The following is a 57,129-nucleotide window of genomic DNA, read 5'->3' as shown; positions in this document are numbered from 1 at the left end:
AATACAGAAAACACATCTCGATGCCACACTCCGGCCGGGCCGATACGATTCGGTACATCATGAAGTCCCTGAAACCGGCGCTGGCCGCCGCATCACTGGTGGTTGCTTCCCTGGTTCTTCCGGGTTCCGCCGCGGCCGAGATCAAAACCACCGACGTCAGCACGCCGGTCGATGAGGGCCGCCAGCTCGAGGTACACGCCACCGCCGACTGCCGCAAGGCCGAGCGGCAGTGCTATTACACCGCAAGTTTCAATCTGCGGACTCCCAACGGGATTGAGGGATTCGGCGGCGACCTGTGGGCCAAGCAGACCACTGAACTACGCACCTCCGATCGGATGAACTACCTATGGGTGCAGTGGGGTGACAACCCGAACACCGTGGAGCACAACGGCGGGAGCACTTGGCTGCTCACCACTGTCTACTTCGGCGGCGGTGACACCGACCGGTTCCGGGTCACCGGCACCACCCAGCCCACCGACTGGGCGACCGGGCAACCCAAGCTCGACGCCGACTACATCGTGTGCAGTCACGTCGAGGCCAGTATCGATGGGCGCAGCGTGATTTCGCCCGATGCCTGCGCGGTGGCGCGGTTCAGCTAGCTTCCCTGCGTCGAGCGCGCACTCAGGTACGGCAGTACCCGAGAAACGTGTTCCTCAGTGCGCACTCGGCGTTCAGTAGGGCGGCGTTCGGTAGGGCTACCGCGGTAGCCCGAGCAGCCGCTCTCCCGCCACACTGAGCAGGATCTGCGTGGTGCCTCCGGCTATCGACAGGCACCGGTCTCGCATGAACAGCCACATCTCATGCGACTCCACCGCACCGTGGGCGTCGACGTAGTCGAGGATGTGCTCCGAAAGCCCCTGACGATGACGCACGCCGACGAGCTTGCGCACGCTTGAGGTCGCGCCCGGGTCCTGACCTCCGATGGCACGTAGCGCGGTACGCAGATCCAGCAGCGCACCCGCCTGCGCCGAGCACACGAATGACCCCAGCGTATCCAGTTGCGCCGCATCCAGTTCGGTGTCCCCGATCAAGGAAATCAGCGATTCCATTGCCTCGTCGAGGGCACCCCCGCCGGCCATCGCCACCCGCTCGTTGGCCAACGTGGTGCGGGCAAGGCGCCACCCGTCGTCGACCGAGCCGACCACATTCTCGTCCGGGATGACCACGCCATCCAGGAAGACCTCGTTGAACATTTCCTCGCCGGTGATCTCGCGCAGCGGCCGCACGGTGATCCCCGGGGTCTTCATGTCCAGCAAGAAGTAGGTGATGCCCTTGTGCTTGGGAACATCCGGATTGGTGCGGGCCAGGCAGATCGCCCAGTCGGCGACCTGCGCCTTGGAGTTCCACACCTTCTGCCCGTCCAGCTTCCATCCGCCGTCGACCCGAGTTGCCTTGGTACGCAACGCCGCGAGGTCGCTGCCGGCGCCGGGCTCGGAAAACAGCTGGCACCATTCGATCTTGCCCCGAAGCGTGGGTGCGACGAATTGTGCTATCTGCTCCGGAGTTCCGTGCTCAAGGATGGTGGGCGCCGCCCACCATCCGATGACGAGATCGGGACGGGTGACGCCGGCCGCGTGCAGCTCCTGGTCAACGAGCAGCTGCTGTGCGGCACCCGCCCCCAGCCCGTACGGCGCGGGCCAGTGCGGAGCCAGGAAGCCCGTCTCGGCCAGTCGAACCTGGTGCTCATCCTTGGGTGCCGATGCAATTTCGGCGGCAGTGGCGGCCACCTGCGCACGCTCGGCCTCCACCTCCCCGAGGTCGATGGTCAGGGATCGGCGGGTTCCGGCCAGTGTCAGCGCGGCAGCCCTGCGCCGCCATACCGCGGGCTTACCCAGGAAGGACTGAACGGCATACGCCCGCCGCAAGTACAGGTGCGCGTCGTGCTCCCAGGTGAATCCGATACCACCGAGAATCTGGATGCAGTCCTTGGTGTTGGCCACGGCCGCATCGACGGCCACCGCCGCCGCCACCGCGGCAGCAAGCGAAAGCTGCTCAGAATCAACGTTGTTAGTCGAGCTGTTCGCGAGGACATCCCGCGCGCACCCGGCGGCGTCCCACGCCGCAACATCGGCCTGCTCAACACGGCACAGCATTTCCGCGCACATGTGCTTGATGGCCTGGAAGCTACCGATCTGCTTGCCGAACTGCTCCCGAACCTTGGCGTATTCGACGGCGGTCTGAAGCGCCCACCGTGCCACGCCTACCGCTTCGGCCGCGAGCGTCACCGTGGCCAGATCGGCGACCACGGCGGCGGGCAGACTCACCGGGTGCGCCGCGGCGCCATCGAGGGTGACCGCAGCCCATGGGCGCGAGAAGTCGGTGGCCTTCTTGACGTCGACCACGACACCGGCGCCCACACAATCGACCAGCACCCAACCGTCGGGTCCCGGAGCCAACAGCACTCCGTCCGCGGTGCCGCCCAACACCGCGGGCAACACGCCCGAGGCCAGCCCATCGGCGACGCTCAGGCTCCCGGCGAGGGCCAGGCCCGCCGTGCGCTCCCCGGCGGCCAGCGCTTCGACCAATTCGGGGACCGATCGCGACGTACCGTCCGATGCGAGCACCACCGCGGCCAACGCACTGGTGGCAACCGGTCCCGGCACCAAGGACGCCGCGGCTTCGTCGACCATGGCGATCATGTCGTCAAATCCGGCTCCCGAGCCCCCGGCGGCCTCCGGCACGGCGACACCGAAAATGCCCAGTTCAGCGAGCCCGGCATATGCGGGACCCCACTCGGCAGGCTCGGATTCCAGCTTCCGGACCGACTCGATGACAGCCGCGCTCTTGGCCCACTGACGGACCGCGTCTCGCGCGGCTTCCTGGACTTCGGATGAGCCGCTTGCGCGAAGACCAGAAGACGCGGACACATTTCCTCCTGTTTTTTCGGGGTACACGAGACTAGAACGTGTTCTAATATCGTGATTGGGTTCAGTGTAGTAGGAACGCATTCAGGCTGTACAGAGCACTACCGGCGGGCGAGGGAGACCTGAAACAACCGACGGGCATCCGTATAGTCGTGCGCTGAAACGATCGCGTGATCGCGCGGGATTGAGCACAGGGAGCACAGCACGCAATGGCAACGCCACGGACACCTAGCGCATCGGAAGCCACACACGCCGACAGCGACGACACCGACGCGACGAATCAGCCCACCGCCGTCTCCGCGCTGTCCGATGACGATCTCGGTTCGACCGCGCAGCGCGAGCGGCGCAAGCGCATCCTCGACGCCACCTTGGCCATCGCGTCCAAGGGCGGGTACGAGGCGGTGCAGATGCGCACAGTCGCCGAACGTGCCGATGTCGCCGTCGGCACCCTCTACCGCTACTTCCCCTCCAAGGTGCACCTCTTGGTGTCCGCGCTGGAGCGCGAGTTCGAACAGATCGACGCGAAAACGGATCGCAACACCGTCGGCGGCGGTACGCCATACGAACGCCTGCACACAGCGATCACCCGGCTGAACCGCAATATGCAGCGCAACCCGCTGCTCACCGAGGCGATGACACGCGCCCTGGTCTTCGCCGACGCCTCCGCCGCCGGTGAGGTTGATCACGTGGGCCGGCTGATGGACGGCATCTTCGCCCGCGCGATGGCCGGTGATGACAACCCGACCGAGGGGCAATTCCACATCGCCCGCGTCATCTCAGATGTCTGGACCTCCAACATGATTGCCTGGTTGACGCGGCGCGCGTCGGCAACCGATGTGAGCCACCGTCTGGACCGAACCGTCAGGCTGCTGCTCGGCATTACGTAGCCGTTTCAGGTTGGTTGAGTCTCCCGACCCCTTGCCAACCGGGCACAGACAGGTAGCGGACGTAGACTCGGCTCCCGTGGTGAGTGCGCAAGATCTACCCGTCGAACTGCGCCGGGCTCTTTCCGAGGTTGCCCGTACCCCCCGGCTGCTGGTGGCCTCGGATTACGACGGAACCATCGCCCCACTGGTCAACAATCCCGATGATGCGCGCCCGCATCCCGAATCGGCCACGGCCCTTCGGGCATTGGCCGGGCTGCCATCGACAACCTCGGCGCTGATCTCCGGACGTGCGCTGCGCGATCTGGCCACCCTGTCACGGCTGCCGGCCGAGGTGCATCTGGTCGGAAGTCACGGCTCCGAATTCGATGCCGGATTTGTGCACGCCATCGACGGGGACGCCAAGGCGCTGCTGAAGACCATCACGAACCGGTTGTCGGCGATCGCCGCCGAATACCGCGGTGTCGCGATCGAACTGAAGCCCGCCAGCGTGGCCCTGCACGTCCGCAACGCCTCCGAAGAGGACGGCGATGCTGCGTTGACGCAAGCGCTCTCGGTGGCCAACGGCTGGGGCGCACAGGTGACCGAGGGCAAGAAGGTTCTCGAGTTCGCCGTCATCCCCACCGACAAGGGGCAGGCCCTGGACATCCTGCGGCATCAGGAGGGTGCAACGGCTGCGGTGTTCATCGGGGACGACGTCACCGATGAGAAGGTGTTCACGCGGCTGCACGGCCCGGATGTGGGCATCAAGGTGGGCGACGGCGATACGCTCGCCGGATACCGCATCCCGGACACCGAATCGGTGGGTGTCGCATTGGCTTTCATTCTTGAGGAGCGCCGTACCTGGCTGCTCGGCGGGCACGCCACGCCCATCGAGCGCCTCACCATGCTCGCCAATTCACGCACCATCGCGCTCGTGACGCCCACCGGCGGCGTCACCTGGATGTGTCACCCGGAACCCGATTCGGCGGCGGTTTTCGCCCACCTTCTCGGCGGGGATGAGGCCGGACACTTCACGATTGGGCCCGCGCGGTCCGCACTGCCGCTCGGCCAAAAATACATCGACAGCACAATGACCGTCGAAACACGTTGGGCCAGCCTACAACTCACCGATTACCTGGCCCCAGACGAGATCCCCGGACGCACCGATCTGATTCGGGTGGTCACCGGCGAGGCCGATGCGGTCATCGCCTTCGCCCCACGTCCTGAATTCGGCCAAACCCCCGTGCAGCTGGTCGCCGAGGAAGACGGCCTGCGGGTGCTGGGCACCAACGATCCGATCGTGCTGCGAGCCCCTGGTGTCACCTGGACAATCGGGGCGGACGATCAGACCGCGACCGCAACCATCAGCCCCGCCAACGGCCCGGTGATTCTCGAACTACGCTGCGGTACTGAGGATCTCGGCGAAAACTCGATTTCGGAGCCGGAGCTGCGAGAGCGGGCCGAATCGTATTGGCGCGATTGGGCCCAGACATTGACCCTTCCAGACCGCAAACCCGGTCTGATGAAGCGCTCAGCACTGACGCTGCGTGGCTTGGTGCACGCCGAGTCGGGTGCGATCCTGGCGGCCGCCACCACCTCACTACCGGAAGACATTGGCGGCATTCGCAACTGGGACTACCGATACTGCTGGCTGCGGGATGCGTCGATGACCGCCTCGGCGCTGGTGGCGCTGGGATCCCTGCGTGAGGCCGAGGGGCTGCTCAACTGGCTGCACCGGGTGCTCGAGCATCTCCCCGGGCCCGATCGTCTACACCCCCTCTACACGCTCGCAGGCACGGTGCTGCCGCCCGAAGCCGTCATCGACTCACTACCCGGGTACGCGGGGTCCCGCCCGGTTCGTGTCGGCAACGCCGCCAATTCGCAAGTGCAGCTGGATGTCTTCGGTCCGGTGGTGGAGCTGATCCACGACCTGACCCACGCGCGCAAGCGTCTCGGACACACCGAGCCGCTGACCGACGCCGACTGGAACCTGGTGTCCGACATGGTTCTTGCCGTCGAACGTCGATGGTACGAACCCGACCACGGCATCTGGGAGATTCGCGGCAATCCGCGTCATCACGTCTACTCCAAGGTGATGTGCTGGGTGACGGTGGACCGAGCGGTGAAGCTCGGCGAAGAATTCCAGCGTGAAACTCCTCCCGCCTGGGTCGCGCTGCGCGACCAGATCGCCGCCGAGGTCATCGAGAAGGGCTGGAACGAGTCGGTCAAGTCCTACACCGCCGCCTATGACGGCACCGACCTGGACGCCGCCACCCTGTACATCGGACTGTCCGGACTGATAGATCCCGCCGACCCCCGGTTCACCGCTACGGTGATCGCGACTGAGGCCGAATTACGAAGTGGTGCAACAGTTTACCGTTACCATCGGGATGACGGACTGCCCGGCGGAGAGGGCGGGTTCCACCTATGTGCGGCGTGGCTGGTCGAGGCCTATCTGCTCATCGGTGCGCGATCCCAGGCCGAACTGCTGTTCGACCAGCTGGTCAAGGCCACCGGACCCACGGGTCTGCTCTCCGAGGAGTACGACCCCGTGGCCGAGCGCTCGCTGGGCAACCACCCGCAGGCATACAGCCATATCGGGCTGCTGCGCTGCGCCCAGCTGCTACAGAACTAGTTCGATCACTTCGCCCGCAAGATCGCCCCGGCGGGACTAGCGTCCGGGGTATCGACCGGGAGGTCTCCATGAAGCCCATGCAACGTCTCAGTTCAATGGCATCGCAGCAGTTCGCGAAGGTCAACAAGGCACTGACCACACCCACCGGTCAGCTGACCCCGCACGCCATCGCCAAGCTCGTCACGCCGAGCCGAAGCCTCCGGTCGGCTGTCCGCAACAAGATCGTCATGATCACCGGAGGATCCTCGGGTATCGGCCAGGCAGCGGCGCTGCAGATCGGCGCCGCCGGGGGCACAGTTCTGCTGGTCGCCCGCTCCGAGGACAAGCTGCAGGAGACGGCGACCCAGGTTCGTGGGGTCGGTGGCACCGCGCACGTATTCCCATGCGACCTGTCGGATATGGACGCGATAGACCGCATGGTCAAGGACGTGCTGGCCGAACACCACAAGGTGGACATCCTCATCAACAACGCCGGCCGGTCGATCCGGCGCTCACTGGCGCTGTCCTACGATCGGCCCCACGATTTCGAACGCACTATGCAGCTGAATTATTTTGCGCCCCTTCATCTCATCCTCGGGTTCATGCCGGGTATGCGGGAACGCAAGTTCGGACATGTCATCAACATCTCCTCCATCGGGGTGCAGACAAAGGTGCCACGGTTCGGTGCGTACATCGCGTCGAAGGCGGCATTGGACACCGTCTCGGATGCGTTCCAGGCCGAGACGTCCGACGAGGGGCTGCGGTTCACCACCATTCACATGCCGCTGGTGCGTACCCCGATGATCGCGCCGACAACGCTGTACCAGAAATTTCCGGCGCTGACCCCGGACGAGGCAGGTGAGGTGATCGCCAAGGCGATCACCGAGCGGCCCCGGCGGGTGGCCTCGGCGTTCGGACGGATCGCCTCGTTCGCGGACTCGGTGACACCGGAAATCATGGATGCGGTGCGCAATCAGGGCTACAAGATGTTCCCGGATTCCGATGCGGCCAAGGGCGTCAGAAACCTCAAACCCGAGGAAGTGGACAGCGGACAACAGATATTCATCGATGCCACACCCGGGGTGCACTGGTGAGCCTGCCGAAGCCGGGCACCGCCGGCCCCATCGTCATCACCGGAGCGTCCTCGGGAATCGGCACCGAGCTCGCGTACGGACTGGCCAAGCGCGGATACTCACTGGTCCTGGTCGCGCGTCGCAAAGACAGGATGGACCGGCTCGCCGACATCATCAGCGCACGCCACCGCATCGAAGTCGACGTGCAGTCACTCGACCTTGGCACCGAGCCCGGCCGCACCGCACTACGCGAGTGGATTGCCGTCAACCGGATTGCGGGACTGTGCAATTCCGCGGGGTTTGGGACCAGCGGAATCTTCCATGAGTTGCCGCTGGATCGCGAACGCGAGCAGATCGAGGTCAATGTCATCACGCTGGTCGAACTGACCCATGCCGCGGTGGCGGGGATGGTGGACCGGGGCACGGGCGCCGTGCTCAACATCGCCTCGGTCGCCGCGTTCCAACCGATCCCCTATATGGCGACATACGCGGCGACCAAGGCGTATGTGCAGTCCTTTTCCGAAGCGGTGCACGAGGAGCTGCGGGGTACTGGAGTTTCCTGCACGGTGCTGTGCCCGGGGCCGGTACCGACCGAGTGGGCCGAGATCGCGAGTGCGGAGCGATTCAGCGTGCCGGGTGTGCAGGTCTCGCCGAAGCAGGTCGCCGCGGCGGCCATCAAGGGCATGCTGCGCGGGTCTCGCAGCGTGGTGCCGGGAGCGGTACCTCAGGCGATGACCATAGCGGGACGATTCACTCCGCGATCACTGCTGCTACCGGCGCTGCGCGTCGCCTCCAATCTGAGTGAACGCTGACCGACGACCGACACGTTTTGCGCTCACACACCCTATCCGTCATAATGAAAATCGTTTTCATTACTGGATGGCTGGAGGTCTCCTGTGCTCGCTCGCGTCACTGGGTTAGCTTTGACGGTCGTAACCATCGGAACGCTCGTTTTGGCCGGCTGCGGCCACTCCTCCGAGCGGACCGGTGAGCCCACCGTGGTGGCCTCCACCGATGTGTGGGCCTCGGTGGCCAAGGCCGTCGTCGGCGACCACGCCACGGTGAGCGCATTGGTCAGCGGTGCCGACACCGACCCGCATTCCTTCGAAGTGAGCCCGGCGGCTGCGACGAAGGTCCAGGATGCCACCGTGGTGGTCTACAACGGCGGCGACTACGACCCGTACGTGGACAAGCTGCTCAAGGACGACAAACCGCGGGTCAATGCCTACTCGCTGCTCCCCGCCGACCTCCCCGAGCCGAACGAGCACGTCTTCTATCAGCTCGACGTCGTCTCCGCAGTAGCCGACCAGCTGGCCGACGAGTTGGCAAAGGTTGATCCGGAGCACGGCGATGCCTACCATGCCAACGTGAAAACCTTTCACAAGCAACTTGATTCGGTGAAGGCCGTCGAGCAGAGCATCGCCACCAAGCACAAGGGAGCCGCGATCCTCGCCACCGAGCCGGTGGCCCACTACCTGGTGACCGGTTCCGGGTTGGTCGACCTCACCCCACACGGGTACGCCGAAGCCGCCGAAAACGGCACAGATCCCGCACCTGCCGATATTGCTGCCGCCATGGATCTGATCACCACCAAGAAGGTGGCCGCTCTGCTCTACAACTCACAGACGGCTGGACCCGTGTCCAACCGGGTGAAACAGGCCGCCGAATCGCATGGAATTCCCGTGGTGACGGTGACCGAAACCTTGCCTACCGGAACCGATTACATCACCTGGCAGCAACGCACCGCCGAGCAGTTGGCTGCGGCCGTAGGATGAGCCGCTTGCGCGAAGACCATCAAGCAGAAAGGCTCGCATGACCGTTGCCTCACTGCGCAACGCATCGCTGAGCCGCGGTGGACGCATCCTCTGGGAGGACCTCGACCTCACCGTTGAACCGGGCGAGTTCATCGCGGTCCTGGGCCCCAACGGTTCCGGAAAGACCTCGCTGCTTCGACTGCTGCTGGGCCAGGTACCCCTGACCCAGGGCAGCCTCACTGTCACCGATAACCTCGGATACGTCCCCCAACACCGGCTCGCCGACAACGCGTTGATACTGCGCGCAGCAGATCTGGTGGGCCTCGGGATCGACGGGCACCGTTGGGGTTTGGCGGCATTTAACCCCGCCCACCGAGCCCGCCATCGCGCGGCAATCGACGTCGCGCTGAACCAGGTCGATGCGAGCCATTTGGCAACCAAGGCGGTCGCATCGCTGTCCGGCGGCGAGCTACAACGGGTGCGCATCGCGCAGGCATTGGCCGGCGATCCCGCGCTCCTGCTCTGCGATGAGCCGCTGCTGAACTTGGATCCAGCAAGCGCACAACAGATTTGCACACTCTTAGACAAACGTCGGCGCAGCGCGGAGACGGCAGTGCTGTTCGTGACACACGAGATCAATCCAATCCTGCCGTATGTGGACCGGATCCTGTACCTAGTGGACGGACGCTTCCGAATCGGCGCCGTCGACGAGGTGATGACGACCGAGACGTTATCCGAGCTGTATCGCACCCAGATCGACGTGGTGAAGGTGCGCGGTCAATACGTCGTGGTGGGCGAGACCAACGAATGTGCGGAGCACGCGCATGAATAACTTCTTCGACTTCGCCCTCACCGCCGACCTCCTCGGGCGAGATTTCGTACAGCAGGCGATCCTCGCGGCCGCACTATTGGGCCTACTGGCGGGGCTTGTCGGCCCGTTCGTGGTCATGCGGCAGATGTCCTTCGCGGTACACGGCTCCAGTGAGCTATCGCTGACGGGCGCCGCGGCCGCTCTCCTGGCCGGCGCCAATGTCGGGACCGGCGCACTGCTCGGAAGCGTGGTCGCGGCAATACTTTTCGGCGTCCTGGGACAGCGCACTAAGGATCGCGATTCGGCAATCGGCGTGGTCATGGCGTTCGGGCTCGGACTGGCAGTGCTGTTCATCCATCTATATCCGGGACGCACCGGCACCAGCTTCGCGCTGTTGACCGGGCAGATCGTCGGCGTCGGATACAGCGGATTGCTGATGCTGGTTGTGGTGAGCATCGTGGTGGGCGCGGTACTCGCCGTCACCTACCGGCCAATGCTGTTCGCCACCGTCGATCCCGACGTCGCCGAGGCTCGTGGAGTCCCGGTGCGTACCTTGGGGATTGTGTTCGCCGCGCTCGTCGGCCTCACCGCGGCACAGGGTGTGCAGATCGTCGGCGCGCTGCTGGTGATGTCGCTGCTCATCACTCCCGCGGCGGCGGCCGCACGCGTTACCTCATCCCCGGCTCGTGCCATCATGTTGTCGATCGTCTTCGCCGAGGTCGCCGCCATCGGCGGAATCGTACTGTCCTTGGCGCCGGGAGTACCGATATCGGTATTCGTCACCATGATCGCCGTATCGATCTATCTGATCTGCCGCGTCATCGGGCGCTATCGGAACGCCTGAGCGAGTTAGGCTCGCACGATGAGCCGCATCGACCTGAATGCCGACCTGGGTGAAGGTTTCGGTGCCTGGCGCCTGGGCGATGATGAGGCCATGCTCGACGTGGTGACGAGCGCCAACCTCGCCTGCGGGTTCCATGCGGGCGACCCCGCCACACTGCATCGCACCTGCCGTGCTGCCGCACAACGCGGTATCCGCATCGGCGCACAGGTGGGCTATCGCGATCTCGCGGGATTCGGTCGCCGGTTCATCGATATCGCCGCCGACGACCTGTACGCCGATGTGGTGTATCAGATCGGCGCACTGGATGCACTCGCCCGCACTGTCGATTCTTCGGTGTCCTATGTGAAACCGCATGGTGCGCTGTACAACACGATCATCCACCACGAGGTGCAGGCGGATGCGGTGGCACGGGCGGTGCGGGATGTCAACGCCCAGCTCCCCGTACTGACCCTCCCACACGGCGTATTCGGCTACCGTGCAAGCGAATTGGGACTGCGTGTAATACCCGAGGCCTTCGCCGACCGGGGTTATCGTGACGACGGCACCCTGGTACCTCGCGGCGAGCCGGGCGCGGTGCTCAACGATCCCGCCACGGTGGCGAACCGCGTGCTCGCAATGGTGCGTACCGGGAGCGTGGCGGGAGTATCCGGTGTCTCGGTGCCGGTGCACGCCGAATCGATATGCCTACACGGCGATTCACCCGGTGCCGTCGACATGGCGGTGGCGGTGCGCACGGCATTGGTGGCCAATGGGATCGCGCTCGCCCCATTCGTCTAGCGGTGATATGCCGGAGGAAGCGGCAGCCCCTTCTCAGCCATGACATTCCGCAGAGTGGTCGGGTAGTCGGTGATGATGCCGTCGACACCCAGATCGATCTGCGCCCTCATGGTGGGGGCATCATCGACGGTCCACGGAATGACCTTGAGACCATGTAGGTGCGCCCTGTCGACAAACGCCTTGTCTATCAACACATACTCGGGAGACAGGATGGACGCCCCCACACCGATTGCGCCCAGGATCGGGTCCCGCACGACGGCGGGTTCGACGCCACCGAGCCACGGCGATCCGGGATACCAGGTGGTGTCGTCCCATAACGCGACGAGCGGAATACCGGGCACTTGCCGACGGGTCATCGGCAATGTGCGCCAATCAAAGCTCTGTATCTCCACCTTGTCGGTCTTGTCCGCGGCACGAATGGCGTCGAGGATGACATCGACGAAGACCTGCGGATCGGCCGATCTTTCCGGCTCGGCAGCTTCGACCTTGGTCTCGATGTTGTACCGTACGTTCGCGCGGTAGCTGTCGGCGAGGGCGAAAACCTCTGGCAGCGTGGCAATCTTGTCGCCCTTGACCACTTCGGCCTTCGGAAAATCCTTGAGCAGCTTGCCGCAGTCGAGGGTGCGTAGCTGCTGGTAGGTCAGATCCTTGACCAGCTTGCCGACATAGGGGAATTGTGGGTCGCCGGGTCTCACGGGTGCGGTATCGGAACATTTGGCAGAGTCGATCGCCGGGTCATGCCACACCATCGGCGTGCGGTCCTTGGAGATGACGATATCGAGTTCCAGGGTGTCAACGCCGAGCTCCAGCGATTTAGCGAAGGCGCGCAACGACTCCTCGGTGGTCTCGCCGCGCCCGCCCCGGTGGGCCTGCAGATCGAAGACCTGTGGATCTGCGTTGGCAACCGGCGTCAGAGTGAACAGCGTGAGAACGGCCAAGAGCGCGGCACGCAGCATGGGCACAAGGCTAGTCGCCACCGCCGAGCGCGCAACTGCGATCACATATTGCGAGATGGGGCGTGCGTAACTGCGCACTCAGCGGAGGTCAGCGCCGTTGGCGCGCGATCTCCGCGAGCACCACACCCGCCGCAACCGAGGCGTTCAGTGATTCGATGCGTCCAGCCATGGGGATCGACACCACGGCGTCACAGGTCTTGCGAACCAGCTGAGACAGGCCCTTGCCCTCGGATCCGACAACGACGACGATATCGCCGACACCATTGAGATCGTCGAGCTCGGTATCTCCGCCGGCATCCAGTCCGACGATGGTGAGGCCCTTGTCCTGCCAATCCTTCAGTGTGCGTGTCAGATTCGTAGCACGCGCGACCGGTAGCCGCGCCGCCGCACCAGCACTGGTACGCCAGGCGACCGCCGTTACCGAGGCGCTGCGGCGCTGCGGGATGACCACCCCGTGCCCGCCGAAGGCGGCCACGGAACGCACAATGGCACCCAGATTCCGCGGATCCGTGATGTTATCCAGGGCCACCAGCAGCGCCGGCTGCGCCTCCGCACGCGCCCGGGCCAGCAGGTCGTCGGGATGCGCATAGCGGTAGGGCGGAACCTGCAGCGCGAGCCCCTGATGCAAACCATTGGTGCTCATGCGGTCCAAGTCAGGGCGCGGAACCTCCAGAATCGAGATCCCGGCATTGGCGGCAAGGGACACCGACTCGGTCAGACGTTCGTCGTTATCGGCGCCAACGGCCACATACAACGCAGTGGCGGGCACGCCGGTACGCAGACACTCCAGCACCGGGTTGCGGCCCAAGACCATCTCAGACTCGTCGCCCTGTTTAGCCCGTCGCTGTTTCGCATCGCTGAATTTTCGTTGGGCCGCAGCACGTTTGGCGGCAGGATGCTTGGTCCGCTGCTCGGCCGGCGGTGTCGCGCCTTTGGCTTCCACCCCACGACGGCGCACCCCACCGGAACCGACGGTGGGTCCCTTCTTGGTACCCGCCTTACGTACAGCGCCACGGCGCTGAGAATTGCCTGCCATTTTTACTCTTCATCGCTACTGGTAAGGGCCCATTGCGGGCCGTCGGCGGTATCGGTTATCTCCAGGCCTGCCCGCTTGAGCCGGTCCCTGATTTCGTCGGCTAGCGCCCAGTCCTTCTCTGCCCGAGCTGTTCCACGTCGTTCCAGCTCAGCGGTGACCAACACATCGACCGCATTCAAGGCCGCCGACGTCTCATCGCGTGTCTCCCAGCGCTCATTGAGCGGGTCGCAGCCGAGGATCGACATCATGGCCCGAATGCTTTGTGCGGCAGCTAAAGCACCCTCGTGGTCTCCGGCATCCAACGCCCGGTTTCCGTCGGCGCGCATGGAATGCACCTCGGCGAGCGCGATCGGCACCGACAGGTCGTCGTCCAGGGCGGCCGCGAATGCGGGAGTCCAGGTACCCACCGATACCTCGCCGACCCGAACCCGCACCCGGTGCAGGAAATCCTCGATGCCGCAGTAAGCCTTCACCGCATCGGCGAGCGCATTTTCGGAGTATTCGAGCATCGAGCGGTAGTGCGCGCTACCGAGGTAGTAACGCAGCTCGACGGCCCGGACGCGTTGCAGCACAGCCGGAATGGACAGCACATTGCCCAGCGACTTGCTCATCTTCTCGCCACCCATGGTGACCCAACCGTTGTGCAGCCAGTACCGGGCGAATCCGTCACCGGCAGCGCGCCCCTGCGCGATCTCGTTCTCGTGATGCGGGAAGACCAGATCCATTCCGCCGGCGTGGATATCGAATTCTGGGCCCAGGTACGTCTCGCACATCGCGACGCATTCGGTATGCCAACCCGGACGACCGGGTCCCCACGGGGTTGGCCAGGACGGCTCACCGGGCTTTGCACCCTTCCACAGGGTGAAGTCGCGCGGATCGCGCTTTCCGGTCGCCACACCCTCGCCCTGATGTACGTCGTCGATCTTGTGTCCGGACAGTTGCCCGTACTCCGGATAGCTCAGCACATCGAAGTAGACGTCGCCGCCGCTGGCGTACGCATGCCCGGTGTCGATGAGCCGCTCGATCAGCTCGATCATCTGAGTGATGTGCCCGGTCGCGCGCGGAGATACCGAAGGCGGCAGCACGCCGAGAGCGTCGTACGCATTGTCGAAGGCGCGCTCGTACGTCGACGCCCACTCCCACCAGGGCCGTCCGGCATCGGCGGCCTTATGGAGAATCTTGTCGTCGATATCGGTGACGTTGCGGACAAACAGGACGTCATAAGCGCGGGCGGTGAGCCAGCGGCGCAGCACGTCGAAGGCCACACCGCTGCGCACGTGCCCGATATGGGGCAGACCCTGCACAGTTGCACCACACAAGTAAATGGAGACGGCCCCGGGCTGCAGGGGCACGAAGTCACGCACGACACCCGCGCGGGTGTCGTAAAGCCGAAGCGGAGCGTGACCGGTCACGACCAGCGAGCTTACCGCGATGAGACGAGTGCCGTTGCCACCGCGGCCAAGCCCTCGCCTCGCCCGGTCAGCCCCAGCCCGTCGGTCGTCGTGGCCGATACCGAAACCGGCGCCCCGAGAAGGCCCGACAGAGCCGCTTGAGCCTCCACGCGGCGCGGTCCGATCTTCGGCCGGTTGCCGATGACCTGCACCGCGGCATTGCCGATCTGGAAACCGTTGTCGTGCAGTAGCTCCCGCACATGGGTCAGCATCTTTGCCCCGCTGACTCCGGACCATTCCGGTTGGCCCGTGCCGAATATGGCCCCCACATCGCCCAGCCCGGCCGCCGAGAGCAGAGCATCGCACAGCGCATGAGCAGCGACGTCGCCATCCGAATGCCCCTCGCAGCCGTCGTCGTCGGGAAAGAGTAAGCCCAGGAGCCAGCAGGGTCTTCCAGGAGCGATGGGATGCACATCGGTGCCGATACCCACCCGGATATCCGTCATCGGACCTCCCCGCTTGATCCTCTTCGCGCAACCGGCTCATCCCCGCTTAATCCTCTTCGCGCAAGCGGCTCATCCCCGGCGAGGATCGAGGACGCCATGATCAGGTCGAACGCCGTCGTGATCTTGAACGCCATTCGGTCTCCTTCCACCACGTGAACCGGTTCTCCGAGCTGCTCGACGAGCGCGGCATCGTCAGTGGCCACATCGCCCGCGACGGCATAGGCACGCCGGAGGATCTCGGTAGCGAAGCCCTGTGGGGTTTGCACCGCGCGTAGGGCGGCCCGGTCCGGAGTCCCCTTCACGTTTCCGTCGGCATCAATCTCTTTGATGGTGTCCGCGACGGGAATCGCGGGAATCACCGCGGAACGGCCGCCGTGCAGCTCCGCGACAATGCGGGCGATCATGCCTGGAGGGGTCAGCGAGCGCGCGGCGTCATGTACCAGAATCCAGTCGGCCGCATCGACCGCGGCGAGACCGGCACGCACCGAATCGGTCCGTTCGACACCTCCTGGCACGACGGAGGCAACTCGGCCAACCAAAGTCTTGGCCTGGGCCACGTAATCAGCACCGACCACAACGATGACCTGGTCCACGGCCCCCGATGCACAGAGACCATCGACGCAGTGCTCAAGCAGAGTGCGCCCCGCCAAAGTGACGAAGGCTTTCGGAATGTCTGCACCCAGCCGCACACCGAGACCGGCGGCTGGAACTATCGCCGCCGTCCTACGAGGCAGCTGCGAGCACCTCGTCGAGCATGATGTCGGCCCTGTCACCGTTGGTGTTCTCAGCCAGCGCGAGCTCACCGACCAGAATCTGGCGGGCCTTGGCCAGCATGCGCTTCTCACCGGCAGACAGTCCGCGTTCTTGCTCGCGACGCCACAGGTCACGCACGACCTCGGCGACCTTCTTCACGTCGCCGGAAGCCAGCTTCTCTTGGTTGGCCTTGAATCGACGGGACCAGTTGGTCGGCTCTTCGGTATGCGGTGCACGCAGCACCTGAAAGACCGTGTCCAGACCCTCGCGTCCCACCACGTCACGAACACCGACGTATTCAGCGTTGTCAGCAGGCACACGGACCGTCAGATCACCCTGGGCAACCTTGAGAACGAGATACTCTTTCTGCTCGCCCTTGATGGTTCGGGTCTCGATCGCTTCGATGAGCGCTGCACCATGATGTGGATAGACAACGGTGTCGCCGACCTTAAATATCATCTTGTTTCGTGCCCCTTTCGATACCCAATTCTAACACGGCGTATCTCGAGGTGCCCACCAACGGTGCAGGTCAGGGGCACTGCAGATGAACCTCCGGGGTTGACAGGGTGATGTTTTCGTGCATCCGGACGCCGGCGCGGACCCTGCCCGCCGGCCCATAAACAGCCCTCACAAGCGGTAATCCAGGTCACATCGGCTCCCTGACGGCTGACTGGAACACCGGATCTTGACCCTCTTCGCTTAAGCGGCTCATCCACAAGCCCCACTGTTTTCGTCCACACGAGGCACCTACTACTGTCTATAGGACATATCGGCCGCTGGTGGATTTCGGACAATCCGGAGCCGCTTTCGAATCAGGGAGATGCCTGTGTTTCGCACTCGGTCCACCGTTCGCGTTGTCACCCTTGTCGGCGCCGCGGTTCTCGCCACTGCCCTCACCGGCTGCGGTGCCGGACAGATCTCGCAGACCGCGAACCAGTCGTCGGCAATCAACGGCGGCAGCGCCAACCTCGGCAAGCTGGCCCTGCGCAATATCCACCTCGTTGGTAGCCCGGACCCGGTGAAGCAGCGTGCCGGACAGAAGGCCGATCTGGTTCTGGTCATCACGAATGAATCCGCGGACGTCAACGACAAGCTCACCTCCGTCAGCTCCCCGGACGATCTCGGCAAGGTGACACTCAGCGGGGACAACGACATCCCGGCCACCGGCCGCCTGTTCGTCGGGGCCGCCGAGGGCCAGGCGCCCGCCTCCGAGGCCAAGGGACAGGAAGCCGCCAGCCCAGAAGGAAGCAACGGGGAGCCCGGGGCCACCACGGAGGTCAAGGCGCCAGAACCCAAGCCACAAGCCTCATCTGATCCATTGGTCAAGCACGGCAAGGCCCAGCTGCAGCTGACGAAGGATCTGGCCGACGGCCTGACCTACCGGTTCACTTTCACCTTCGAGAAGGCCGGAGAGGTCACCGTCGTGGTGCCCATCGATGCCGGTCCGAGCGCGCCCCGCCAGCACACCGGCAACAGTGGCGGCCATGAGGGCGGCGAACACTAACACAGTCGTGTAGCGAGGGCCCGGGACGGCGATCAGCCGACCCGGGCCCTCGCTTTTTTCGTGCTAGCTTGCGCCCATGAGACGGCTCTTCACCTGCGCCGCGGCGGTGGTCATGATGAGTGCGGTGTTGACCGCACCAGCCGCGCACGCGGCGCCCCGCACGGTCACCTACCGGGTCTGGGCAGAGAACGGGCCCCTCATCGTCGCGACCATCGGCTACAACGAAGCCAACGGTGCCCGCCAGGGGGCGATGAATCCGCAGCTGCCCTGGGGAAAGGACATCACGTGGACCGATGACACCAAACACCCCGTCATCAACGTCACCGGATATAACAACGGTGACGGCGCACGCATCTACTGCCAGATCCTCGTCGACGGGCAAGTGGTCGACGAAGACGACCGGGTGGAGCTAGCCACCTGCAGCTACGCCACCGACGGCCTACCCCGCGAGCACTGCATGCGCGGCAATTCCGGTTCCATTGTCGGCATCTTCACCAAGGTGGATGGCGACCCCTGCAGTAGCCCCCGTTGACACCTCCGGTGTGACGATTCGGCCCATTTGCCTGTCGCCTTCGTGATAACTTCCGGCCCAAAGCCTGAACCGGGAGGACACCGTGAAGCGAGCGTTGGCGGCGGTAACCGCAGCAACGGCAGTCGTTGGTCTGATCGTGCCCGGCACCGCACAGGCCGCGCCCTCGAAGGTGACATACCTGGTGTGGGCGGCCGGTAACACGCCTGAGGCCGGCACCATCAGCTACAGCGACCACTCCGGAATGCCGCAGGCCGTGAACGCCGTCAAGTTGCCGTGGTCGACGACGGTGGCCTGGCCGTACAAGGACACCGTCAAACAGGTGACGGCCATCTGGGGTTCGGGTCACATCTACTGCAGGATTTTGGTGGATGGGCAGACGATCCTGTCCAACGATGGCGAGAAGACCGTGAACTGTCAGGACCGGATCGTTCCGCTGCCCCCTGATTAGGTTCAGATAAAGCTCAGACAGCGGCCTGGAACCGGCGCCTCACCATCCGCACTGGAAACGTGATGATGTCTGCAACCGTTGCAATCGGCGACTTCTTGAAGAAGTCGTCCGGGAACGAAAGCTTGAACACCTTTTTGTAGACGCTTCCCAGCTGCTTCGCCATCGAAGCCTCGTGGTAGGCAATGCCGTATTTTTCGCATATCGCGCGGACCTCGACTGCAATCTCCGCGTAGCGGTACGCGGGGAGGTCGGGGAACAGATGATGCTCGATCTGATAGCTCAGGTTTCCCGACAGAATGTCGATGCCCTTCCAACCGGTGAAGTTGGCCGAACCGAGGATCTGGCGGTAGTACCAGCCGCCGTGGCTCTCGTCCTCGGTCTCTTCGATCGAGAAGGTCTGGACCTCTTCAGGGAAGTGACCGCACCAGATCACCGACGATGCCCACAAGTTGCGAGCCAGGTTGGCGACGACGTTTCCGGCGAACGTGAAGGGTGCACCGGGTCCGGAAAGCAACGGGAAGATGACGTAGTCCTTGAGCGCCTGCTTGCCGGCCTTCGCGCGGAACCGGGCAAGACCCGACCGCATCTCGGACCACGACTTCTGGCCGCGGAAGAACTTCTCGGTCTCGAGCTCCTGCAGGGCGGTCCCCCACTGGAAGAAGATCTGCAGGGTGGCACAGAAAACGGGGTTGAGCAGCCAAATCGGGTGCCACGGCTGCTCTTCGGTCATGCGCATGACGCCGTAACCCTCGGCGTCGTGATCCTTGCCGACGATGTTGGTGAAGGTGTGGTGCATGTAGTTGTGCGTGTATAGCCAGCTGTCGGCGTGAATCGTGCTGTCCCAGTCGAAGTTCTTCGACGTGTAGGCCGGGTCCTGCATCCAGTCGTACTGACCGTGCATGACGTTGTGCCCGATCTCCATGTTGTCGATGATCTTGGAGAGAGAAAGCGCAACGACTCCTCCCAGCCAGGCCGGCGGGAACCAACCAGCCCACAGCAGCGCGCGGCCGGTGAGCTCGAGCTTCTTCTGCTTGTTCACGATGCCGCGGATGTACTCGGCATCCTTCTCACCGAGGTCGGCGACAATGCGTGCACGCAGGGCGTCCATTTCCTTGCCGAACTCTTCGATCTGCTCGGAGGTCAGCTTCTTAAGGTCGTTCGGCCTGGCCGCAGGTGCGTAAATAGTCGGCTTCTTCTGGTTCTTCTGCTTGATAGCGGGTGCGAAAGTAGTCATTTTCGTGTCTCCTTCAGGGCTGTGGTGGAGGCTGGCTCGGCGTTGATCAGAGGGCGATGACGACGTCGCCGACGGGCTTGTTGATACAAAGCTTGACGTTGGTGTCACCGTCGCTGCAGAGGTCGCCGTTGAGAACGTTCTGGGTCGTTCCGCTGTCCTTCTTGCGAACACACGTGAAGCAGATGCCGATCCGGCAGCCGTACTCCGGGGTCAGGCCCGCGGCCTCAGCCTGCTCGAGGATCGTCTGCCCGTTGTTGGCGACGGCCGTGTTCGACTCGGAGAAGGTGAGGTCACCTTCGGCATCGTCGTTGCTGACGGTGCGAATCGGAGCGGCGAACTGCTCGATGTGAAGCTTGTCCGAGAGACCCTCGGCATCGAAGATCTCACGGACCGCGGTCATGAGCGGCATCGGACCGCACAGATATGTCTCGGCCTCTGCGTAGTGGCGGTCAGCGGCGAGCAAGTGCTCCTTGCTGAAGTAGCCCTCAAGGTCACCGTCGGCCGCTTCGGTATATGCACGGACGATCTTGACGCCTTCGTACTTGGCCTTGATCTCATCGATTTCAGCCTGGTAGATCACATCGTCCTTGGTGAACGCGTAGTGCAGGAAGGTGATCTTTCCGATATACGCCTTGTCGGTCAGTGTGCGCAGCATCGACATCACCGGCGTGATTCCAGAACCACCGCTGATGAGCAGGATGCTTCGCGGATGCGGCAGCGGCAGGTAGAACTCGCCTTGCGCGGCCGAGATCTGTACGACCAAGCCGGGCTTGGCGTTGGCCAGCAGCCAGGGCGAAACAAGTCCATTCGGGTCCACTTTGATGGTGAGCTCGATGCGGCCGTCACGGCGGAACTGCGAGTTCGCCGGCGAGTAACAACGGGTGCGGCGGATGCCGTCGATCTCAACCGAGAGCTTGACGAACTGTCCGGCCCGGAAGCCCTTCCAGTTGGTATTGGGGCGCAAAGTCAGAGTGACGCTGTCCTTGGTCTTCCGGACGACTTCGGTCACCTCGGCGCGGGTCTCAGTCGTGGACCACAGCGGGTCGATCATTTCGAAGTAGCGGTCAACACCGTGAGGAGTCGTGGCCGCCTTGACGAATGAAGAGGTCAGCACGCGACGCGCAAGCCGAGAAGAGCTCAATGTCTGAATATTAAGAGACATGCTTGACTCCATTTCGGTTAACAGTTGTACACCGATAACAGTACGACAGGACGCACTCGACGACAAGTTATTCCGACGTGACGCACACAACATCGAGATTTAACGGCAGTTCAAGGCATATATTTAGAATGTTCTTCACTGCGCTTTCCAGGCGATGCGTCTCGGTGACCAATTCGCTCAGAGTTCTCATAAAAAGTGCACAGTTGCATACCAATCGCGGCGACAGCAGGAACATAACCAGCACGAATACACAACAAGCCACGAAGCCCGGGGCGTGAGCGAGACGGGACTGCACAGACATCTACCGAGCCCGATTCCGACGGATACAACCGTTAGCCACACCTGGGCCGTGTTGGCCCGGTCTTGTCAGACCCGGCGGCTAACGTCGCGGTGTGGCCAAACCCCGCGCGCAGTACCGCTGTTCGGAATGCCAACACACCACCGCCAAGTGGGTGGGTCGGTGCCCCGATTGCGGTACCTGGGGCAGCGTCAATGAAACCGCGGTGCTGTCCTCGATCGGCGGGCTTGGCGCCGTACGCGCGGTGGCCCCGGCCACAGCGGCAGTACCGATCACCAGCATTGCGACCGACGCCACCCGACACCTTCCCACCGGTGTCTCCGAACTCGACAGGGTGCTCGGCGGCGGTGTCATACCCGGCTCGGTGAACCTGCTGGCCGGCGAGCCCGGAGTCGGGAAATCGACGCTACTACTGAAGGTCGTCCATCAATGGGCGGCCTCGGGCGGGCGAGCCCTGTACATCAGTGGTGAGGAGTCCGCGGCCCAGGTTCGGCTGCGGGCCGAGCGCACCGGCTGTGTTCACGACGAGGTGTACTTGGCAGCCGAATCCGATCTACACAGCGTGCTCGGACACATCGAGGCCGTCAAACCCACACTGGCGGTTATTGATTCGGTGCAAACCATGTCCACGACCGACGCGGACGGGGTGACCGGTGGCGTCACACAGGTGCGTGCGGTCACGACGGCGCTGACCATGGCGGCCAAGTCGTCGGGAGTGGCGATGGTGCTGGTCGGTCATGTCACCAAAGACGGCGCGATCGCGGGACCGCGGTCTCTCGAGCACCTCGTCGACGTGGTGATGCATTTCGAAGGCGATAAGCACTCGGCGTTGCGCATGGTGCGCGGGATCAAGAACCGATTCGGCGCCGCAGACGAGGTCGGATGTTTCGAATTGCGAGAGAAGGGAATCGAGTGCGTTTCGGACCCGTCCGGGCTGTTCCTCGAGCATCGCGAGAACGCCGCGGCGGGGACTGCCGTGACTGTCACCCTCGATGGCAAGCGCCCACTGCTCGGTGAGGTGCAGTCCCTCGTGACAACCTCGACCAACCCGTCACCGCGACGCGCGGTCAGCGGGCTCGATCATGCACGCTCGGCGATGGTCACCGCGGTGCTCGAGCGGCACGGACGAATTCCATTGGGCAACAACGATATATACATGGCCACGGTGGGCGGCATGCGAATGACCGACCCAGCCGCAGATCTGGCCGTCCTGATGGCGGTGGCCTCGGCATACACCGATATCGCCCTACCGGCCAACATGGTGTTCATCGGCGAGGTGGGGCTGGCGGGCGATATTCGGCGCACCGCAGCGGTGGGCAGGCGCATCGCCGAGGCCGCGCGCCTCGGATACACGCATGCGGTGATTCCGCCCGAGGGCGACGACCTGCACCCGGCCGGGATGCATCTGCTGCGCTGCCCGACGGTGGGCAGGGCCCTCGAAGTGTTGTCGGAGGCCCGCAAGATCGAACCGGAGAAGCGCCCGAGCCTGCGCCTGGCGCAACGATTTACGGACTGACTACCGCCAGGGGACGCTAGCGTCCTCACCGCTCCAGCGCGCCGGGGGGATCATCGGTTCACCGGAAATCCCAGACGTCCCCACATGCCCCTGCGCCGCATCCAGGTGCTGACTCATTCTACGTTCAGCCAGCTTCCGGTCGCCGGCGACGATCGCCTTGGCGATCTCGCGGTGCGACCGAGCGGCTTCGTCACGATCGAACTGACTGATGCGCTGCTCCGCCGCGGCCCAGCGCACAGCCTGCTCGATCGCAGCGAGAACCGTTGTCAGAATGGCGTTTCCACTCGCCCGTACGACCAGCTCATGGAACTCGTGATATCCGGTCCCGTCCGGTGCGATACCGCGCTGCGCCGCGGCGAGGATCTCGGCGCGCTCTTCGTCTGACGCAAATTCGGCCACATGCCCAGTCGCAGGGGGTTCGAGCATCTTCCGGAACGCCAGCAGGTCGCCCCACGTGGCTCCGGTGAGCGTGAGCAACTGGACCAGGGAACGCGCAACCTGCTCGGGCTCCGGGTGGCAGATGCGAACCCCGGTACGCCCCTGCCTCGTCTCGGTCAGCCCCTCGGCCTCCAGTAGTCGCAGTGCCACTCGGGCCGTCTCACGGCTCACTCCGAGCTGGCTGACCAGCTCAGCCTCGGGTGGTAACGAATCTCCGGGCATCAGGTCGCCGCTGAGAATCCGGCGCCGCAACATTCCGGCGATCACGTCGGGCGCCTTCGCCGACATCGGCCTGGTCACGGGGCATAGCCTAACTCCTCGCCACTTAGTATACTAAGTAGCCATGGTGAATATTCCCCCGTCTTCGGTCCTTACCGGAGCGTTCCGCCCCATGCGCTTCGAAGCCACTGTCGAAGATTGCGTGACCACGTACGGCGAGATACCCAAGGACCTGTCGGGTGGCTTCTACCGCGTCGGCCCAACCTTCAAACGGCCCGGAAGAAGCAGCATCACCGGACTTCTGGCCATGGACGGCATGGTGCAAGGGCTAGTGCTCGACAACGGGCGCGCCGACTTCCGAAACCGGTGGGTCCGAACGCCCAAATATCTCTTCGAGGAGAAACATCAGCGGGGGATGTTCCAATGGGCCGACGGTGAATGGAGCGATTGGCGCAATATTGGATACGGGCCCGTGGTTCGCGACGCGGTCACCCGCGGAATCCCGCAGGGCACCAACAACATCAACTGCTTCCCATTCGGGGAAGAAATCCTGGCCTCCGGCGAGCAGGGCAGCCCACCGGTGGCCCTGGATCCGATCACCCTGGAAACCCGCGGAGTCGTTCCCTGGTCGCCGCAGCTGGCCCGCGGCATCTTCGATCAAGCCGGGTTCGGCGATGCGGCATTCACCGCGCACCCGAAATGGGACCAGGCCACCGGCACCCTGTACGGATGGTCCTATTCCAATCGCCCGCCCTACGCGACGGTGCACGTCGTTCTACCCGACCACACGGTGATATCCCGCGAATTACATGACGCCCCATATAGTTCCGAAGTTCACGACATGTGGCTGACGCCGGACTGGATCGTTCTGCCGTTCCAGGGCTTCACTTTCGACCCGGACAGGGTAAGCAAGGGACTATCCGTGCAATCCTGGGATCCAGGACTGCCAACAATGCTGGCACTCATTCCTCGCAACGACATCCAGCACGGCGAAATACGCTGGATAACTGCGGAAATCGAATCTCAATACGTCATGCACACCCTGGCCGCCAACGTCAGCGGCAACACCATCACGCTGGATGCGCCCATCTTCGAACGCCCGCCGTTCCCCCTCGATATCGACGGCTTCAAGGGCGACGACGTCTCGTTGTTTTTCAACTTGGCTCGAAGCACGATGGGCCGGTGGACCGTTGACTTGCAATCCAGTGCGGTGACTTCCGAAATCCTCGATGATCGTCCGTGCGAGCTTCCCAAGGTGGATGAACGGTTCTACGGCCGAGGCCATCAATGGGGGTATCTCATCGGCGGAGACGCCAGAGGTAACGGCATGCGAATGCACAGCCTGATCGTCCGGGATATCGGAAGCGGTGCCGAACAGGAGTACCGACTACGGCACGAACGCCCGGCACTCGTCATGGAACCGACATTTGTCCCCCGCACTCCGGACGCCCCAGAAGGCGACGGATACCTCATGGTGCCGGTATCCAGATGGACCGAAAATCTTGGTGAATACGTCATTTTCGACACCCACGACATCACCGTCGGCCCCGTCTGCCGAATCGAGATTCCGTTCCTGCTCGGATTCACTCCGCACGGCCACTGGAAGGACTTCCGATGACCACCACATTCAGCATCTCCGAAGAAACCGCACTCCGCGAGTCCGTCCATGGAATCGTCTCGCAGTTCGGGAACGCGTACTTCACCCGCTGCAGTGAAACACTGCAACCTCCGACAGAGCTCTGGAACGCCCTAGCCGAGGCCGGGTTCACCAATGTGAACCTTCCTGAAGAGTACGGCGGCGGCGGTATGGGCCTCAGCGCACTCAACATCGTTGCCGAGGAGTGCGCCGCGGCCGGCTGCCCACAGATCATGTTGATGATCTCGCCGGGGATCGTCGGCAGCATGCTTTCCCGCCACGCCACGCACGAACAGAAGCGGCGCTGGCTCGTCCCGATGGCCGAGGGTGCAGCCAAGTTTGCCTTCGCGATCACCGAACCCGATGCCGGCTCCAACACTCATAACGTGGCCACAACCGCACGGCGCGAGGGGGATAAGTACTACATCAGCGGGCAGAAGACCTTCATCACCGCCGTCGACCAAGCCGATGCGATATTGGTCGTCGCCCGTACTGGCACCGACCCGAACGGACGGGGTCGGCTGTCGACATTCGTCGTGGACCGAGAGTCGCCCGGCATCTCGATGACCCGCATTCCGATGACCTTCGAAATCACCGACAAATCGTTCACGGTGTTCTTCGACAATGTGGAGGTCACGCCGGATCGGCTCATCGGGACTGAGGGCGGCGGACTCGCGGTGGCCTGGGACGGGATCAATCCCGAACGGGTGATCATCGCCGCCATCTGCAATGGCGTCGCCCGCTATGCCATGGACAAGGCCGTCGCCTACGCCCGCCAGCGGCAGGTATGGAATGTCCCGATCGGCGCACATCAGGGCATCGCCCATCCGTTGGCGGAAGCGAAGATCGCGCTGGAATCCGCGCGACTGATGGCCCGCGAGGCGGCCGCACTCTATGACGACGGATCAGATGCAGCGGAGGCAAGCACGATGGCGAAATTCCTGGCCGCCGAGGCGGGAATCCGGTGCACTGATCAGGCCATCGAGGTGCACGGTGGCAGCGGGTTCACCCGCGAGGTGGCGTTGGCGAACATGTACGAATTCGTGAGGTTGTTCAAGACGGTGCCCATTACCCGCGAACTGATCCTCAACTACGTCGCACAACACAGTCTCGGGTTACCGCGATCGTACTGACAGAAAGGCGCACAGCGCTTTACGGGCTGATGCCGAGCCGGCGCGATGCGCCGTCACCATAATGTCGATCTGGGTCGATGATCACGAAAATGCCCTGTGAGCTGGCCACCACATTGCCGTCGATCCACGCGCCGGCGCTGGTGTAGAGCTTGCGCCCGGCCCTGCCATGCACCGTGCTGTCGAGATTCACGGTCGCCCCCAACGGAATCGGCTTACGGTAATCGACCTCCAAATGTGCTGTCACCGCTACTAATTGGGTGATCATTCCCGAAAAGCCTTGCAATTCATCGAAAATCGCCGCCATTACGCCGCCGTGGATAACCCCTGGTCCACCTTCAAGAGCGGGACTCACGACGAATCGGCCCGTCACACCAACCCCATCACCGGCGTAGAACCGGACTCCCCAGAGGTCCTCGTCCGCATGCGGTGAGGCGAACCGGCGCGGCCAACCCGCGATGAGCTCGGTGCCCGGAGCCGGGGCTTCCGGGCCACGGCCAACCGACTCCAGCCCCTCGGGCAACGTCCACGTCGACATGACCACGTAATCTAACTGCGGCGAACCGAGCCTGAGAGGGAGGGTGCGTGATGGACAATGCGGAAGCCAACGCAAGAATGCGAGAGACCCTGGCGCGGTTGGCGCCGGGCACACCCCTGCGCGACGGCCTGGAACGTATTCTTCGCGGTCGTACCGGGGCGCTGATCGTCCTCGGCTACGACGACAAGGTCGAGACCATCTGTGACGGCGGCTTCTCCCTCGACGTCGCATTCGCTCCCACCCGACTCCGCGAGCTTTCGAAGATGGACGGCGCCGTGGTGCTGTCCACGGATGGATCGCGGATCGTCCGGGCCAATGTCCAACTGGTCCCCGACCCGTCCATTCCGACCGACGAATCCGGCACCCGGCACCGTTCCGCGGAGCGCACTGCCATTCAGACGGACTACCCCGTTGTGTCGGTGAGCCATTCGATGAACATCGTGAGTGTTTACACGGCCGGTATCCGGCACGTGGTCATGGATTCGTCGACCGTGATGTCCCGTGTCAACCAGGCGGTATCCACGCTGGAGCGCTACACGACGCGACTGGACGAGGTGACCTCGGCGCTTTCCACCGCCGAGATCGAGGACTTCGTGACCCTGCGCGACGTCATGACGGTGGCGCAGCGGTTGGAGCTGGTGCGCCGGATCAGCCAGGACATCGAACTCGATGTCATCGAGCTCGGCACCGATGGACGGCAGCTCAAACTGCAGATCGGCGAGCTCGTCGGCGATAACGACACCGAACGCGAGCTGCTGGTCCGGGACTATCACGCCAACCCGGAGCCACCGACACAGGAACAGATCGCCTCGACACTCGAGGATTTGGACGCGCTCTCGGACACCGACCTGCTAGACCTGACCGTGCTGTCACGGACGTTCGGATACCCGTCCACCGTTGAAGCCCAAGACACCGCAATGAGCTCCCGCGGCTACCGGGTCATGACACACATCCCCCGGCTGCAGTTCGCGCATATCGACAGGCTGGTCCGGGCCTTCGGATCGCTGCAGGGGCTCCTGGCAGCCAGCGCGACGGATCTGCAGTCGGTGGAAGGCATCGGCGCCATGTGGGCCCGGCACATCCGCGAGGGACTGTCTCGGCTGGCCGAATCGACCCTTACCGAACAGACCGGCTAGGCCGGTGGTGCAGGCGCCGGTGCATCGGCAGGCTTCTCGCCGATGATGAATGGCACTGGTGCGCTGCGCAGATCACCGAGCTGCACCACGAGCGAATAGGTTCCAGGACCAATCGCCGGCCGCGGCAGCGGGCAGTTCGGGGCGGAACCCATTCCGGTCCACGTGACCTCGGTGGTCACCTGCTCACCCGGGTTGAAGTTCTTGTTGGAGGACTCCTGCGACGGAGCGCAGTCCAAGTTGGCCCAGATCCGCTTGTTATCGACGCTGAACACCGAAGCGGCCAGCACAGCGGCACCCACATCGCGCTTGCATTGCACCAAGCCGATATTGGTGACGACCATCGTGAACTTGGGCTGCTCACCGGCCAAATAGCTGGGCTTGTCGGTGGAAGCCTTCACCGCGAGGGTCGCGTCGGGGCAGTCGTCACCGGGATTCAACGCCACCGGCGGCACCAACTCGGGCTTGGCGATGGGCGGTCCGTCATGGGCCGGCGCATCGGCGGGCTTATCGGTCGGCTTCTTGATCTCGTTGGGCGGCAAGATGACCGGCTTACCGGCGGGGGCCGCCGCTTCGGCGGGCCTATCGGCGGCCGTCGTATCGGCTCCAGCACTACCACTGACCAGCGCAAAGATCACCGCCGCGACGATGGCGACCACGACCACCCCCACGCCGATGGCGAGGGCGCGGCGCCGCCAATAGATCTCTGAAGGCAGCGGGCCTTGCGGGTGCATTTCAATCACGATTCAACGGTAAGCGCAGGTCACCACGGGATGGCCGACCTCGCTCGGCGTGTCGGCGAGCTACACAGACTTCACAGTGCTATTTGGGGCTAGTTGGAGCTAGCCGGAAGGGCCAATTGCGCCAATGTGGACGGCCCTGCTGCGCTAGTTCACGCAGGGAACGCCGCTACTGCCGCCAACCGGCTTCCCCGAATCAGGCGGCGCATAATCACCGGACGACCCGGAGCTCGACGAGCCCGACATCGAGCTTGCGGTGCCGGTGTCATCGGCACTCATCACATCGGACGGCGCCGAGTAGCCGTCGCCCAACATGACTCGAATTCGCCTAGGCGCCAACGACGGATCCACGCTGGGCGTCGCCTCGATGCCTAGCATCGTGGACATCGCACGGGCGTCGGCCTCCGCGCCGGCACCGTAATCGATGACGGTACTGGTTGATTCACCGCTGAGCGGATCCCGCACCTCGCCCTTGGCGTAACCGCGGCCAGCCAGCGCGGACGAAATCGTTGATGCCAGACCGGGGGTCGTGGTGGCGTTGACAACATCGACGGTGCTGGAGGGCGTCGCCGTAGTGGACCCGGTAGCGGAACCCTCCCCGGTGAACGCCGCGGCCACCTTGGCCCGAATTGCGACCGGGTCGACGATGTTGACGTCCATGCCGTTGATTGAGTCGTATCGCACCACGGGCAACGTCTGGAAGTTCACATTGCCATCGGCGATCTGTCCGATGCGCTGAAACTGCTTCTCGGTCCAGCCTTTCGACAGCACCACATCGTTATGGACGACGTTCATCAAGCCGTTCAGTTTGGTGATGTCCGTGAGGGTTCCCGCGCTGCGCAGCTGCTGCATCACCGACACCAGGAACGCCTGCTGGCGGTGAGTTCGGTCGAGGTCACCGTTTTCGAGACCATGGCGTTGGCGCACGAACGCCAATGCCTGTGAGGCGTTGAGGGTTTGTTCGCCGGCCGAGAAGTTCGCACCCGAATAGCTGTCGTAGACGGCGTTGTTCAGACATACGGTGACCCCGCCGAGCTCAGAGGCCAGGTCATAGAAACCGACCAAATTAACCTCGGCGAAGTAGTCGATGGGCTGGCCGGTGAGCCGGTGCACGGCATTGAGGGTGGCGCGGCGTCCCGCCTCGCGGCTCTGCTGCTCCAGGGTCGCCTGATCAGTGATGCCCTCGTTGACCAGCTTGTCCGCCTCGTTGGCCTTTGTCAGGCCATAGGCTTCCTTGATCTTGATGTGCTTGTAGCCGGGGATGCCCTCAGCCGGGACCCAGTCGTCACGGGGGATCGAGAACGCGGTGACCTTATTGTCGGCGCCGACGTGCACGAGGATCAGGGTGTTGGTGTTGTAGCCGCCCGCATCCGAATCACCGGCGTGCAATTGATTCAGGACCGCCTTCGGCAGGTCGTTTCCGTTTTGGTCCTTACGCGAGTCGAGACCGATCAGCAGCATGTTCATGGAGCCGTCGTTGGACTTGCCGCCCTCGGCCTCTGCCCCTGAGGTGGGCACATGGCTGAACGCCTTGTAGAACACCTGCCAGCCGGCGCCGGTTACCACCAGGCTGCCGCACGCTAACAGGGAGAAAATAGCCCGCCCGGCCGCGACTTTACTGATTGACCAGCGGTTATTCGATTTGGGTAGTGCGTGCTTTGGTCGCCTGCGACCACTGTCGCGGCTCATCGGTTGCCACCCCCGTGTGGCAGCAACATACACACTGAACTACCCATCCCTCCCCCAGAGAAATCTACAATCGGTCTAATTCTCCCATCACCGGCACCGAGATGCCATGTGATGTTTGCCGAGGGGCTCTGACCTGGGGGTTCGACTATCCAGGCTCGCCGATATCGCCGACGTGACCGTGCAAAACGACACGTCCGTCCGCGAGTTTGTAGGTCAGGTACACGATGGCCAATTTCTTGGCACGCACCGCATCGGCGACCACTTGGGAACGCTGCAGCAGCTTGAGGCCGGTCTCCTGCACGTGACGAGCCTCGAACTCGTCGACCCGGGTTAGCCCGTCCTTGCGGCCTCCGAGGATGGACGGGATCACCCGCACCACCAGGTCGCGGATGTACCCGCCCGGCACCTCGCCCGTATCGAGGGCCTTCAGCGTCGCTTCCACCGCTCCGCAGGAGTCGTGCCCGAGGATGGCGATCAGCGGTACCCCAAGGACCGCCACGCCGTACTCAATGGAACCGAGCACGGCGGAGTCGATCACCTGGCCCGCGGTGCGGACGATGAACATATCGCCGAGGCCCTGGTCGAAGATGATTTCGGCGGCGACCCGGCTGTCAGAGCATCCGAACAGCATCACATGGGGGTTCTGACCGTCGGCAAGTTGTGCGCGACGGGCGATGCTCTGACTCGGGTGCTGTGGGTAACCACCGACAAAACGCTGGTTACCCTCTTTGAGTGCCTTCCAGGCGGACTTCGGATCAGATGCCATGCCCGCCATTGTGCCCTGACGAGCTTTTGGGCTGGTTCGACGTCGCTGAACGAGACCTGCCGTGGCGCAGCCCCGACGCGACACCGTGGCACATTCTCGTCAGCGAGGTGATGCTTCAACAGACTCCGGTCGTCCGGGTGGAACCGGTGTGGCGGGAATGGGTCGCGCGCTGGCCGGCTCCGTCAGCCATGGCGAAATCGTCTGTGGCAGAGGTATTACGTGCCTGGGGAAAGCTCGGCTATCCGCGCCGCGCGATGCGGTTACACGAGTGTGCGACGGTGCTGGCCCGCGACTATGGCGACCAGGTACCCGATGATGTGGAGACCCTGCTGACGCTTCCAGGGGTGGGCGCGTACACGGCGCGTGCCATTGCCTGCTTCGGATATGGGCAGCGAGTTCCCGTAGTGGACACCAACGTTCGCCGAGTCATCGCGCGGGTGGTGCACGGTATCGCCGACTCCGCACCATCGGCCCGGGACCTACGGGATGCCGAGGCGCTGCTACCGGTGGAGAACGGCGCACGGTTCTCGGCGGCGCTTATGGAGCTGGGCGCCCTGGTGTGCACTGCCCGCGCGCCGCAGTGCCCGCTATGTCCGCTGAGCTCATGCGCATGGCACGAGTCGGGGCGCCCCGAACTGGATACCCCTGCGCGGCCCGTACAGAAGTACGCTGGTACCGACCGGCAGGTTCGGGGCAAACTCTTGGACGTGTTGCGCGGCAGCAGCATTCCGGTCGAACGGGCACAGCTCGACGTGGTGTGGCTGTCCGATATCGCGCAACGCGACCGCGCGTTGGACTCGCTACTGGTCGACGGATTGGTGGAGCAGACGGCAGACGGCCGGTTCGCCCTGGCGGGCGAGGGCTAACTCGCAGCCGTCGCAAAGATTTTGCGGTAATCGGTGGGCGTGATTCCGACGCCGCGGCGGAAGTGATGACGCAACAGGATCGCCGTGCCGAAACCGCTGCGCGCCGCGACGGTATCGATATCCAGGCCCGTCTCCTCCAGCAGGCGCCGAGCCAGTAGCACCCGCTGATCGATGATCCAGCGCATTGGCGTCACACCGGCCTGATCCGTGAACTTGCGGGCGAAGGTGCGCGTCGACATGTGGACGCGAGCGGCAAGATCCGCCACCGTATACGTCTGGTCGATGTTTTCGATCAGCCAGTCGAACAGTCCGCCAAAGCCATTGGTGTCCACATCGGGTACGGGCTGCGGGATGAATTGACGCTGACCACCCGCACGCTGCGGCGGCACCACCATGCGCCGTGCGATTCGGTTGGTGATATCGCTGCCCAGCTCGCGACGCACCAGATGCAGGCAGGCGTCGATTCCTGCAGCGGTCCCCGCACTCGTGATGAGGTCACCGTCGTCGACGAACAGCACGTCCCGGTCCACTGTCGCGGTCGGATAGCGGCGGGACAGCTCATCGGTGTGCATCCAGTGGGTGGTGCAGCGGCGCCCGTCAAGCAGTCCGGCGGCACCCGCGATGAACACACCCGAGCAGACGGTGAGCACGGTCGCCCCCCGCTCCGATGCGGCCCGCACAGCATCGAGCGCCTCCTGCGGGTAGCCCTCGGTAAACGGCCGCGCCGGAAGCGCGATTAGGTCGGCGTCGGCCAGCCCATCGAGTCCACGCTCCGGGATCAGCGACGCTCCGACCGAGGTGCGCAGTGGTGCGCCGGCCTCGGGCCCGCAGACCCGGAAGTCGAAGTTGGGAACGCCGTCGGCGCTGCGGTCGATACCGAAGACCTCGCAGATGACCCCGAATTCGAAGACGGCTACGCGATCGAGGACCAGGGCCGCCACCGAACGCAACATGGCTGAATATTATCGAAGACCGTCAATTCCGCCACTGTTGGCGCAATATTTATCAGAACACAATTATTGCCATGACCATCCTCGCCGCCACCCTCGTCCTGCTATCCCCCTTTGCCCTGGCGGTCGCGCTGAGCTGGATCGCTCGCCGAAACAAGACCTTCCGAATCCAACTCGACCAGTTCCGGGTCGCCGCACCACTGGGCGGAACCTTCGCCGATGACCGGGATCTACAGCGCCAGCTGCACGAGATGCAAGCCATTCACTCTCGACGCGAGCCGGTCATCTGACTCCGTCCGCGGCAATGAATTCCGTGACCGCCGTCCGATACCTCTCGGGTGCGTCATCGTGAATCAGGTGCCCTGCCCCGTCGACCTTCAGATAGGTTGACTTCCAACCTATCTCGGCCATCTTGCGCATCTGACTCGGCGGGGCCACGGTGTCCGACGCCTCCAGAAGCAGCGATCGGCAACGCACCGCTCGCCACTGCTCCCAGAAGTCGCGGGTTCCCCATTCGGACGCGGTGGCGATCCACTTGTCGATCGGTCCGTGCAACCGCCAGCCGTCCGGGCCACGATCAAATGCTTCCAAAAAGTATTGCCCCGCAACAGGTCCGAATCGACCAAGGATATCCTGCGCAGAGGTGAACACCTCGGGCCAGGAGTGCAGCCAGGGTTCCCAGGGGCCGGTGGTTCCGCCGATGAAGTCGGGGGCCATATCCTCCACCACCAGCCCCGACACCAGCTCAGGATGCTCCGCCGCCAGACACCACGAGTGCAGTCCGCCCATGGAGTGCCCTACGAGCAGCGCCGGAACGCCGAGCTCGCGCACCGCATTCGCCAGTGCTTCTACATAACGTTCTGTCGAAATCGGTTGGGAATCAACGATGTCACGGCCGCGATGCCATGGCGCGTCGTAGGTGTACACCCGTCCCAGCTGCCGCAGCCAGGGCAGCTGCCGCGACCAGGTGCTTCCGCGGCCCATCAGACCGTGAACGAGGACGATGGACGGCGCCCCCGACTCTTCAGACAGCCCTCCCCGGTCGAACAGGCAGTCGCCGTCCATGCTTACCGGTCTTCGCGCAAGCGGCTCATCCATGCCCCTCATCATCGCCCTAATCATCGGCCCCAAATCATGCGGGAGCACGCACGGTAGCCTGAACCCATGTCCGTGGTGAAGATCAACGCAATCGAGATCCCCGAGGGTGCGGGTCCGGAGCTGGAGAAGCGATTCGCTCACCGGGCCGGAGCTGTGGAGAACCAGCCAGGATTCCTGGGTTTTCAGCTGCTACGCCCCATCAAGGGCGAGGACCGCTACTTCGTGGTCACCCAGTGGGAGTCCGAGGAGGCCTTCCAGGCCTGGGCCACCGGTCCGGCAGTCGAAGCACACGCCGGCCAGCAGGCCAAGCCCGTGGCAACCGGTGCTCACCTGCTGGAGTTCGAGGTTGTGCTCGACGTGACCGGGGCCGCCGCCAAGGCGTGAACGGTGGGGCGCTTCGCGCGCGCATGACGCGCGCCGTATCGATGTGCACGGTTGTCGTGGTTGCCTTGTCGGTCGGCAGCACAGTGGGGTGTGGCATCAAGCTGCGTCAGGTGCCGCATGGCGATGTGGATACCAGCACGCCTCCGGGCCTGCGATCACAACAGCTGATCGACATGCTGAACTCGAACTGGCCGATCGGCAAGCAGGGCGTGGCGACCATGGCCGCAGCCAACAAGGTCGACGACTACACCGAGATCATGACCAAGCTGTGGGTCGACCGGCCATACAAGGTCAGCTCGGTGGATCTCGCCGCGAACAGCTCCACCGTCCACCTGATCGCGCCCTACGGCGCCAACGTGGACATCGGGCTGCGGACCAATGGCAAGGGGGATGTCGACAGGCTGGTTCCTTATCAGCAGCCTCCGAACATCGCCCAGTGGTCTGATGTCGACGCCGCTCTGTCGGCATCGGGCGGTCGATACTCCTACCGGGCCTCCAAGATCGTCAACGGACAATGCGAGCAGATCGCCGGAACCAACACCTCCGAATCTATGCCGCTCGCATCGGTTTTCAAGCTTTACGTGCTCTTGGCCACCGGCACCGCCATCAATGCGGGCACTCTCAAATGGGACGACCGACTCACCGTCACCGATCGCGGCAAGGCACTCGGAAGCTCGATGGACAAGCTCGCCACGGGCTCGACGGTCTCAGTGCGCACCGCAGCCCAGAAGATGATCTCGGTGAGCGACAACATGGGCACCGACATGCTGATCAACCGCCTCGGTAGACAGGCGATCGAGAAGGCGCTGGCCGACGGAGGCCATCACGATCCGGGATCGATGACGCCCTTCCCCACGATGCATGAGCTTTTCAACATCGGCTGGGGAGTACCCGACGTCCGACAGCAATGGAAGGACGTCACCACACCTGCGCAGCGCGGTCAGATGCTCGCCGACGCAGATACCCACGACTACAAGCTGGATCCCGACCGGACCACCACACCGGCGTCGAAATACGGCATCGAGTGGTACGGCAGCGCCGAGGACATCTGCCGGGTGCACGCGGCGCTGCAGAAGGTCGCCGTCGGCCCGGCTGCTCCGATCCGTGATCTTCTGTCGGCAGAACCGGGTATCGACCTGCACAGCGAAAACTGGCGCTATATCGGTGCCAAGGGCGGCAACCTACCCGGCGACCTGACATTCAGCTGGTACGCCGAGGACCGCAACCGTCAACCGTATGTGGTCAGCTTCCAACTGAACTGGGATCGCGCGTTCGGCCCCGGTGCAGCCGGTTGGGTCATCGGTCTGGCCAAGGGTGTCTTCAAGAAGCTGGGATGAGCGGGCTCGCGAAGACCATCAAGTCTGGATGAGCGGGCTCGCGAAGACCATCAGTCTCGGCTGACCGGCCCGGGCCCAGATCAGGACCACAGGTCTCCTACCTCTCACGGCGGGATTCCGGCCCCGTCAATTGTCGGATCAGGTCTAGCGCCACAGCCTGTCTGCTGATACTTTCCAGAATTAACAACATACGTTGCCAAACTGCTGGAATACGCAGGACCCTCGAGAAGGGCTGGTTCAATGGCGAAACCTGTGAGCTCGAAAGACATCAAGCACAAGAACGACTACTACTACCGAAAAGGCATGTCCCTACGGCCGATTCCGCCCGCCAAGGACGAATTCAGCTGGGTATGGCGCCACTGCAGGCACCACATGTTCGGTCCCTGGTACGAGGTGGAGGACGAATTCACGCCCACACCACAAAGCCTGCTGTTCGACGACCACATGTGGCAGGGCGACGAGCTGATGGACGCCGTGGTGGATATGTTCGGGCGCCTGGGCTCGAAAGAGGCCCGGCGCCTGTTCGACCAGGCGATCGACCAGGGCATCGAATCGCTCGACAACCCGCCGGAGGAATTGCGGGCGCTACTGGAGGACGCCTACCGGGTGCCGGACTGGTGGGACCCGGCCAAGGCCGAACGCGGACGCAGGCGGATGACCAGCTCCACGCTGCTCACGATCGTGATCGTGGGCACGTTCGCGATTTTTGACACGGTGATGAACGCCGATGTCTCCGCGTCCACAGGGGCCAGTGGACGCTTCCGTGACGAAGGTCCGCAACGTGTTGTGGAGACCGCACGATTCTTCGGCCGGCTTTTCGACCGTGACGCATTCACGCCCGGCGGGGACGGCATGAAGCTCGCACTCCGGGTACGTCTGGTGCATTCGCTGGCGCGCAAGGGATTACGTTCCGCGTGGGGCGAGGAGCAGTACGCCCAGAACGGCAACCCGATATCCAACTCATCGATGCTGGGTTTCCTGGAGGCCGCAAGCCTGGGTGCACTACTCATCGACCATCGGCACGGGCGGCCATGCACCCTCGAAGACCTCGATGACAGCTGGCACCACACACTGCGGTGGGCGCACGTTTTCGGTGTCGCCGAAGAACTCATTCCCCGAACGGGATTGGATGCGATGCACAATCTCGACTACCTGCTCGCGCGATCGGGCAACTCCTCACCCTGGCGCACCGAACTCGTCGAGGTGGGACTTGGCGCCATCAATCGCGCGACATCGGCCGTCCCCGGCGGCGAGACACTCCTGGGGCCGATCCTCACCCGTGTCGGTTCACTGTTTCTCAGCGCAACCGGTTCGGTCATCATGGGCCCCGAGGCCATGGACGAATTCTTCCGCGACACCGGTTATCAATGGGTTGACCATCGCCTAGCGGGACTCGCGCTCAAGGCCGTCGCCATCCCGGTCTCACACGTCGCCGCGATGCGCGACAAGATCCCCGGTATCGGCGTGGTGCGTCGACTGGTCCATGGGGCAGCCATACCGAATCCGGGCAACTACATAAAACTGGCCTTGGACGTCGCGGAGAAACCCTTACGGGTGAAGACGACCTTTGCGATGCACGACGGCAACACCTCGGGACGGAAGTTCACCGCCGCCTAGTCCGATCCCTAGACGGTGACCGCCGCGTCCGTACTGGCCGGCTTGCGCCCGATCACGGTCGCGAACCCGATACCGATCGTCGCCCACATGATCGCCTGCGTGGTGAACGAGTACATCCGGAACAGGTACAAGTCATGCGCCGGGAAGCCCGGGTAGACGATCGTCCCGTTGGCATCTAGCAGCGGTTGTGGTGCCTCGACGAACCCCGGCGTCACCGCCATGACCAGAACCACCAGAACCACGAACACCGCGGCCGCAACCAGCGTGGCCGTCCACGTCTCCCAACGCTCGGTAAGCTTCCTGCCCACCCAGAGCGCCACTGCCAGCGCGATCGCCGCGACGAGGATCATCAACACGAAGTAGCCGGTGCGCTCCTTGATAGTGCCGTCGGCGCTCGCCGCCGGCGGATTGGCCGGGAACTTCAGGAACGGCACGACGTACAGCACCAGGAACAAACCGCCCGCGACCGAGAGCGCCAGCGCACGCGGGCTGAGATTGCCCACCCGACCGATGGCCACCACATAGGTCACCGCGAACAGCGCACCCATCGCGATGCCGAATCCGATGACCCCAAGAGCCAGGCCCGCATTGGCCTGCGCGAACCGGCTGAACAGTTCCGCACCCTCGTGATGAGCGTGGACACCGGCCGCCGCGTCGAGTGCGGCTTGCGCCTCGCCCCTGCCCTCTTCATACGAGATGGCCCTGTTGATAACGGGTTCGACGAATATCCATCCGAAAATGAAGGACAGCAGCCCGCCGACGGCGCCAAAGCCTAAGCCGCGCAGGATTATTGACTTTTCCACTGAGTTATCCGCCTCTTGATCAGTGGCAGGGGAAACCCAGCAGGTGGCGAGCGTCATGCACAAATTCATGGACATGCATATCGCTGCCAAAGATCGACACCGCACCCTGGTCGATGCCGATGAAGTAATAGGCGAGTAGCGCGAGGAACGTGGTCGCGCTCAACCACAGCGCTGCCTGGGGAATCGATACCGCAACCGGACGGCTGGCGGACGTTGTGTGGGCCATGTTGCTCCTTTCGGGATACCGCGTCCCGATTCGTTCTTATCGACGGCAGGGTCTGACTCTCACAGTGGCGCGACCGTCCTGGGATTACACCAGGTTCCCGTCCTGTCGAAGGACGGATTGAGCTTAGTCGACGCAGCTGGGCTGCGCATTCGAGTGATAGTTTTGGCTTCGTATTGGTTTCTCCGGGAGCGCCAGGGGTGCTTCCGGAGATCGCAAGAGGGAATCCGGTGTAAATCCGGAACTGCCCCGCAGCGGTAAGTGGAAACGACAGCGGCATAACAAGCACTGGGCACGCCCGGGAAGCAGCCGCCGGTAGGTGAGGCTTGAGCACAAGCCTTGTGTCCGCGAGTCCGAAGACCTGCCAATGCGGCCGCACCATCCGGTGTGGCCTTCGCCGGCGCCGAGGGATCAGCTGGTGGACGGCGCAGGTATTCGGCGTATCCACCTCCTGGCTCTTCCCGTGACGACGCAGGCGACCCGACGACGCAGGGATGCCGATGCCCGCAGCACAGCAGGGACGATCAGTGGTCCTTGCGGCGGGCGGCGGCTTGGCGGCGCTGGTACTGCTGTCCGTGGCGGCGCTCGTGTTCGGTACAGCCGAAGTGCCCTGGCGCGACTGTCTGCATTTCCTCTGGGTGGGCGGGACCGGCGGCTCTGTTCGAGCCGCCGATGCTGCGAACTACCGGATCGTCGTCGAGTCCAGGCTGCCGCGAGTGATTCTCGCAATCCTCGTCGGCGCGGGGCTCAGCATTGTGGGCGTGGTCGTGCAGGCGATGGTCCGTAACGCCCTGGCAGATCCATACGTTCTCGGCATTTCATCGGGAGCCTCCGTCGGTGCGACCGCAGTAGTGGTCTACGGCGTGCTCGGCGCTTTCGGCGCCTATGCACTATCGCTGTCGGCATCGCTCGGCGCCCTCGCCGCAACAGCGCTGGTCTACCAAATTGCCCGTACTCCACAGGGTTTGGTGCCGCTCAGGCTGGTCCTGGTAGGCACGGCCGTGGGCTACGGCCTGTCCGCGGTGACGACGGTACTGGTGTTCTTGGCGCCGAACGGTGAGGCGGCGCGCAGTGTCATGTTCTGGCTGCTCGGCAGCCTGGGCGCGTCATCCTGGGACAAGGTGCCGGTGGCGCTCGCGGCGACGGTGATCGGGATCGTTTGCGTCACAGGGCTGACCCGCCAGCTCAACGCCCTCGCCATGGGCGACGAGGTGAGCGCATCGCTGGGCCTACCTGCCGGTCGGTTCCGGGTGGCGTTGTTCGTGCTCTCCGCCGCGATGACTGGATGCTATGTATCGATCTGCGGAGCAATCGGATTCGTGGGACTGGTGATTCCTCACGCGGCACGGCTGCTCGTCGGCGCGGACCATCGCCGGGTCTTGATCGTTGCACCCGTGCTGGGCGCATGTTTCCTGGTTGCCGCCGATCTTGTTGCGCGGACCACGATTCCGCCACAGGAGCTTCCGTTGGGCGCGATCACAGCGGCCGTCGGGGTACCGGTCTTCGTCGGATTGATGCGCCGCCGCGCAATGTCGGCAGGGGCGGTGAGCTGATGGAGGTCACTTATCGAGATGTGTCGGTGGATATCGCCGGCGCACGGATCGTCTCGGATATCGATCTTGAGGTCGCGTCGGGCGAATTTGTCGGCATTGTCGGCCCCAATGGCAGCGGCAAGTCGACCACCCTGCGCTGCCTGTACCGGGCGCTTGTTCCGGTATCGGGCGATGTTCAGGTCAACGGAGTATCCGTGCACGCAATCAGCATGCGGGAGAACGCCCGCCAGGTGGCGGCGCTAACCCAGGACATGTCATTGGATTTCGACTTCACCGCCGAGGAAGTGGTCGCCACCGGCCGGCTACCGCACAGCACATCCCTGCGCGGCACCTCCGAGCAGGACCGACGTATCTGTGCGGAGGCCACCGAGACGGCGGATGTGACGGCACTCGCCGGCCGGAGGTTCAGTTCCCTCTCCGGTGGCGAGCGGCAGCGGGTTCTCATCGCCCGCGCCCTGGCACAGCAACCGCGCGTGTTGGTTCTCGACGAGCCGACCAACCATCTGGATGTCCGCCATCAGTACTCGATACTCAGTTCGGCTCGGATCCTGGGTATTACGGTCATCGCCGCACTTCACGACCTCAACCTCGCGGCACAGTACTGCGATGCGATCCACGTAATGGCGGAAGGCCATGTGGTGCTGTCGGGGACACCGCACGAGGTCATCACCACCGAGTCCATCGCCCGCTGGTTCGGCATCGGCTGTCATGTCATCGCGCATCCGCGAAGCGGTGTCCCGCAGATCATCTTCGACCCACACGAGGAGACAGAATGAAGACCCTGGTAAGCATGACGGTCGTGGTGTCGCTGATATCGGCGAGCTGCGCGACCATCGAGACTCAGAATCCCGGAACCGAGCGGGTATCCGTCGATAATTGCGGTGCACCACTTGAGGTTCCGGTTCCCGTAACCCGAGCTGTCAGCAATGACACCGGGGTTACCGAGCTCCTGTTTGCTCTCGGCCTGCAGGACCGAATGGCGGGCTACTTCATCGATGCCGGACAAGACCGCGACGTCAAGACCTCACCGTGGAAGGCGCAGTTCGAATCCACCACGAACCTGGGACAGGGATTCACCCGCGAAGCCGTGCAGGCCGCACGCCCCGATCTCGTATTCGCCGGGTGGAGTTACGGATTCAACGAAACCGCCGGGCTGACCCCGGATTGGGTGCGTTCCATCGGTGCGGTGCCCTACCAGCTCACCGAGGCGTGCCGTCAACCCGGAACCGTCCGGCGAGGCATCAAACCACCGCTCGACGCACTGTACGAGGACCTGACCAATCTGGGGGCCCTCTTCGGGGTTCAGGAACGTGCCCGCGACCTGATCGCCAGGTACCGCAAGACCATCGACGACGTGCACTCACGCATCCCACACGCGCAGCCAACGGCACGCGTATTCCTGTACGACAGCGGCGAGGCCGAGCCGTTCACCTCGGGTAAGAACGCAGCGCCACAACAGATCATCGAGAAGGCCGGCGGCCATAACATCTTCTCCGACCTCGACGACAGCTGGACCACCACTGCGTGGGAGACCGCCGCCCAGCGTGACCCACAGGTGATCATCATCTGCGACTACGGGGTGGGACCGAACAACACCGCCGACGCGAAGATCAACCTTCTCAGGGCGCAACCGCTGATGAGCCACACCCAAGCGGTGCGCGACGGGAACTTCATCGTGCTGCCGTATGCCGCGCTGGTTGAGGGACCGCGCAATCCTGATGCCATCGTCACCCTTGCGAACTACCTGCGCGACAAGGGATTCTGAGCACTGTCAGCACCTGCACATAGGGTGTCGATATGAGCTCCCCCATCTCCCTCGGCCTGATGGTGCCGCCATCCCTTCCACCCGAGCGGCTGCCTGACATCTCGCGCGCGGCCGATGATGCCGGGCTCGACCACCTGTGGGTCTGCGAGGACTGTTTCGCCACCACGTCGATCGCGTACGCCTCCCTGGCCCTCGCCGCGACCGAGCGGATCAGCGTCGGTACCGGTTTCCTCTCGGCGCCGGTGCGCAATGTGGTGACGGCGGCAATGGACTACAGCGTCCTGGCCCGTAGTTTTCCCGGCAGGGTGGTGCCGGGAATCGGGCACGGCTGGCAGCCCCATATGGCACAAATCGGCGCCAAGGTCGGCTCACCCTTGACACTTCTCGAGGAGTACGTGACCGCCCTGCGGGACCTGTTGGCAGGCAAGGAGGTCAGTGCCGCCGGGCGGTATGTGCAGCTGAACCGGGTGCGGCTGGACTGGCCGCCCACCGAGCCACTGCCCATCATGATCGGCGCCAACGGTCCCAAATCACTGCGCCTGGCCGGCTTGTTGGGTGACGGCACATTGCTGACCAGCATGGTGTCGGCCGATACCGTCGCCGCGCACTGCACACAGATCGATCCCGGCCCCGGTCATCGGATCTTCCTCAGTCGCACCATCAGTGTCGGCGCCGGTGCCGCTCAACTCATCGCGACCGATCCCGGCCATTACCCCGGGATATCCTTCGACGCCTCGGCGAGCATCGGTGGGGACGCGGCTGAGGTCGCCGCACAGCTGCTTGCGCTGCGGGACCTCGGTATCACGGACTTTATCGCGTCCCCCACCGGGAACGAGCCCGACCTCATCGGCTACATCCATACGCTCGGCCGGGAAGTCAGGCCGCTGCTACACCCGTGAAACGCCGAACGCCCGGCCACCGCATGATGCGGATGGCCGGGCGTTCGATCAGATCTACTCCGAGGCCGAGGCCGCCAGATCGGCGGCAGGCTCGTCACCGGTGACCAGTGCAGGCTTCGGACGGCTGACAAAGGTGAACTTTGCGTCCTCGCCGGCACTCTCGCCGTCCCAGCCTTCAACGTCGACCGAGATCAGCTCGCCGGGCCCGATCTCGTTGAACAGGATCTTCTCCGAGAGAGTGTCCTCGATCTCCCGCTGGATGGTGCGGCGCAGCGGCCGCGCACCCAGCACCGGATCGAACCCACGCTTGGCCAGCAGGGACTTGGCCTGGTCGGTGAGCTCCATGGCCATGTCCTTGCCCTTGAGCTGCTTGCCGACTCGCGCAATCATCAGATCCACCATCTCGATGATCTGTTCCTTCGTCAGCTGCTCGAAAACGATGATGTCGTCGATGCGGTTGAGGAACTCCGGACGGAAATGCTTCTTGAGCTCGTCGTTGACCTTCTGCTTCATCCGCTCATAGTTCGAGCCGCCGCCGCCCTCGGAGAACCCAAGGCCCACGGCCTTCGAGATATCCGAGGTACCCAGGTTCGAGGTGAAGATCAGCACCGTGTTCTTGAAGTCCACAGTGCGACCCTGGCCATCGGTGAGACGTCCGTCCTCGAGGACCTGCAACAGGGTGTTGTAGATCTCCTGGTGGGCCTTCTCGATCTCGTCGAACAGCACGACGCTGAACGGCTTGCGCCGCACCTTCTCGGTGAGCTGGCCGCCCTCCTCGTAGCCGACGTATCCCGGAGGAGCGCCGAAAAGCCTTGAAGCGGTGAAGCGGTCGTGGAACTCGCCCATGTCGATCTGGATGAGCGCGTCGTCGTCGCCGAACAGGAAGTTGGCCAGCGCCTTGGACAACTCAGTCTTACCGACACCGGATGGGCCGGCGAAGATGAACGAACCCGATGGGCGCCGTGGGTCTTTCAGACCGGCACGGGTGCGGCGGATGGCCTTGGAGACAGCCTTGACGGCCTGCTCCTGGCCGATGATCCGCTTGTGCAGCTCATCCTCCATACGCAGCAGCCGAGTGGTCTCCTCCTCGGTCAGCTTGAAGACCGGGATACCGGTCCAGTTGCCCAGCACCTCAGCGATCTGCTCATCGTCAACCTCGGCAACTACATCCAAGTCCCCTGAGCGCCACTGCTTTTCACGCTCGACACGCTGCGCGACCAGCTGCTTCTCGGAGTCACGCAACCGCGCGGCCTTCTCGAAGTCCTGGGCGTCAATGGCCGATTCCTTCTCCCGGCGCGCGTCGGCGATCTTCTCGTCGAATTCACGCAGGTCTGGCGGAGCGGTCATCCGGCGGATGCGCATGCGCGCACCGGCCTCGTCGATCAGGTCGATCGCCTTGTCCGGCAGGAACCGGTCGTTGATGTACCGGTCGGCCAGAGTCGCCGCGGCCACCAACGCGCCATCGGTGATGGACACCCGGTGGTGCGCCTCGTAACGGTCGCGCAGACCCTTGAGGATCTCGATGGTGTGCTCGACGGTCGGCTCGCCCACCTGCACCGGCTGGAACCGGCGTTCCAGGGCGGCGTCCTTCTCGATGTACTTGCGGTACTCGTCGAGAGTGGTCGCACCGATCGTCTGCAGCTCACCACGAGCCAGCTTGGGCTTGAGGATCGAGGCCGCGTCGATCGCGCCCTCGGCCGCACCCGCGCCGACCAGGGTGTGCAGCTCGTCGATAAACAGGATGATGTCGCCCCGGGTGTTGATCTCCTTGAGCACCTTCTTGAGGCGTTCTTCGAAGTCACCGCGGTAGCGGCTGCCGGCCACCAGGGACCCCAGGTCCAGGGTGTACAGCTGCTTGTTCTTCAGGGTTTCGGGCACCTCGCCATGCACGATGGCCTGTGCCAGACCCTCGACGACGGCAGTCTTACCGACACCGGGCTCGCCGATCAGCACCGGATTGTTCTTGGTGCGACGGCTCAGCACCTGCATGACCCGCTCGATTTCCTTCTCGCGGCCGATGACGGGGTCGAGCTTGCCCTCCAGGGCGGCGGCAGTCAGGTTACGGCCGAACTGGTCAAGTACCAGCGAGGTCGACGGGGTACCGGCCTCGCCACCGCGGCCACCGGTACCGGATTCGGCGGTCTCCTTGCCCTGGTAGCCGCTCAGCAGCTGAATAACTTGTTGGCGCACCCGGGTCAGCTCAGCTCCCAGCTTGACCAGCACCTGAGCCGCGACACCCTCACCCTCACGAATGAGGCCCAGCAGGATGTGCTCGGTGCCGATGTAATTGTGGCCGAGTTGCAGCGCCTCGCGCAGGCTCAGCTCCAGCACCTTCTTGGCGCGGGGAGTGAAAGGAATGTGCCCGGACGGCGCCTGCTGCCCCTGGCCGATGATCTCCTCGACCTGGCTGCGCACCCCCTCCAGGGAAATGCCCAGCGACTCCAGCGACTTGGCGGCGACGCCCTCACCCTCGTGGATCAAGCCCAGCAGGATGTGCTCGGTGCCGATGTAGTTGTGATTAAGCATGCGGGCCTCTTCTTGGGCCAGCACAACCACCCGCCGCGCGCGGTCAGTGAATCTCTCGAACATCGGTCTCCCTCGCTTCCTCGTCCGGTCTTCGCGCAAGCGGCTCATCCTGCCGCTCGGGGTTCCCCCCAAACGGCTCATCCCCGCTGGCACTAGGACCTAATTGCCACTCTAGTGGTCGGCCGTGGTCGGTGCGGAGTTCGCATACCTCAGTACACGAAATCACCGCACCCGGCGGTGCTTGTCAAGCAACCAAAACAACGCCAGATGCGGTGAAAACGTTTCCGATTTGAGCCGGCTTCGCCATAAGCGAAATACCGGGGGATGTACTAGTTGGCCGCGTTGAACGCGTCGACAACTTCGGCGGGAATGCGACCGCGCGACGACACATTGTGGCCGTTCTTACGCGCCCACTCCCGGATCGCTGCGCTCTGCTCACGGTCGATGCTGGCACGCCCGCGACCCGGTCCCGAGCTCCCGCGCCCCCGCCGACGGCCGCTCACACGGCGAGCGTGCTCAACCCACGTAGAGAGCTGATTGCGCAGCTTCTCCGCATTCTTAGAAGAAAGGTCGATCTCGTAAGTCACGCCGTCAATACCGAATTCAACGGTCTCGTCGGCAGGCGCTTCACCATCGACGTCGTCGACGAGCGTGACTGTGACCTTCTTAGCCATTCCCTTTGTCCTTCCAAATGCGGAACCCCCGTTGGTCCACCTCAAACATGCCACGGATTGCCGCAAAGTTCAACATACCCGTAAGGCTGCGCGTGTTCCGCTCAAGGCAAGCGATTCACTACACCCATAGTTGAAAAGTAGAAGAAAATTCGAACGGGTAGATCAGAGCGTAGGGCGGACAATCGGGAACAAGATCGTCTCCCGAATTCCCAATCCGGTAAGGGCCATCAACAACCGGTCGATACCCATACCCGTTCCTGCGGCGGGAGGCATCGCATGCTCCATCGCGCCGAGAAAATCCTCATCGAGGCTCATCGCTTCGTCATCACCGGCGGCGGCCAATCGTGCCTGGTCAGCGAACCTCTCACGCTGGATTACCGGGTCGATCAACTCCGAGTACCCAGTCGCCAATTCGAATCCGCGAACGTACAGATCCCATTTTTCGGTCACACCCGCGATGCTCCGATGCTGACGAGTCAGTGGAGACGTCTCGACCGGGAAATCCCTAACAAACGTCGGTGCGTACATTTTGTCGCCGACCTGATGTTCCCAAAGTTCCTCGATGAGTTTTCCGTGGCCGAAACCGCGATCGGTGGGAATCTCAGCGCCCACCCGATCTGCGATCTTCCATAGCACGGCTACCGGAGTATCGGGCGTGATCTCCTCACCGAGCGCCTCCGACAACGACGGATACATTTCCAACGTCGTCCACTCGCCATCCAAGTCATAGATTGATCCATCGGGCAACGTCACCTGCCGAGAACCCATTGCGTCGTCGGCTACCTCCTGGATGAGCTCACGGATCATTGTCGCGCCGGTGTCGTATGTGCCGTAGGTCTCATATGTTTCCAGCATCACGAATTCGGGAGAATGCGTGGAATCTGACCCTTCATTTCGAAAAACTCGATTGAGTTCGAAAATCTTGTCGAAGCCGCCAACAAGCGCCCTTTTCAGGAAAAGTTCCGGTGCAATACGGAGATACAGGTCGATATCGAGCGCATTGGAATGCGTAGTGAACGGCCGCGCGGCAGCACCACCGGCGAGGGTCTGCAAGATCGGCGTCTCCAACTCCAGGAAGCTGCGCCGGTGCAGAGCGTCACGAATCGCTCGCATCACCGCGACCCGTTGCCGCGCGATCTGACGCGCCTCCGGCCGCACGATGAGATCCACGTACCGCTGGCGCACTCTGGTTTCTTCGGACATCTCCTTGTGAGCAACGGGCAGGGGTCGAAGGGACTTCGACGCCATCTGCCAGCTGTCGGCCAGGACGCTCAGCTCACCGCGTCGCGAGCTGATGACCTCACCGTGCACGAACACGATGTCACCGAGATCCACATCGGTCTTCCAATCGGTGAGCGCCTGCTCGCCGACGCCGGCGAGGCTGACCATCACCTGCAGGGAGGTGCCATCCCCCTCCTGCAGCGTCGCAAAGCACAGCTTGCCGGTGTTGCGCGAGAAGATGACACGACCCGAAACACCCACCTGGTCGCCCGTGCTGGTGTCGGTCTCCAGATCCGTATAGGCGTCGCGAATCTGCTTGAGGCTATGTGTCCGGGGGACCTCCACCGGATACGGCTGGACGCCTTCAGCGAGCAGCTTCTCGCGCTTGGCCTGCCGGATGCGAAATTGTTCCGGCAAGCTGGTCTGCGCATCAGGATCAGTCACGTCTCGGCAGCTTAGCGGTAGTGCTTCAGCCGGACGATTCGTTATCTACCTAGCCGCACGAGCCTTGCCGCGCTGGTCAGCCCGGTTACGCTCGTACACCAGCCGCAAGCCGTCGAGTGTGAGGTGCTCCTCGTAACGGTCCACGGTGTGGGTCTCGGGAAGGATCAACGGCGCGGTGTGGCCCGTCGCCAGCACCGTGACGCCTGCGCCGCCGAAGCCCTCGATATCACGACGTACCCGTTCCACCAGCCCATCCACCAGCCCGGCGAACCCGAAAACCGCTCCCGATTGCATGCACTCAACCGTGTTCTTGCCGACGACTGAACGCGGCCGGGTCAGCTCCACACGCCGCAAGGCGGCGCTGCGGGCGGCGGCGGCATCGGAAGACACCTGCACACCCGGGGCGATCGCACCCCCCAAGAACTCGCCCTTCGCCGACACCACATCGACGCAGATCGAGGATCCGAAGTCCACCACGATGCATGCCGAACCAAATTTGTGATGCGCAGCAAGGCAATTGACGATCCGGTCGGCGCCAACCTCCTTGGGATTGTCGACCAGAAGAGGGAGGCCGGTGCGCACTCCCGGCTCGATGAGAACCTGCGGCACCTTCGACCAATACTGGTCGAACATCCCCCGCATTTCATGCAGCACAGACGGCACGGTGGAAAGCGCCGCCACCCCGGTCAGCGCCTCGCTCTCGTCGCCGATCAGTCCGTCAATGGTGAGTGCCAGCTCGTCGGCGGTGATCTCCGTTTCCGTACGAATCCGCCAGTGCTGAACAACCTTGGCGTGATCACCCGCGCCGGCGACCAGCCCGAGCACGGTATGGGTGTTGCGTACATCGATTGCCAGCAGCACGGCTACACCAAACCGCGCGGTGACACCAGGCCGAAGTTCTCGGGCACGTAGGCAGGGTCGCCGGAGTGCTCGCCCAGGTCAACCTGCTTGTTGTCCGAGTCCACGAATACCACCCGCGGCGTGAAAGCACGGGCCTCCTCGTCGCTCATCACACCGTAGGCGATGATGATCACTAGGTCCCCCGGGTGTACCAGATGTGCTGCAGCACCATTAATTCCGACGACCCCACTGCCTCGCGTGCCCGTGATCGCGTAGGTCTCCAACCGGGCACCATTGTCAATGTCGACGATGGTGACCTGCTCACCCTCCAGCAGGTCCGCGGCCTCCATGAGATCGGGGTCGATGGTGACGGAACCGACGTAGTGCAGATCGGCGTGTGTCACGGTGGCGCGATGGATCTTTGACTTCATCATCGTGCGGAACATCAGGTCCTCCAGTCAATTTCGCCAGGGTAGTTCGTGATCAGGGTCGGCCGGCTGGGACGGGCCGATTTCGACGGGAACGTTGTCCAGCAGCCGGGTGCTCCCCAGCTTGGCCGCCACCAACATGCGGCCGGGTCCATGAGCGGGGGCGGGGCCGAGATCGGCGCCCCGCACCTCCAGGTAATCCACCTGTATTGCCGGTACCTCATCGAGCACCCCGCGGGCGGCGTCCAGGGCCGCTTCCGAACCCGCTGAGGCCGAATAGATTCCGGCGAGCAAGGCAGCAGATAATGCTCCGGCCTGTTCGCGATGCTCGTCGCTCAGGTAGACATTCCGCGAAGACATCGCCAACCCATCCGCCTCGCGGACAATCGGCACCGGAACGACGCGGGTCTTGAGGTTCAGATCGGCGACCATCTGCCGGATGAGCACCAGCTGCTGGTAATCCTTCTCCCCGAAGTACGCCTGATCGGGCGCCACGATCTGCAGCAGCTTATGCACCACCGTCAGCATTCCGGCGAAATGCGTTGGACGTGAGGCACCCTCAAGATCCATACCGAGCGGTCCGGGTTGAATGGTGGTGCGCTGACCGTTGGGGAACATCGTTTCCACAGTCGGTGCGAACACCAGCTCCACACCCTCGTCACGCAACTTCTCGACATCCGAGTCCAGTGTGCGCGGATAGGCGTCAAGGTCCTCGCCCGGTCCAAACTGCAAGGGATTGACGAAAATCGACACCACGACCACCGCACCCGGCACCTTCCGGGCGTGCTGAACAAGCGTCAAGTGGCCCTCATGCAAGGCGCCCATAGTCGGGACCAGCATGATTCGCCGGCCGGTGTGCCGCAATGCTTTCGACACGTCGTACATCGTGTCGGGATCCTGGTGAACCGTGAGCTCTCCACGCCGGTAGCCCTTCGGGCCCTTAGGCCCATACAAACTCGTCATCTCCGTGAATCCTTTTCCAAAGCCGCAAAAACCGATTGAGGGGCATGCGCGCGCTGCGCGGTACGGCGGGCGTCGGCACGATATGCCTCCGCGAGTGCAGGATCCGCCTCGGCGAGCGCGTCGAGATGGCGGCCGACGGCGGCGCCGTCTCCCCGCGCCACCGGACCTGTCAGCGCTGCCTGCCCACGATCCAGCGCGTTGGTGACGGCGGCGCGCACCAGCGGCGCCAGCACCCGCTCCGGCAGTCCGCCCGGTGCTTCGCCAATTGTCTCCTGCCCCAACAATTCCTGTCCCCAGAGCGCCGAACGCAGCGCCTCGATCGCATCCAGAACCAGCGTCACCACATGGTTGCTTCCGTGCGCCAGAGCTGCGTGATACAGGGTGCGGGCATCCTCGCGTACCCGCACCGGTTCGCCACCGATTTCCAGCACCAGCGCCGTACCGATGGCGTAACCCGTCTCATCGGCCGCAGTAATTCCAAAGCAGCAGTTGGGAAGTCGTTCAACGTCCTCGTCTCCGCCGACGAATGTCATGGCCGGATGGATTGCCAGCGGAATGCATCCGAGAGCGGTCAGCGGCCCCAGGACTGCGATGCCGTTGGCGCCGGAGGTGTGTACAACGATGGTGCCGGGCCGCACCGAACCGGTGGCGGCAAGACCCGAGACCAGGTCCGCCAGCTCGTGATCCGGTACCGCGAGTATCAAGAGCTCTGCACGTGGGGCCACCTCTTGGGCGGGCAGTACCTGACTTTCCGGCAAACGTTTCTCGGCACGCCGTCGCGACGCGTCGGACACCGCGCTGCAGGCGACGACGACGTGACCCACTGTCTCCAGGGCGACGCCCATCGCGGTGCCAACTCGGCCGGCGGAAATAATGCCGACGGCAAGACGGGCAGGCCGCAGGCCGTCTAGTGCCCCATCGGCTTGGCCGTCCACATTGAAAGCCTCAGACATGCTGAACGAGACACCTCGCAGAATAGAAACGTTCCAGTCCTGCCCTGCAGGTACCGGACGGTCATTCAGCAGAATAATCCGGCCGCTGCGCTATCGGCAGGGGCCTGGGCCGTTAGATTGCTCACTTTCACGCACAGTGACGAAATCGGCTGAAGTCAGTCCTCGCGCCGACGGCGGCCACCGCCGGAGTCGCCCTGAAGACGCCCGAGCAGATCGGCGACCGAGAAGCCGCCCGTTTCCTCGACCCGACGCCGACCCTGAGTTTCCTCAGATTCCTCTGGCTCAGGAGCCCGCCGTCGACCGCGCGATTCCTCGGGTTCCGGGGCGCGGTGGCCACCCGAGCTCTCCGGATGGCTCGGCTGTTCCGGCGCTGATGGCGGCGGGGGCGGGGGCGGGGGCGGGTAGGACGGTTCGGGTGCCCAGTGCCCACCGCCACCGGTTTCGGCCGCGGCCGGTGCCTGATGCCGAGACGGTATTCCGGAGTGGCGTCCTGGGGCTGGTTCAGCCGGGTAGGGGCCTGTGGGTGCCGGTGGCGCAGATTCGTTGGAGGCCCAATTGCTTCCGCTGGTTCCGGGAGGAAGCCATTGGCCCTCGGCGGGTGCCGGGGCCCAGGTGCTCGGAGGTGGAGGTGTCCAATCGGGAGGAGGCGCGTTCCATGCGGGTTGGGCGGCCGGCTGCTCCGGCGGCGCCATCGGCTGCGGCACCGGATCCCAGTCTTCACCGTCGGCCGCGGCATCCCAATCCTCTTGCCTGGCAGCCCAATACGCTGGTTGTGCGGATTCCACGGCGGCCGGGTCCACGGGCTCGCGCTCCGATATCGGGGGCTGCGCCACCTGCGGTTCGGGTTGTGGACGCCAATGAGTTCCGGACGAAACCGGTTGCTGATACGGCTCAGGCTCGTGAGGTTGCGCGGCTCCGTAGTACGGAGGCGCCGGATACGGCGGCGTCGGGGGGGCCTCGTCCCCATCCACGTGATGAGGGTCTTCGACGACATCGATGATCGGATACTCCGAGGTACGTGTGTCCTCCTCGACGGCAGTCACATCTTGGTACTCGGGTGTGCGCTGCGGCTCCGGCTCGCGGACGGAATGCGTGAACGCGGCAGCCGCCGCCGATGCGCTTGTGCCCGGTCCGGGCTTCGGTTCCGCGCCGGGCCAGGGCCCCAGTGCACGAATCGGATCGTGCTCGATCGCGGGCCGGTCACTCAGGTCGGTGTTGAAGAGAATCTCCAGGTTGGTGCGCAGCGCACCGAGTTCGGCGCGCAGCGTCGCGATCTCGTCAGCGGCCTGCGCCTCGATCTCCCCTGCCAGCTGCTGACGCAATCTACTCTCGACGGTCAGCTCGTACTCCCGTCGCGCCGAAATCTCCCGTTCCAGCTGCAAGTCGTAGACGAGTTTCTGATCGTGCACCTTCGCCTGATCGGCATCGCTTTGCCTCCGGTAGGTCAGCGCGGCGAATGACGCTATGACCGCGGCCCACAGCGCCAGCAACAAACCGACACGTAGATAGATGGCCTTATCCGTGAAAACCAGCGCTATCCCGGACCCTATCGCCAGCACCAGCAACGCGGTCAGCAACGCCCACCCGGGGCGGCGGCTGCCACGCCGTGGCTTCGCCGCGCGGGTGGGAATCGTCATGGAGGTGACTGTACCCGGACAGCGCAGTGTGCTGGCCGACCTCGATTCGGCGATTCGACATGCGTAGGTGCTATCGGGCGGCGGTCGCGGGTGGGTCGGGCGGCGACTTACAGCAATGCTGAAGCCATAGCCCCGCGACCACGAGCGCCAACGCGCATCCGGTCGCGATCACCACGCCAAAGGTGTCCGCCACAGCGGCCGCCAACTGTGCGCGCCGCGGCAGGACGTAGATGAGCATCGCCATCCACCATCCGGCCATGAGCGTGCCGAGCCACGCCGAGGCCTTCGCGACCACCACCGAACGCGCCACCGCGAGCGCCGGCAAACGCCCGACGCCCGCCCCTATCTCGCCGTCGTTGACCTTGTTGCGGATGTAGAACGCCCACCCACCCTCGACGATCGCCAGTGCAAGTAGCGAGACACCGGCGAGTAAGGGAATCGGCGGCAAGGATCCGTAGGCCGCCAAGACAAAGAAGTAGCCGAGGACCACCGTGACGGCGCCCGCGATCAACAGATCACGGATTCGGGTGGGCCCCACTACGCCACCGGACCGGTCAGCGCGTCATCCGTCCGTCGCACACCATCGCGTTCGACCGGTTCGAGTCTGGCCAGCAAGTCGGCCACCGGGCGAACTTGTCCGTCGACGGTCAGCACCGCGTCCGGTTCGATCGCGAGCCACGGCACCAGTACAAAGGCGCGCTGATACGCACGGGGATGCGGCAGTGTGAGATCTGCATCATCGGAAAGGATCTCGACAGAGAATTCAAGGTCGACGCCCTGCCTGCAGCTGATCACATCGACATCGAGAGTCCTTGGCCCCCAGCGCTCCGCACGCATCCGTTCGGCAGACTGCTCCAGGCGATGCGCCACTGCCAACCACTCCCGGGGCTCACGCCCCTCGGCGACGACGACGGCATTGAGGAAGTCTGCCTGTGGAACCGGTCCCCACGGGGCGGTCTGGTAGACAGGCGATACCCCCACCACATCCGCGCCCAGCGCGTCGACGACCGATTGCAGATGCGCGAGCCTGTCCCCGAGATTGGATCCGATGGACAGCACCGCGCGTGTCACTGGGACGATCCCCCGGAACGCGATCGCCGGGAACGGCGGGCCACCACCGCCACATCGCTGAAGGTCAACGGAATTGGTGCGTTGGGTTTATGAACGACCGCTTCTACGGCATGAACCCTGGCGTCGGTCATCACGTCATCGGCAATGGCACCCGCGACCGATTCGATGAGATTGCGCGGCGGACCCGACACGATCGCGGCGGCACGCTGAGCAAGTTCTCCATAGTCGAAGGTGTCGGTCAGCTGATCCGTCGCCGCGGCGGTATCAAGATCCAGCCACACGGTGATGTCCACCGAGAATTCCTGGCCATCACGACGCTCATGTTCGAAAACTCCATGGTATCCAAAGACTTTCAGGCCACGGAGCTCGATGCGGTCGGTCATTTGTTGACACCTTTGGTGCCGCGCTGTGCAACCTCACGACGCCACTTACCGGACGCGGTCTTGGGTTGGGTCCGCACAGTCCGGACGGTCACCTCGGTGGTCACCTCGTCTGGTGAGGCCTCGACGGCAGGTGCAGCTTCTTGCTCGGCCGGCTGGTCCTGCGGGCCTCCCCGACCCTCTTCCCCGTCCTCTTCCATGGTCTCGACCCCGCCGGTCTCCCAGGCGCGCACCACTTTCAGCGCATCCATGGATGCCGTGACATCGTGCACGCGCACACCCCACACCTCGTGCAGCGCACCGAGTGCGGTGATGACGGCGGTAGCGATTTCGCGCCCGTCGGCCGGTCGCTCCACCCCTTTGAGATCGGTGAGCAGGGAGCCTAGGAATCGTTTCCGGGAAGCACCGATGAGAATCGGGAATCCGAGCTCCTGGAGATCCGGGATCGCTTGGAGCAAGAGCCAATTGTGGTGCGCGGTCTTGGCGAAACCGAGGCCGGGATCGAGAATGAGCCGCTCGTGCGAGACACCGGCCTTGAGCGCGACTTCCACCGACTCCATGAGCTCGCGCGACACGTCGGCGACCACATCACGATAGTTCCGAGTGGTGGGCGTGTGGATGAAATCCTTTGAACGCCAGTGCATCAGGATCCAGGGGAGACCCAGGTCCGCCATTAACGGGGCCATCGCCGGATCGGCGCGACCGCCCGAGACATCGTTGACCATGTTGGCGCCGGCCTCCACCGCGGCAGCGGCGACCTCCGCACGCATGGTGTCCACGCTGATGTTGATCCCGTGGCTGGCAAGCTCTTTGATCACCGGGATAACCCGTTGCAGTTCGATTTTCTGCCTGATGGGTGTCGCGCCCGGCCGGGTCGACTGGCCCCCGACATCGATGATGTCAGCACCGGCGGAGGCAAGCGCCAGGCCGTGCGCCACCGCGTCCGACTGCCTGACGAATTTGCCACCGTCAGAGAAGGAGTCGTCGGTGACGTTGACGACTCCCAGGATGTGGGTTAGCGCGGGGGTATCCGTCACGTCCCGGTCATGTCCTCATCATCAGGTCGAGAACCTCGGCCCGTGAGGCAGCGTCGGTCTTGAACTGGCCGCGCACGGCAGAGGTGGTGGTTGTCGCTCCGGGTTTGCGTACGCCGCGCATTGCCATGCACAGATGTTCGGCCTCCACCACCACGATCACTCCGCGCGGCTCCAGCTTGCGGACCAATGCGTCGGCGATCTGCGCCGTCAACCGCTCCTGCACCTGCGGCCGTTTTGCGTAAAGGTCAACCAGACGAGCGATTTTCGACAGTCCCGTGACGCGGCCAGTCTGACCGGGGATGTATCCGACGTGCGCAACACCATGGAAGGACACCAGGTGATGTTCACATGTCGAATACATCGGTATCGATTTCACCAGCACCAGCTCATCGTGCTGTTCGTCGAAGGTGGTGTTCAGCACCGTGTCCGGATCGCTGTACAGCCCGGCGAATATCTCCTTATAGGCGCGCGCCACCCGGGCCGGGGTGTCCACAAGCCCATTCCGGTCCGGGTCTTCACCGACCGCCAACAGCAGTTCACGCACTGCCGCCTCGGCGCGGGCCTGGTCGAAGACGTGACTGGTCGGCTGACCGTTGTGCTCGGTCGTCTCGGACGAGTTCATGTCAGCTCTTGCTCTCGCTGCCCTCGTCCGGAGCCGGACCTGGCTGCTGATGCGGAGTCGGCACCGGATACGGCTGCTGGCCCGGTTGCGGGGTAGCCGGGTGCGGTGGATACCCCGGTTGCGGGTGCGTGGCCTGTCCCTGCGGCGGCCAACCAGGCGCATACCAGCCGGCGGGCGCACCATAGTTGGTGCCGGGGGGAACCTGTTGCCCACCTTGACCATTGGGTACAGGCCCGTTGGGTACGGGGCCATTCCAACCGGTGGGCACCGGCTGCATCCCGTTGGCGGGTGTGGCTGCGCCCGCTTGCTCGGCGATGGCCTTCTTGAACGCCGGCTCGGGAACCGGCGGCGGCCAGGGTTCACCGCGTTCGATAGCGAGCTCACCCGGGGTCTTGATGGGGGGCTTATCGGAGGGGATGCGGCCGCCGAAGTCGTCGAACATGGTCAGGCGCGGGCGGCGCGGGACATCCTTGAAGATCTCCTCGAGCTCCTTGCGGACCACGGTTTCCTTCTCCAGCAGTTCACCGGCCAACGTGTCCAGCACATCGCGGTGCTCGGTGAGGATGGCCCATGCCTCGGTGTGCGCCGCCTCGATGAGATTGCGGACCTCGTCATCGATATCGCGGGCTACCTCATGCGAGTAATCGGCCTGAGTTCCCATGGTGCGGCCCAGGAAGGGGTCCCCGTGTTCGGTGCCGTACCGCACGGCGCCGAGCTTTGCGCTCATGCCGTACTCGGTGACCATGGCCCGCGCGATCTTGGTGGCCTGCTCGATATCGGATGACGCCCCGGTGGTGGGCTCGCGGAACACCAGCTCCTCGGCGGCGCGGCCACCCATCGCGAAGACCAGCTGCGCGATCATCTCCGAGCGCGTGCGTAATCCCTTGTCTTCCTCCGGAACTGCGATGGCATGCCCGCCGGTGCGGCCGCGGGCCAGGATAGTGACCTTGTAGACGCGTTCGATATCGGGCATCGCCCACGCCGCCAGGGTGTGCCCGGCCTCGTGATAGGCGGTGATCTTCTTCTCGTGCTCGCTGATGATGCGGCCCTTCCGGCGCGGTCCTCCGACCGCCCGGTCGACCGATTCCTCAAGTGCAGCAGCGGTAATCACGGTGCCGTTCTCGCGCGCGGTCAGCAGCGCCGACTCGTTGATGACATTGGCGAGGTCGGCTCCGGACATGCCCACGGTGCGCTTGGCCAGTCCGTCGAAGTCGACGTCGGGACCGAAGGGTTTCCCAGCCGAATGAACCCTGAGCACGGCCTTTCGGCCAGCTAGATCCGGGCTGGACACCGGTATTTGCCGATCGAAGCGGCCCGGACGCAGCAGCGCCGGGTCCAGGATGTCGGGGCGGTTGGTGGCCGCGATGAGAATGACGCCCTGTCGCTCGCCGAAGCCGTCCATCTCCACCAGCAGCTGGTTGAGGGTCTGCTCGCGCTCGTCGTGCCCGCCGCCCAGACCGGCACCACGCTGACGTCCAACGGCGTCGATCTCGTCGACGAAGATGATGCAGGGGCTGTTCTGTTTGGCCTGCTCGAACAAATCACGCACCCGCGAAGCGCCCACGCCCACAAACATTTCCACGAAATCCGAACCGGAGATGGTAAAGAAC

Annotated in this window: 57 protein-coding genes and 2 riboswitches (1 of these 59 cut by a window edge); of the genes, 25 read left to right on the top strand and 32 right to left on the bottom strand. The window is 63.9% G+C overall.

The annotated features are described in order from the left end of the window. Positions 1–59 precede the first annotated feature (59 nt). Complete coding sequence (locus AB0H22_RS14440) at positions 60–599, top strand: hypothetical protein (RefSeq protein WP_180750796.1); 540 nt, start codon at positions 60–62, stop codon at positions 597–599. Between the two features lie 96 nt (positions 600–695). On the opposite strand, the gene AB0H22_RS14435 is transcribed toward AB0H22_RS14440, so the two are convergent. Further along, positions 696–2,867 (bottom strand): acyl-CoA dehydrogenase, encoded by a 2,172-nt coding sequence (locus AB0H22_RS14435; protein ID WP_358147013.1) that lies wholly within the window; start codon positions 2,865–2,867, stop codon positions 696–698. Between the two features lie 206 nt (positions 2,868–3,073). On the opposite strand from AB0H22_RS14435, the gene kstR reads away from it, so the two are divergent. From kstR to AB0H22_RS14395, 8 genes are all read left to right on the top strand, one after another. Further along, entirely contained in the window at positions 3,074–3,751 is a 678-nt protein-coding gene (gene kstR, locus AB0H22_RS14430) for a cholesterol catabolism transcriptional regulator KstR (protein ID WP_180750794.1), read from the top strand. A 79-nt stretch (positions 3,752–3,830) separates the two neighbouring features. Next, positions 3,831–6,365: a trehalose-phosphatase gene (gene otsB, locus AB0H22_RS14425; RefSeq protein ID WP_358147059.1), complete on the top strand. Its 2,535-nt coding sequence runs from the start codon at positions 3,831–3,833 to the stop codon at positions 6,363–6,365. A 68-nt stretch (positions 6,366–6,433) separates the two neighbouring features. Beyond that, positions 6,434–7,438 carry an SDR family NAD(P)-dependent oxidoreductase gene (locus AB0H22_RS14420; RefSeq protein WP_180750793.1) on the top strand — a complete coding sequence of 335 codons (1,005 nt, stop codon included), beginning with the start codon at positions 6,434–6,436 and terminating at the stop codon, positions 7,436–7,438. Next, on the top strand, positions 7,435–8,229 hold the full coding sequence (locus AB0H22_RS14415; protein ID WP_358147011.1) for an SDR family oxidoreductase: 795 nt from the start codon (positions 7,435–7,437) through the stop codon (positions 8,227–8,229). Before AB0H22_RS14420 ends, AB0H22_RS14415 begins: the two co-directional genes overlap by 4 nt. A gap of 84 nt (positions 8,230–8,313) precedes the next feature. After that, positions 8,314–9,192: a zinc ABC transporter substrate-binding protein gene (locus AB0H22_RS14410; protein ID WP_358147010.1), complete on the top strand. Its 879-nt coding sequence runs from the start codon at positions 8,314–8,316 to the stop codon at positions 9,190–9,192. Between the two features lie 37 nt (positions 9,193–9,229). Beyond that, positions 9,230–10,003, top strand: a complete 774-nt coding sequence (locus tag AB0H22_RS14405; RefSeq protein WP_180750790.1) for a metal ABC transporter ATP-binding protein — start codon at positions 9,230–9,232, stop codon at positions 10,001–10,003. Then, positions 9,996–10,826, top strand: coding sequence for a metal ABC transporter permease (locus AB0H22_RS14400; RefSeq protein WP_180750789.1), 831 nt, complete (start codon positions 9,996–9,998; stop codon positions 10,824–10,826). Before AB0H22_RS14405 ends, AB0H22_RS14400 begins: the two co-directional genes overlap by 8 nt. 18 nt (positions 10,827–10,844) lie before the next feature. Further along, positions 10,845–11,603, top strand: coding sequence for a 5-oxoprolinase subunit PxpA (locus AB0H22_RS14395; RefSeq protein WP_358147008.1), 759 nt, complete (start codon positions 10,845–10,847; stop codon positions 11,601–11,603). Here AB0H22_RS14395 and AB0H22_RS14390 read toward each other — a convergent pair. The 6 genes from AB0H22_RS14390 to AB0H22_RS14365 form a co-directional block, all read right to left on the bottom strand. Continuing rightward, positions 11,600–12,559 carry a glycerophosphodiester phosphodiesterase family protein gene (locus tag AB0H22_RS14390; protein ID WP_180750787.1) on the bottom strand — a complete coding sequence of 320 codons (960 nt, stop codon included), beginning with the start codon at positions 12,557–12,559 and terminating at the stop codon, positions 11,600–11,602. The two genes, AB0H22_RS14395 and AB0H22_RS14390, sit on opposite strands and share 4 nt — an antisense overlap. A gap of 88 nt (positions 12,560–12,647) precedes the next feature. Further along, positions 12,648–13,595 (bottom strand): 23S rRNA (guanosine(2251)-2'-O)-methyltransferase RlmB, encoded by a 948-nt coding sequence (rlmB, locus tag AB0H22_RS14385; protein WP_180750786.1) that lies wholly within the window; start codon positions 13,593–13,595, stop codon positions 12,648–12,650. 2 nt (positions 13,596–13,597) lie between these two features. Continuing rightward, entirely contained in the window at positions 13,598–15,007 is a 1,410-nt protein-coding gene (gene cysS / locus AB0H22_RS14380; protein ID WP_358147007.1) for a cysteine--tRNA ligase, read from the bottom strand. A gap of 11 nt (positions 15,008–15,018) precedes the next feature. After that, positions 15,019–15,492 carry a 2-C-methyl-D-erythritol 2,4-cyclodiphosphate synthase gene (ispF, locus tag AB0H22_RS14375; protein ID WP_180750784.1) on the bottom strand — a complete coding sequence of 158 codons (474 nt, stop codon included), beginning with the start codon at positions 15,490–15,492 and terminating at the stop codon, positions 15,019–15,021. Then, complete coding sequence (gene ispD, locus AB0H22_RS14370) at positions 15,489–16,226, bottom strand: 2-C-methyl-D-erythritol 4-phosphate cytidylyltransferase (protein WP_358147058.1); 738 nt, start codon at positions 16,224–16,226, stop codon at positions 15,489–15,491. Before ispD ends, ispF begins: the two co-directional genes overlap by 4 nt. Continuing rightward, on the bottom strand, positions 16,216–16,704 hold the full coding sequence (locus tag AB0H22_RS14365) for a CarD family transcriptional regulator (protein WP_180750783.1): 489 nt from the start codon (positions 16,702–16,704) through the stop codon (positions 16,216–16,218). The genes ispD and AB0H22_RS14365 overlap by 11 nt, the downstream gene beginning before the upstream one ends. Before the next feature lie 367 nt (positions 16,705–17,071). On the opposite strand from AB0H22_RS14365, the gene AB0H22_RS14360 reads away from it, so the two are divergent. The 3 genes from AB0H22_RS14360 (at position 17,072) to AB0H22_RS14350 (ending at position 18,729) form a co-directional block, all read left to right on the top strand. After that, positions 17,072–17,749, top strand: coding sequence for a hypothetical protein (locus AB0H22_RS14360; RefSeq protein WP_358147005.1), 678 nt, complete (start codon positions 17,072–17,074; stop codon positions 17,747–17,749). Positions 17,750–17,825: 76 nt separating this feature from the next. Beyond that, positions 17,826–18,281, top strand: a complete 456-nt coding sequence (locus AB0H22_RS14355; RefSeq protein WP_180750781.1) for an MmpS family transport accessory protein — start codon at positions 17,826–17,828, stop codon at positions 18,279–18,281. Positions 18,282–18,363: 82 nt separating this feature from the next. Then, complete coding sequence (locus AB0H22_RS14350; RefSeq protein ID WP_358147004.1) at positions 18,364–18,729, top strand: MmpS family transport accessory protein; 366 nt, start codon at positions 18,364–18,366, stop codon at positions 18,727–18,729. A 13-nt stretch (positions 18,730–18,742) separates the two neighbouring features. Here AB0H22_RS14350 and AB0H22_RS14345 read toward each other — a convergent pair whose 3' ends face one another. Both AB0H22_RS14345 and AB0H22_RS14340 read right to left on the bottom strand, forming a co-directional pair. Next, positions 18,743–19,837, bottom strand: a complete 1,095-nt coding sequence (locus AB0H22_RS14345; RefSeq protein ID WP_255485991.1) for an acyl-CoA desaturase — start codon at positions 19,835–19,837, stop codon at positions 18,743–18,745. 172 nt (positions 19,838–20,009) lie between these two features. Then, positions 20,010–21,125 carry a ferredoxin reductase gene (locus AB0H22_RS14340; protein ID WP_180750778.1) on the bottom strand — a complete coding sequence of 372 codons (1,116 nt, stop codon included), beginning with the start codon at positions 21,123–21,125 and terminating at the stop codon, positions 20,010–20,012. Positions 21,126–21,517: 392 nt separating this feature from the next. On the opposite strand from AB0H22_RS14340, the gene radA reads away from it, so the two are divergent. Then, complete coding sequence (radA, locus tag AB0H22_RS14335; protein WP_180750777.1) at positions 21,518–22,939, top strand: DNA repair protein RadA; 1,422 nt, start codon at positions 21,518–21,520, stop codon at positions 22,937–22,939. On the opposite strand, the gene AB0H22_RS14330 is transcribed toward radA, so the two are convergent. After that, positions 22,940–23,677 (bottom strand): GntR family transcriptional regulator, encoded by a 738-nt coding sequence (locus tag AB0H22_RS14330; protein WP_358147003.1) that lies wholly within the window; start codon positions 23,675–23,677, stop codon positions 22,940–22,942. Between the two features lie 43 nt (positions 23,678–23,720). Here AB0H22_RS14330 and AB0H22_RS14325 point away from each other — a divergent pair, with 43 nt between their 5' ends. Continuing rightward, positions 23,721–25,214, top strand: coding sequence for a carotenoid oxygenase family protein (locus AB0H22_RS14325; RefSeq protein ID WP_358147002.1), 1,494 nt, complete (start codon positions 23,721–23,723; stop codon positions 25,212–25,214). After that, the gene (locus AB0H22_RS14320; RefSeq protein ID WP_358147001.1) at positions 25,211–26,365 is read left to right on the top strand and encodes an acyl-CoA dehydrogenase family protein; all 1,155 of its coding nucleotides are present in this window, start codon (positions 25,211–25,213) and stop codon (positions 26,363–26,365) included. Before AB0H22_RS14325 ends, AB0H22_RS14320 begins: the two co-directional genes overlap by 4 nt. 19 nt (positions 26,366–26,384) lie before the next feature. On the opposite strand, the gene AB0H22_RS14315 is transcribed toward AB0H22_RS14320, so the two are convergent. Next, a complete protein-coding gene (locus AB0H22_RS14315; protein WP_358147000.1) occupies positions 26,385–26,900 on the bottom strand; it encodes a PaaI family thioesterase in 516 nt (171 codons plus the stop codon). A 50-nt stretch (positions 26,901–26,950) separates the two neighbouring features. Here AB0H22_RS14315 and disA point away from each other — a divergent pair, with 50 nt between their 5' ends. Next, on the top strand, positions 26,951–28,036 hold the full coding sequence (gene disA, locus AB0H22_RS14310; protein ID WP_255485990.1) for a DNA integrity scanning diadenylate cyclase DisA: 1,086 nt from the start codon (positions 26,951–26,953) through the stop codon (positions 28,034–28,036). On the opposite strand, the gene AB0H22_RS14305 is transcribed toward disA, so the two are convergent. From AB0H22_RS14305 to AB0H22_RS14295, 3 genes are all read right to left on the bottom strand, one after another. Then, complete coding sequence (locus AB0H22_RS14305) at positions 28,033–28,773, bottom strand: hypothetical protein (RefSeq protein WP_180750870.1); 741 nt, start codon at positions 28,771–28,773, stop codon at positions 28,033–28,035. The two genes, disA and AB0H22_RS14305, sit on opposite strands and share 4 nt — an antisense overlap. 147 nt (positions 28,774–28,920) lie before the next feature. After that, complete coding sequence (locus AB0H22_RS14300; RefSeq protein WP_358146999.1) at positions 28,921–30,462, bottom strand: LCP family protein; 1,542 nt, start codon at positions 30,460–30,462, stop codon at positions 28,921–28,923. Positions 30,463–30,607: 145 nt separating this feature from the next. Next, positions 30,608–31,228, bottom strand: coding sequence for a carbonic anhydrase (locus AB0H22_RS14295; protein ID WP_180750775.1), 621 nt, complete (start codon positions 31,226–31,228; stop codon positions 30,608–30,610). On the opposite strand from AB0H22_RS14295, the gene AB0H22_RS14290 reads away from it, so the two are divergent. Continuing rightward, a complete protein-coding gene (locus tag AB0H22_RS14290) occupies positions 31,222–32,094 on the top strand; it encodes an A/G-specific adenine glycosylase (RefSeq protein WP_358147056.1) in 873 nt (290 codons plus the stop codon). The two genes, AB0H22_RS14295 and AB0H22_RS14290, sit on opposite strands and share 7 nt — an antisense overlap. Here the strand turns inward: AB0H22_RS14290 and AB0H22_RS14285 are convergent. Then, entirely contained in the window at positions 32,091–33,047 is a 957-nt protein-coding gene (locus AB0H22_RS14285) for a helix-turn-helix domain-containing protein (protein WP_180750774.1), read from the bottom strand. The genes AB0H22_RS14290 and AB0H22_RS14285 overlap by 4 nt on opposite strands. Positions 33,048–33,118: 71 nt before the next feature. On the opposite strand from AB0H22_RS14285, the gene AB0H22_RS14280 reads away from it, so the two are divergent. Next, positions 33,119–33,334, top strand: a complete 216-nt coding sequence (locus tag AB0H22_RS14280; RefSeq protein WP_358146997.1) for a hypothetical protein — start codon at positions 33,119–33,121, stop codon at positions 33,332–33,334. On the opposite strand, the gene AB0H22_RS14275 is transcribed toward AB0H22_RS14280, so the two are convergent. Further along, on the bottom strand, positions 33,327–34,109 hold the full coding sequence (locus tag AB0H22_RS14275; RefSeq protein WP_180750868.1) for an alpha/beta hydrolase: 783 nt from the start codon (positions 34,107–34,109) through the stop codon (positions 33,327–33,329). The genes AB0H22_RS14280 and AB0H22_RS14275 overlap by 8 nt on opposite strands. Positions 34,110–34,208: 99 nt before the next feature. Here AB0H22_RS14275 and mhuD point away from each other — a divergent pair, with 99 nt between their 5' ends. From mhuD to AB0H22_RS14260, 3 genes are all read left to right on the top strand, one after another. Continuing rightward, positions 34,209–34,526, top strand: coding sequence for a mycobilin-forming heme oxygenase MhuD (gene mhuD / locus AB0H22_RS14270; RefSeq protein ID WP_180750772.1), 318 nt, complete (start codon positions 34,209–34,211; stop codon positions 34,524–34,526). Between the two features lie 41 nt (positions 34,527–34,567). After that, positions 34,568–35,863 (top strand): serine hydrolase, encoded by a 1,296-nt coding sequence (locus AB0H22_RS14265; protein WP_358147055.1) that lies wholly within the window; start codon positions 34,568–34,570, stop codon positions 35,861–35,863. A 240-nt stretch (positions 35,864–36,103) separates the two neighbouring features. Then, positions 36,104–37,480 (top strand): oxygenase MpaB family protein, encoded by a 1,377-nt coding sequence (locus tag AB0H22_RS14260; protein WP_358146996.1) that lies wholly within the window; start codon positions 36,104–36,106, stop codon positions 37,478–37,480. A gap of 8 nt (positions 37,481–37,488) precedes the next feature. Here the strand turns inward: AB0H22_RS14260 and AB0H22_RS14255 are convergent, their stop codons facing one another. Both AB0H22_RS14255 and AB0H22_RS14250 read right to left on the bottom strand, forming a co-directional pair. Continuing rightward, complete coding sequence (locus AB0H22_RS14255; protein ID WP_358146994.1) at positions 37,489–38,283, bottom strand: CbtA family protein; 795 nt, start codon at positions 38,281–38,283, stop codon at positions 37,489–37,491. A gap of 19 nt (positions 38,284–38,302) precedes the next feature. Further along, complete coding sequence (locus tag AB0H22_RS14250) at positions 38,303–38,509, bottom strand: CbtB-domain containing protein (RefSeq protein WP_180750770.1); 207 nt, start codon at positions 38,507–38,509, stop codon at positions 38,303–38,305. 27 nt (positions 38,510–38,536) lie between these two features. Next, a riboswitch (cobalamin riboswitch) is annotated at positions 38,537–38,661 on the bottom strand. A gap of 5 nt (positions 38,662–38,666) precedes the next feature. Beyond that, positions 38,667–38,890: riboswitch (cobalamin riboswitch) on the top strand. Between the two features lie 110 nt (positions 38,891–39,000). On the opposite strand from AB0H22_RS14250, the gene AB0H22_RS14245 reads away from it, so the two are divergent. The 4 genes from AB0H22_RS14245 to AB0H22_RS14230 are packed head-to-tail and all read left to right on the top strand — an operon-like array spanning position 39,001 to position 42,723. Then, positions 39,001–40,059 carry an iron ABC transporter permease gene (locus AB0H22_RS14245; protein WP_180750769.1) on the top strand — a complete coding sequence of 353 codons (1,059 nt, stop codon included), beginning with the start codon at positions 39,001–39,003 and terminating at the stop codon, positions 40,057–40,059. After that, on the top strand, positions 40,059–40,835 hold the full coding sequence (locus tag AB0H22_RS14240) for an ABC transporter ATP-binding protein (protein WP_358146993.1): 777 nt from the start codon (positions 40,059–40,061) through the stop codon (positions 40,833–40,835). The genes AB0H22_RS14245 and AB0H22_RS14240 overlap by 1 nt, the downstream gene beginning before the upstream one ends. Further along, positions 40,832–41,824, top strand: a complete 993-nt coding sequence (locus AB0H22_RS14235) for an ABC transporter substrate-binding protein (protein ID WP_180750767.1) — start codon at positions 40,832–40,834, stop codon at positions 41,822–41,824. Before AB0H22_RS14240 ends, AB0H22_RS14235 begins: the two co-directional genes overlap by 4 nt. 32 nt (positions 41,825–41,856) lie before the next feature. Continuing rightward, entirely contained in the window at positions 41,857–42,723 is an 867-nt protein-coding gene (locus tag AB0H22_RS14230) for an LLM class flavin-dependent oxidoreductase (RefSeq protein WP_180750766.1), read from the top strand. A gap of 54 nt (positions 42,724–42,777) precedes the next feature. Here AB0H22_RS14230 and AB0H22_RS14225 read toward each other — a convergent pair whose 3' ends face one another. The 14 genes from AB0H22_RS14225 to ftsH all read right to left on the bottom strand — a co-directional run. After that, positions 42,778–45,312, bottom strand: coding sequence for an ATP-dependent Clp protease ATP-binding subunit (locus AB0H22_RS14225; RefSeq protein WP_180750765.1), 2,535 nt, complete (start codon positions 45,310–45,312; stop codon positions 42,778–42,780). Between the two features lie 266 nt (positions 45,313–45,578). Beyond that, positions 45,579–45,923, bottom strand: a complete 345-nt coding sequence (gene lsr2, locus AB0H22_RS14220; protein ID WP_180750764.1) for a histone-like nucleoid-structuring protein Lsr2 — start codon at positions 45,921–45,923, stop codon at positions 45,579–45,581. A 162-nt stretch (positions 45,924–46,085) separates the two neighbouring features. Further along, positions 46,086–47,588 carry a lysine--tRNA ligase gene (lysS, locus tag AB0H22_RS14215; protein ID WP_180750763.1) on the bottom strand — a complete coding sequence of 501 codons (1,503 nt, stop codon included), beginning with the start codon at positions 47,586–47,588 and terminating at the stop codon, positions 46,086–46,088. A 45-nt stretch (positions 47,589–47,633) separates the two neighbouring features. Continuing rightward, the gene (locus AB0H22_RS14210) at positions 47,634–48,449 is read right to left on the bottom strand and encodes a type III pantothenate kinase (protein WP_180750762.1); all 816 of its coding nucleotides are present in this window, start codon (positions 48,447–48,449) and stop codon (positions 47,634–47,636) included. 2 nt (positions 48,450–48,451) lie between these two features. After that, positions 48,452–48,874 (bottom strand): aspartate 1-decarboxylase, encoded by a 423-nt coding sequence (panD, locus tag AB0H22_RS14205; protein ID WP_180750761.1) that lies wholly within the window; start codon positions 48,872–48,874, stop codon positions 48,452–48,454. A 12-nt stretch (positions 48,875–48,886) separates the two neighbouring features. Continuing rightward, complete coding sequence (gene panC, locus AB0H22_RS14200; RefSeq protein WP_358146991.1) at positions 48,887–49,819, bottom strand: pantoate--beta-alanine ligase; 933 nt, start codon at positions 49,817–49,819, stop codon at positions 48,887–48,889. Further along, positions 49,816–50,772 carry a DUF2520 domain-containing protein gene (locus AB0H22_RS14195; protein ID WP_180750759.1) on the bottom strand — a complete coding sequence of 319 codons (957 nt, stop codon included), beginning with the start codon at positions 50,770–50,772 and terminating at the stop codon, positions 49,816–49,818. Before AB0H22_RS14195 ends, panC begins: the two co-directional genes overlap by 4 nt. A 155-nt stretch (positions 50,773–50,927) precedes the next feature. Then, positions 50,928–52,409: a DUF6779 domain-containing protein gene (locus AB0H22_RS14190; protein ID WP_358146990.1), complete on the bottom strand. Its 1,482-nt coding sequence runs from the start codon at positions 52,407–52,409 to the stop codon at positions 50,928–50,930. Positions 52,410–52,479: 70 nt separating this feature from the next. Next, the gene (locus AB0H22_RS14185; protein WP_180750757.1) at positions 52,480–52,947 is read right to left on the bottom strand and encodes a DUF3180 domain-containing protein; all 468 of its coding nucleotides are present in this window, start codon (positions 52,945–52,947) and stop codon (positions 52,480–52,482) included. Continuing rightward, positions 52,947–53,480 (bottom strand): 2-amino-4-hydroxy-6-hydroxymethyldihydropteridine diphosphokinase, encoded by a 534-nt coding sequence (gene folK, locus AB0H22_RS14180; RefSeq protein ID WP_358146989.1) that lies wholly within the window; start codon positions 53,478–53,480, stop codon positions 52,947–52,949. Before folK ends, AB0H22_RS14185 begins: the two co-directional genes overlap by 1 nt. After that, on the bottom strand, positions 53,477–53,863 hold the full coding sequence (gene folB, locus AB0H22_RS14175; RefSeq protein WP_180750755.1) for a dihydroneopterin aldolase: 387 nt from the start codon (positions 53,861–53,863) through the stop codon (positions 53,477–53,479). The genes folK and folB overlap by 4 nt, the downstream gene beginning before the upstream one ends. Then, a complete protein-coding gene (folP, locus tag AB0H22_RS14170) occupies positions 53,860–54,897 on the bottom strand; it encodes a dihydropteroate synthase (RefSeq protein ID WP_358146987.1) in 1,038 nt (345 codons plus the stop codon). Before folP ends, folB begins: the two co-directional genes overlap by 4 nt. Positions 54,898–54,904: 7 nt before the next feature. Then, positions 54,905–55,519, bottom strand: coding sequence for a GTP cyclohydrolase I FolE (gene folE, locus AB0H22_RS14165; protein WP_180750753.1), 615 nt, complete (start codon positions 55,517–55,519; stop codon positions 54,905–54,907). A 1-nt stretch (position 55,520) separates the two neighbouring features. Continuing rightward, positions 55,521–57,129, bottom strand: partial view of an ATP-dependent zinc metalloprotease FtsH gene (ftsH, locus tag AB0H22_RS14160; protein WP_358146986.1) — the 3' portion only. Its footprint extends 671 nt past the window's final position; only the last 1,609 of its 2,280 coding nucleotides appear in the window; its start codon lies beyond the right edge, outside the window; the stop codon is at positions 55,521–55,523.

The sequence above is a fragment of the Mycobacterium sp. NPDC050853 genome (assembly GCF_040653875.1).
Taxonomy (GTDB): domain Bacteria; phylum Actinomycetota; class Actinomycetes; order Mycobacteriales; family Mycobacteriaceae; genus Mycobacterium.
The sequence above is the reverse complement of the archived record's forward strand: the minus strand, read 5'-3'. Positions and strand labels throughout refer to the sequence as shown.

Bases quoted from the DNA above. Each gene is read 5' to 3' on its own strand.
- AB0H22_RS14440 (WP_180750796.1), top strand. From the start codon at position 60: ATGAAGTCCCTGAAACCGGCGCTGGCCGCCGCATCACTGGTGGTTGCT.
- kstR (WP_180750794.1), top strand. From the start codon at position 3,074: ATGGCAACGCCACGGACACCTAGCGCATCGGAAGCCACACACGCCGAC.
- AB0H22_RS14420 (WP_180750793.1), top strand. From the start codon at position 6,434: ATGAAGCCCATGCAACGTCTCAGTTCAATGGCATCGCAGCAGTTCGCG.
- AB0H22_RS14405 (WP_180750790.1), top strand. From the start codon at position 9,230: ATGACCGTTGCCTCACTGCGCAACGCATCGCTGAGCCGCGGTGGACGC.
- AB0H22_RS14400 (WP_180750789.1), top strand. From the start codon at position 9,996: ATGAATAACTTCTTCGACTTCGCCCTCACCGCCGACCTCCTCGGGCGA.
- AB0H22_RS14395 (WP_358147008.1), top strand. From the start codon at position 10,845: ATGAGCCGCATCGACCTGAATGCCGACCTGGGTGAAGGTTTCGGTGCC.
- AB0H22_RS14390 (WP_180750787.1), bottom strand. From the start codon at position 12,559: ATGCTGCGTGCCGCGCTCTTGGCCGTTCTCACGCTGTTCACTCTGACG.
- rlmB (WP_180750786.1), bottom strand. From the start codon at position 13,595: ATGGCAGGCAATTCTCAGCGCCGTGGCGCTGTACGTAAGGCGGGTACC.
- ispF (WP_180750784.1), bottom strand. From the start codon at position 15,492: ATGACGGATATCCGGGTGGGTATCGGCACCGATGTGCATCCCATCGCT.
- AB0H22_RS14365 (WP_180750783.1), bottom strand. From the start codon at position 16,704: ATGATATTTAAGGTCGGCGACACCGTTGTCTATCCACATCATGGTGCA.
- AB0H22_RS14355 (WP_180750781.1), top strand. From the start codon at position 17,826: ATGAGACGGCTCTTCACCTGCGCCGCGGCGGTGGTCATGATGAGTGCG.
- AB0H22_RS14345 (WP_255485991.1), bottom strand. From the start codon at position 19,837: ATGGACGCCCTGCGTGCACGCATTGTCGCCGACCTCGGTGAGAAGGAT.
- AB0H22_RS14340 (WP_180750778.1), bottom strand. From the start codon at position 21,125: ATGTCTCTTAATATTCAGACATTGAGCTCTTCTCGGCTTGCGCGTCGC.
- AB0H22_RS14325 (WP_358147002.1), top strand. From the start codon at position 23,721: ATGGTGAATATTCCCCCGTCTTCGGTCCTTACCGGAGCGTTCCGCCCC.
- AB0H22_RS14320 (WP_358147001.1), top strand. From the start codon at position 25,211: ATGACCACCACATTCAGCATCTCCGAAGAAACCGCACTCCGCGAGTCC.
- AB0H22_RS14315 (WP_358147000.1), bottom strand. From the start codon at position 26,900: ATGTCGACGTGGACGTTGCCCGAGGGGCTGGAGTCGGTTGGCCGTGGC.
- disA (WP_255485990.1), top strand. From the start codon at position 26,951: ATGGACAATGCGGAAGCCAACGCAAGAATGCGAGAGACCCTGGCGCGG.
- AB0H22_RS14300 (WP_358146999.1), bottom strand. From the start codon at position 30,462: ATGAGCCGCGACAGTGGTCGCAGGCGACCAAAGCACGCACTACCCAAA.
- AB0H22_RS14290 (WP_358147056.1), top strand. From the start codon at position 31,222: ATGCCATGCCCGCCATTGTGCCCTGACGAGCTTTTGGGCTGGTTCGAC.
- AB0H22_RS14295 (WP_180750775.1), bottom strand. From the start codon at position 31,228: ATGGCATCTGATCCGAAGTCCGCCTGGAAGGCACTCAAAGAGGGTAAC.
- AB0H22_RS14285 (WP_180750774.1), bottom strand. From the start codon at position 33,047: ATGTTGCGTTCGGTGGCGGCCCTGGTCCTCGATCGCGTAGCCGTCTTC.
- AB0H22_RS14280 (WP_358146997.1), top strand. From the start codon at position 33,119: ATGACCATCCTCGCCGCCACCCTCGTCCTGCTATCCCCCTTTGCCCTG.
- AB0H22_RS14275 (WP_180750868.1), bottom strand. From the start codon at position 34,109: ATGGACGGCGACTGCCTGTTCGACCGGGGAGGGCTGTCTGAAGAGTCG.
- mhuD (WP_180750772.1), top strand. From the start codon at position 34,209: ATGTCCGTGGTGAAGATCAACGCAATCGAGATCCCCGAGGGTGCGGGT.
- AB0H22_RS14265 (WP_358147055.1), top strand. From the start codon at position 34,568: ATGTGCACGGTTGTCGTGGTTGCCTTGTCGGTCGGCAGCACAGTGGGG.
- AB0H22_RS14260 (WP_358146996.1), top strand. From the start codon at position 36,104: ATGGCGAAACCTGTGAGCTCGAAAGACATCAAGCACAAGAACGACTAC.
- AB0H22_RS14250 (WP_180750770.1), bottom strand. From the start codon at position 38,509: ATGGCCCACACAACGTCCGCCAGCCGTCCGGTTGCGGTATCGATTCCC.
- AB0H22_RS14245 (WP_180750769.1), top strand. From the start codon at position 39,001: ATGCCGATGCCCGCAGCACAGCAGGGACGATCAGTGGTCCTTGCGGCG.
- AB0H22_RS14240 (WP_358146993.1), top strand. From the start codon at position 40,059: ATGGAGGTCACTTATCGAGATGTGTCGGTGGATATCGCCGGCGCACGG.
- AB0H22_RS14235 (WP_180750767.1), top strand. From the start codon at position 40,832: ATGAAGACCCTGGTAAGCATGACGGTCGTGGTGTCGCTGATATCGGCG.
- AB0H22_RS14230 (WP_180750766.1), top strand. From the start codon at position 41,857: ATGAGCTCCCCCATCTCCCTCGGCCTGATGGTGCCGCCATCCCTTCCA.
- AB0H22_RS14225 (WP_180750765.1), bottom strand. From the start codon at position 45,312: ATGTTCGAGAGATTCACTGACCGCGCGCGGCGGGTGGTTGTGCTGGCC.
- lsr2 (WP_180750764.1), bottom strand. From the start codon at position 45,923: ATGGCTAAGAAGGTCACAGTCACGCTCGTCGACGACGTCGATGGTGAA.
- panD (WP_180750761.1), bottom strand. From the start codon at position 48,874: ATGTTCCGCACGATGATGAAGTCAAAGATCCATCGCGCCACCGTGACA.
- panC (WP_358146991.1), bottom strand. From the start codon at position 49,819: ATGACGAGTTTGTATGGGCCTAAGGGCCCGAAGGGCTACCGGCGTGGA.
- AB0H22_RS14195 (WP_180750759.1), bottom strand. From the start codon at position 50,772: ATGTCTGAGGCTTTCAATGTGGACGGCCAAGCCGATGGGGCACTAGAC.
- AB0H22_RS14190 (WP_358146990.1), bottom strand. From the start codon at position 52,409: ATGACGATTCCCACCCGCGCGGCGAAGCCACGGCGTGGCAGCCGCCGC.
- folB (WP_180750755.1), bottom strand. From the start codon at position 53,863: ATGACCGACCGCATCGAGCTCCGTGGCCTGAAAGTCTTTGGATACCAT.
- folE (WP_180750753.1), bottom strand. From the start codon at position 55,519: ATGAACTCGTCCGAGACGACCGAGCACAACGGTCAGCCGACCAGTCAC.